The organism is Yersinia sp. 2466 StPb PI (assembly GCF_041538325.1).
Taxonomy (GTDB): Bacteria; Pseudomonadota; Gammaproteobacteria; order Enterobacterales; family Enterobacteriaceae; genus Yersinia; species Yersinia enterocolitica_E.
In genome coordinates, this window is record NZ_JAULSL010000001.1 from 3,344,397 (window position 1) to 3,402,067 (window position 57,671).

Sequence of the window (57,671 nt, forward strand, 5' to 3'; positions counted from 1 at the left end):
TGCGGTATCCCCCATGCGCAAGCCGGTAGAGTATTCAGCCACTGCCGGGGCAACAGGAAGCAAATCGCGTAACTTTAAGCGGCTGAACAACTTCAGCCGCTGGGAGAGGGTTCGCGCTTTATTAACATCAACCAAGGTTCGCGCCAGTGCTTTACTGACACCAATTGGCAGCACGGAAGAGGAATCGGCACCACCGGCTATCGCCACCGTGACTGAGCCTGCAATAATACTTTCTGCCACATTGGCTACCGCCTGAAAACTGGTGGCGCACGCGCGTGAGACACTGTAAGCATCGGTATGCACACTCATGCCGGTACCCAACACGATTTCACGGGCAATATTTGGCGCTTCAGGCATCTGCACCACTTGACCGAATACGAGTTGATCAATTAACTCAGGAGCAACGCCACTTCTGGCCAGCAACTCACTGACCACAATTTTGCCTAAGTCGACGGCCGGTACGCCATGATAAGCAGTTGCTTGCTTGGCAAAAGGGGTCCGCAGGCCGCTGACGATTGCAATGCGATCGCCCTGGCGCGTCACTAGCGGTAATGGCTTACTCATAAACGCTCCTGATAAATAGAGTGGCTTTTAGTTAAGCATAACAAATAACAGGTCTGACCTGATCTAATTATTTTTAACCAAAAATTTACATTTGGTAAACCTACAGAACAGGAAAGTGAGAGCAGGAGCAACTTTTAGCGACAAAATCGTGGGAAAGATGAATTGGGGATGGGGAAGAATGATGAATCTAACGCGATAAATTTACAGAGGAAATTAGACAAAAATAAACGCGAAGCAAAAGGCTTCGCGTTAGAGATCGGTTCAACTTACCTGAGTTGCGGTGACTACCGGCATGAATTAACGCAGACCCAGCTGGAAAATCATGGTTTCTGCCTGGCAGGCAAAAGTAAAGTCGATGGTTAAACAAACACCGCCGTCCTTCTCTTCCAATTTATGCTCAATCAAGCAAGGTTCTGACTCAACAGCACGCGCTTTTTCGGTCAGCGATTTCAGCATCGCTTCAGCTTCAGTACGGTTGTCAAACACACAACTGTAAGAGGCCGTGCAATCAGTATTATCCATTATAGTACCAACATCTATACAGCAGCAGGCAGCAGTTTCTTCCGCACTACAGCGATTAATTGCATCTGACATCTTCAATTCTCCTCAACGGACATTTCAAAATAGGTGCAAATTGCCAATTCGTTAGTGCAAATAGCACAAAAAGGCATGGCGCAAAAAAAATATTTTCTCTGTCATTATTTTACTACCGTCGGTCACTTGGCACTAGGACTTACTGTTTATAGGCTTATTAAGTGATAAAGGTCACAGTCAAATTGTATGCTCATTCATTGATAATGTAATAATTGATACTAAATTGTGAGTTTTTTGTTAACTGCGTCTATTTTTTGCAATCAAAACTGAACAAATCCCAAAACATACTTGCAACACTGACACAGGTCGGACCTATACTTCAGCCACTGGTCTGCTTTGTCTGACCGATAACGGACCCTACAATCCCGCATTCTCTTGTTACGGTGTGTAACATTAATTAAAACAATGAGGTTTTGGTCATGAACCAGAAAAACCTGTTTACCCGATCAGCTCTGGCAGCTGCAGTGGCAATCATATCGTCGAACGTTTCTGCGGCTGGCTTCCAGTTGAATGAATATTCAGCCGCTGCATTGGGGCGTTCTTTCTCTGGTGAAGGCGCCGTTGCCGACAACGCATCAGTTGGTAGCCGTAACCCCGCAGCAATGACTTTGTTCGACCGCCCTTCTTTCTCTGGCGGCTTTGTTTATGTTGATCCTGACGTCAATATTAGTGGGACATCCCCCATTTCAGGCAGAAGTACCGATGCCAATAACATCGCGCCTTCAGAGTGGATCCCAAATATCCACTTTATTATGCCACTGAATGAGCAATGGGCAATTGGTGCCTCTGGTACCTCAAACTACGGTTTGGCTACTGAATTCAATGACGACTATCCTGCGGGTTCCCTTGGCGGTCAGACTGATCTGAAAACCGCCAACCTGAACCTGAGTACCGCGTATCGCCTGAATGAAAACTTCAGTTTCGGCCTGGGCTTTAATGCAGTGTACGCCGATGCGAAGATTGTACGCCATCTCGGTGAAGTTGGTCCGTTATCGGGTCGCCCTGCTAATACCGAAGTTACCCGTATGGAAGGTAAAGAGTGGGGGTATGGTTGGAATGCGGGCGTGCTGTATGAGGTTGATAAGGAAAACCGTTATAGCTTCACTTACCGCTCAAAAGTGAAAATCGACTTTGATGGCGATTTCAGCAACCAACTGCCACCACCAAGAGGCACTGGCGGTAATACGATCCCGGGTGCTTTAACTCTGAACCTACCAGAAGTCTGGGAAGTGTCCGGCTATAACAAAGTGGCACCACAGTGGGCCATTCACTACAGCATGGCCTACACCAGTTGGAGTCAGTTCCAAGAACTGAAAGCAACCGGCACTAATGGCCAGACACTGTTTGAAAAACATGAAGGCTTCCATGATGCTTACCGTATCGCGCTGGGTACCACTTATTATCACGATGATAATTGGACCTTCCGTACCGGTATTGCCTTCGATGACAGCCCGGTTCCGGCAGATAACCGCACTATCTCAATTCCAGACCAAGACCGTTTCTGGATCAGTGCGGGTACTACCTACGCCTTCAACAAAGATGCCTCAGTGGATGTTGGTATTTCCTATATGCATGGCCAAAGCGTGCATATTACTGAAAAAACACCAGCGGCAGTGGGCGGCACTACTTATCAGTTCGACTCTAAAGGTACGGCACTGCTGTACGGCGTGAACTTTAACTACGCGTTCTAATCAGCGGATACTGGCAATTCCTTTGCCCATAAAAAAGCGCCTTTCGGCGCTTTTTTATTATTCGAATCAGGTATCAGAATCAGTTGGCTGAATCGATACTGTCCAAATCACCCTGAATAGCTTGTGCATTCGAATTGACTTCCGGTTTCAACTGCCCGCCGTTCGCCAAGAAATCATGACGTTGGAAGTAGGCATCGCGCACCATCAGATAAGGATCTGACGAGTTACGCAGCAACCCATCGGAATCCAATAGCTGAGCACGGGTTTCAATCCCTTCTACCATCCATTTACCTGCCGACATCCAGAACGTGAGATAGCTCAACACCGGATAAACGTAATCAGCCGCATTCCCCCCATCCTCACGAATGGTGAAGCTGCCATAGCCCGGTAACACTACATACGGGCCGTAACCAACATTATAATGGCCCAGTGTACTGCCAAAGCGGTGAGGGACTTGTTTAGCCAGCTTAGGGTTAGCCATACTCGCCACATCTATCAAGCCACCCATGCCCAAAATAGTATTCAGGAAGAAGCGGTTAAAGTGCTTCATGCCATTATACGGGTCACCCACCAAGAAGCTGTTGACCATACTGGCTGGCTCTTCAAGGTTACTCAGGAAGTTACTTGTGCCGTTACGTGCAGGTTGTGGCACGTAATCACGCCAAACTACGGCTACCGGGCGCACCACGTAAGGATCAAGAACCTCATAGTTAAAATTGAACATTGCCCGGTTAAAACCTTCCAGCGGATCTGAGCGGCCCTGCTCCATATGATCCGGCGAGCTACTGGCACACCCTACTAATAGCACGGTGGCAAAAGCCAGCACAGTCAGGCGGTAGTTCATAATCTTCTCCATGAAATTCTGTCCAGCCCCTTACGCTTAAGGGATCTGTTTGTTTATCTGTACATTAATTGTTTGTGGCTTTGCTGTCCCACCGAAACTCTGCACGCTGCTCTCACCAAACCAGTCACCCGATTGCGGATTGGCCGTACCATCTTGCGAGAGACGTGCCCGCACTTTCACCTGAGACAACGAAGAGAGCAAACGCTCTGGCATCATTGCATTACTGTCATCCAACGTTACTAATAACGGGAATCGGCTCACAGGCAGTTGTTTGACGGCAACCGGTACCGGGTTTGCTCCATCGGTTACCGATATAATCAGGGTTCCCTGCTGAGGTAATTTCTGAGCGGCATCAGAGGAGAGTGAAACCTCTATTCCCAGTGTAGCTGTTTCCTGCCCAGCCTGTGATTTGGCTTGCTGGATACTGCGTTTTATCACTTCTATGCGGGAATCGCCAGCAGGCAGCAATTTTAGCATAACTTCCCATGCACCAATGGCTTGTTTAAAGTCACCCTGCTCAAAAGCATTAAAAGCTAATAAACTCATGGCGCGCAGATTGGTATGATCCTGTCCAACCATCGTTCGCAACATCTGAGTTGCCAGCTGATTATCTTGTGGATCGTTGGAACGTGTCAGCACCTCAGCATAACCGAGTCTGACATCTTCATTATCGGGCGCAAGCTGATAAGCTTTAGCAAAAGCTTGGGTTGCGGTAGTGGCATTATTCAGTGCCATCCCCACCCGGCCAAGCATCATCCAATCATTGACGTTAGCAATATCTTGCTGCAAAGAAGTACGCAAGCCCAGCCCTAAACGTGCGACCTCTTCCATACTCAAAGGCTCCGCCCGCTCATTGGCAACTCTGGCACGTAATTCAGGCATTTGTGCAACAACCTGATGCCATGCCTGCACCTGAGCCAAACCACCGGTTTTTAGGTATAACCCCACGGCGACCACCACCAGTATCACCACCCCGGGCAGTAACACCCAGCGGTTAATCGGGCTTATCTCCTCATCCGGTTGTTGGGGGATATCTGTCAGCAGGTTTTGTTGCAGTTCCTGAATCAGTTCAGGTCGCTGTTCTACCACGCCTTGCGCTTCATCTTCAGCCAGTTCAGATAACCGATCCTGATAAATAGCCTTGTTCAATTCATCCCGGGTGGTCGTCGGTGAATCCGTGTCTTGCCGCATGGCAGGTATAACCAACAAAGCACCCGCGACCGCCAGCAAAATGATCACTATCAGCCAAAAAGCCATTATGGTTGTTTCCTGTTTGTCTTCGCGTGTTTAGTCGGGATGCTGTGTTGCACCACCGTCGATTTTTCCACACCGCGAGCATGTTCGGCGAGCAGATGGTGTAACCGTTGCTGTTCCTGCGCCGACAGTGGGGTCTCTTTCTCCACTCGTCGCCGTGCACGTAATATCACCACTACGGCCCCAAATAGCACAAACAGAGCCGGCCCCACCCACAGAATCAGCGTTGCAGCCGTCACCGGCGGCTCGTAAGTGACGAAGTTGCCGTAGCGGGCCACCATATAGTCAATGACTTGCTGTTTGGAATTACCCTGCTGCATCAGTTCATACACTTTGGCGCGCATATCAGCAGCAATAATCGCATTGGAGTCGGCAATGCTGTTGTTCTGACATTTAGGGCAGCGCAGTTGTTCGGTCAGTTCACGATACTGCTGCTCTTGTGCCTCAGATTTAAAGGTGTAGGTATCGATGGCGGCAAACAGACTCCAACTCAGCATAAGGCCGAAGATCAGGCTTAGTAATCTCATGCGCCCCCCTGATACTTCTTATACAACGGCAGAATTTCTTGCAGCCAGACGCGATCGTTCAGATCACCGGCATGGCGATAACGGATAATTCCCTGCCCGTCGATCAGAAAAGTTTCCGGCGCACCATAAACCCCCAGATCCAGCCCTAACATGCCATCACCATCATACAAACTCAGCGCGTAAGGATTACCCAGCGCATTGAGCCACTGCACCGCTTTGACACGATCATCTTTATAGTTCAAACCCACCACACGGATGCCTTGTGCCGCCAGCTTATTCAGATATTGATGCTCAGCGCGGCAGGTCGGACACCAGGTTGCCCAGACATTAAGTAACATCGGCTTACCATCATGTAATACTGCCTGATCAAAGGTTTTCCCCGGTTGCTCAAGCGATTCAAGCTTGAACGTTGGCACCGGTTTACCAATCAGCGCTGACTCCAACATCGTCGGATCCTCGCCATTAGCATTGCGAGTCAATTGCACTAAAAAGGCCACAACTAGCAGTAAAAACAGTACCAGCGGAATAAACATCAGCTTATTGAATGAAAAGTGAGATTTCATTATTCAGCCTCCGATGCAGCACTGCGCTTTAACTTTTTGCTCATCCGATAGCGCGGATCAAGCATGCAGAAGATGCCGCCGATAGCCATAAATACCCCACCGAACCAGATCCAGCGGACAAAGGGTTTGTAATACAAGCGCACCGCCCATGACCCGTCATCCAGTTCTTCACCCAGTGCGGCGTAGAGATCACGGCTGAAGCCACCATCAATAGCGGCTTCAGTCATCATAGAACGGGCCACACTGTAATAACGTTTCTCCGCATGTAAGGTGGCTTCAGGTTTACCATGACGGGTGACATCAATAATGCCAACACCGCCGGTATAGTTCGATCCTTTGATATCGTGAACATCGCGGAACACGAAGTGATAATCGTGAATATCGATGCTATCACCAGCCTTCATGCGCACATCACGCTCAACACTGTAATTTTGGCTAAAGGCAATACCGATCACCGTCACCGCCACACCCAAGTGCCCCAACACCATGCCCCAATGACTGCGAGATAAGTGCGTTAAACCACGCCAAAAACCATAGCGGTGAGTTGCTCGCTCATGCAACTCCATCAATGTCAGGATAATGACCCAGATAGACATCATCAAACCGACCACGGTCATACCGGCAATAGTGTCTTGCAGCAGCCAGGGTACCAATATCGACAGCAGCAAGGTGATGACCAGAGCCACACTGAGGCGTTTCCAGAGTTTACTCGGCTCATCACGACGCCAACGCACTAATGGCCCGATCCCCATCAGCAGTGCCATTGGGGCCATCAACCAGGTAAACATGGTATTAAAGAACGGTTCGCCGATTGAAATACTGCCCAGTCCCAGTTGCTTGTGTACCAATGGCAACAAAGTACCCAGAAGCACCACCAACATTGCGGCAATCAGCAGCACATTATTACCGAGCAGGAAAGTCTCGCGTGAGAACACCTCATGCTGAGTACGGCTGCGCACTTGTGCGCCTTTAACTGCATACAGTAGCAATGAGCCACCGATAACAATCACCAGATAAGCCAGAATAAACATGCCACGAGCCGGATCAGAGGCAAAAGAGTGTACCGAAACCAATACGCCGGAACGCACCAGGAAGGTGCCCATTAGGCATAGAGAGAATGCCGTAATCGCCAGCAATACCGTCCACGCTTTGAATGTGCCACGTTTTTCGGTCACCGCCAGTGAGTGAATTAACGCCGTACCTGCCAGCCAAGGCATAAACGAGGCATTCTCAACCGGATCCCAGAACCACCAGCCGCCCCAGCCTAATTCATAATAGGCCCACGCCGAACCGAGCACGATCCCCATGGTCAGGAACACCCATGCCGCTTGAGTCCACGGCCGTGACCAGCGCGCCCAAGCACTATCAAGTCGGCCAGCCATTAAGGAAGCTATCGCGAAAGCAAAAGCTACCGAGAACCCCACATAACCCATATAAAGCAGTGGCGGATGGAAAATCAACCCGACATCCTGCAACAACGGATTTAAATCATTACCGTCAATTGGGAAGTCCGGCAAGGTGCGGGTAAACGGATTTGACGTCAGAATAATAAACAACAGGAAACCGCCGGTAATCATCCCCAGCACCGACAGCACTCGGGCTACCGCATCATCCGGCATTGAACGGCTAAAGAGCGCAACGGCCAGCGACCAGCAACTTAGCAGCAACACCCACAGCAGCAGCGATCCCTCATGTGCGCCCCAGGTCGCCGCAATACGATAATAAACTGGCAGGTGTGAATTTGAGTTCGCCGCCACATAGGAGACAGTGAAATCATTCACCACAAACGCATACACCAGACATATAAATGACAGCGCGATGGTAGCGAACATACCGTACGTCAAGGGTCTGCCAACCGCCATCATACGGGCATCTTGACGCGCAGCGCCCCATTGCGGATACAAACTCAGCAATAGCGAGATAGCCAGTGCCAGGCATAACAGAAAACTCCCTATTTCAGGCATCATGAGGCATTACCCTCACGCTTAGTGCTACTGTAAGCCTCCGCTGGGCGGGTGTGGTTTTCCTTCATCGCCTCTTTCACTTCTGGTGGTGTGTATTTTTCATCATGCTTTGCCAGCACTTCTTTCGCATTTACCTTATTGCCCTCAGCGAATACACCTTGCGCTACCACCCCCTGCCCCTCGCGGAACAGGTCCGGTAAAATGCCGGTATAAGTGACGGTGATTGCGCCGCGCGCATCATAAACCTTGAAACTCATTTCCAGCGTCTTATCATCACGTTTCACCGACCCCGGCATCACCATGCCGCCGATACGTAAACGCTGACCTATTTCCGGCTTCTCGTGGCGCTCCCCTTTACCCTGCAATATTTCGCCAGGGGTATAGAACAGATCGATATTGGCACGCAGTGCGTACAACACCAGAGTGGTGGTCAGACCGATACCGATCAAAACCACCATCGCCAGATAGAGCCGACTTTTTCTACGTGGGTTCACTGCTGTTTCTCCTGCGAACGGGCGGAATGCTGAGTCTGATTTGCCTGCCGAATGCGCAGCTCCCGCGCCTGACGACGCTGAATATCCGCTAATAATTGTTTGTGCTGCCACAGCGTATGTCCCCACAAACTAAGCAGAGACAGCAAAGTAACCGCCGCCGCCAGCCAGACATAAAAGGCATAGCCGCCCATGGCGAAAAATGCCGCCCAAGAGTTAAAGGCCGGATTCATAGACGTGGCTCCTTACGCAATAAGGCGCTTACCCAAGGGCGATGGCGCTCTTGCTGCAAAATCAAGTTGCGCAGGCGCATTAATGTCAGAGTAATAAAGCACAACAAATAGCCAAAAATCGCCCAACGCAACGGCGAACGCATACTTGGATCAATGCTTTGCTGCATGTTGGTGGAACCTTGATGCAAGGTGTTCCACCACACCACGGAGAAATGAATGATTGGAATATTGACCACACCGACCAGCACCAAAATACCCGCAGCCCGCCCAGCCAACTTGCGGTCGTCAAATGCGTTATACAGCGCAATCACGCCAAGATAGAGGAATAGCAACACTAACTCAGAGGTCAATCGCGCATCCCAAATCCACCAGGTTCCCCACATCGGTTTACCCCAAGTAGAACCGGTGACCAAGGCAATAAAGGTAAACACCGCGCCGACCGGCGCCATGGCGGCGACGACGTTATCAGACATTTTCATTTGCCAGACCAGGCCGACAAGTGCCGCAATCGCCATCGACATATAGATCCCCATCGACCAGATCGCCGCCGGGACATGCAAGTAAATGATACGGAAACTGTTGCCTTGCTGATAATCAGAGGGGGCGAAACCAAATCCCCACACCCAGCCCACCATCAAACAGACCACAGCGGCAATACCCAGCCACGGGACAAACCGACCACACAGCGTATAGAGCCGCTCGGGTTTAGCGAATTGATGAAACCATTTCCACATTTTTCATTGCTCACAGTAAAATTGGACAGGCATCACTCAGTGGCAATGCCGCGCAGGGTACGGCGCACAATCTGCTCTGACTGCGTTGGCTACCGTGCTTAAGCTTCTGAAAATTATTATATTTTAACTACAGATTTCTTTTAAGAAATTGTTACCTTCTGAGTGGCATTCAACTGCTAGTGCACACTCACTCTCAATGCAGCGGCGGTGGCAAAAGGCGCAAGTGTTACACTCCCCGCGAGCATTGCCCCCAAAATCGCCAGATACCCATCAATCGGCAGTGACATAGAAGCCGCATCAATGGCCGCAGTAGCAAATATCAGCACCGGGATATACAGCGGCAACACCAATAAACTCAGCAGCACCCCTCCCTTGCGTAACCCCACCGTCAGTGCCACACCAATAGCCCCGATAAAACTTAAGGTTGGCGTCCCCAACAGCAGCGTGAGCGCCATGGCAATCGCGGTATTACTATCAAGAGACAGCAAGAGAGCGACCAGCGGAGATAAAATAAGCAAGGGTAATCCGGTAACGACCCAGTGAGCACACACTTTGCCTAACACCGTGAGTGCCAGTGGCGCGGGTAACAACAACAACTGTTCAAGGGAACCATCGTAGAAATCATCGCGAAATAGCCGCTCCAAAGAGAGTAACGATGCAAGCAATGCCGCCACCCAGACAATCCCCGGAGCAATACGCGCCAATAATTGCGGTTCTGGGCCTATCCCTAACGGAAACAGCGTGATGACAATCAGAAAAAACCAGAGCGGGTTAACTATCTCTGCCCCTTTTCTAAAGGCTATTTTTAATTCACGACGCAACACGCTGATAAACATTAATTCTCCTGCGTGTTGGTTAAACGGATTTTACGCACACTCTGACCAACACCGTTCAGATCCTGATGTGTGGTAAGCAGTACCATGCCACCGTTAGCTGCATGTTCAACAAACAGATCTAACAGGGTAGCAACCCCCTGCTTATCAATCGCGGTCAACGGTTCATCCAGAATCCATAGTGGAGCCTTGCTCAACCACAAACGGGCCAAGGCCACGCGCCGTTGCTGCCCAGCCGATAATTGAGATACCGGTAAATCCTCATAACCCACCAACCCGACCTGAGACAAAGCCTGCCAGATTGCGGCGCTATCGACCTTTTGTAACACCGACTGATAAAACGCCAGATTTTCAAAAGGCGTCAGTACCGACTTAACCCCCGGTTGATGGCCTAAAAACAATAAATCCTGATGATACTTAGCGCGATCTCGGCGAATATTCGCCCCCAACCAGCTCACCTGCCCTTCATCTGCATCGGCCAGTCCGGCTAAAATCCGCAACAGACTGGTTTTACCTGCACCATTTTGCCCCTCGACCTGCACTATCTCCCCAGCAGCCACACAAAAGCTTAACTGTTGGAACAAGCTTCGCTCATCTCGGATGCAGGTCAGGTTTTTAGCTTCCAACATGAAGGATTGGTTTCCACCGTAGGATTGTTGTTTCAGGAAAACTGAATGATAACATAAGGCTTAATCCTTACGTAGCGTGGGCCTAACCCTGACCCTACCCTTATAGAGGTATTATTCGGTATAAGATCAAATTTCTGTAGAAAAAACCAACAACATTAACGTTGGGTTACTTTTCTCCCTCTTCTGATGGCTATTTTACTCCGCCCAACAAAGACACACTAACAACTCACCATTAGCCCGCGAATAATAAATAGCGACTACGCTTATTATGTCGACCTTCCCTTATTTTTTGTGTTCCAACCACCACAATTATTTATCTACCAACTGGGAAATCCCTATGAATGATGAAAAACTGTCGCAGAATAAGGGTGAATTGAAAGTGGAAAGTGAGGAACAAAAGCAGGGAAAAGAGATAGAAATAAATGAGAAGGAACTTCCCTCAAAAGCAGCCGCAATCCATGAATTGATCCGCCTCGAGGGGCAAAAAGAGTTAGAGCGCGACAGCTTTGCACTGCTGTGGTCTGCCATTGCTGCCGGCCTTTCAATGGGGGCATCGCTTATTGCCAAAGGCATTTTTCACGCAAAACTACCTGACTCACCGGCAAGTTTCCTGCTGGAGAATGTCGGTTATACCTTTGGTTTTATTATTGTCATTATGGCCCGCCAACAGCTATTTACCGAAAATACCGTGACCGCGGTACTGCCCATCATGCAAAAACCGAGTGGGCAAAACTTTCTTCTGTTATTTCGCCTATGGGGGTTGGTACTACTGGGCAACCTTATCGGTACAGGAATTGCGGCCTATTCCTTTATCCATATGCCGGTGTTTGATGAGTCGACCCGCGCATCATTTGTCACTCTGGCACAAGGGGTGATGGAGAATTCGCCATCTGAGATGTTTGCTAACGGCATATTTTCCGGTTGGATCATTGCCACTATGGTATGGATGATGCCATCAGCAGGAGGCGCTAAGATCTGGGTCATTTTCCTGATGACCTATTTAGTGGCGCTATGCGACCTTACCCATATTGTGGTTGGTTCGGTCGAAATCTTCTATCTGGTATTTAATGGCTCATTACCCTGGCAGCAATTTATTTATCCATTCGCGATTCCAACATTGGCAGGCAACATTATCGGCGGTACTTTTATTTTTGCCCTGATAAGCCATGCGCAGATCCGCAGTGATATGACCCATCAACCGAAAAATGGTGATAAGGCAACCAAAGACACTCCGCCCCCCTCTGAATAGCACCAACTTAACCACTGTGTTAACGTGATAATTTCGTACTAGCAAAGAGGTACAACTAATGCATTTCTCTTCGATCGAGGATATCAGAGCGGCTATTGATGGCATAGATTCGCAAATTGTCGCGTTAATCGCGCAACGGAGCCAATGTGTAAAAGCGGCCGCCGCATTTAAGCAGGATCAGAACGCAGTACGGGCGCCAGATCGGGTGCAGATGGTAATAGATCGTGTCACAGCAGAAGCCAGCAAAGCGGGATTAGCAGAAGAGATCATAGAGAAAGTTTACCGGACGATGATCAATGCTTTTATCGACTATGAACTTGAACAACATCGGCGCTTAGGGCAAAAGTAAGCGGGATTCAGTTATCACTGTTCCACTAACAGGTGGTAACAGGGTATACCGACAATTTTTAATAAAATCCCCTTAGTTCAGCCAATCATCCTTATATCATCTAAACCATAAAAAATGCCATGACGTGGCAGGATTCAAAGATAGCTACACCGATACACCCGTAATTATTTACCTGAGTTACTGGCCACTTGGCTATTCTTTAATGCGGTAAAAAGTGTAAAATATGTGAACATCAATATAGCAGACTGTTATTTGTCACTTTTTTATATTTATTCAATTTAATTTCAAGAGGTTAACGTGCAGGATTTACCAAACTGTCCAAAATGTAGTTCTGAATTTACATGGCAAGAAGGTGAACAACTGAATTGCCCGGAATGTGGTCATGAGTGGTCGGAAAATAGCCCTTCAGCCACCGGCCAAGACGACCTGGTGGTGCGCGATGCCAACGGTAATTTGTTGGCTGACGGTGACTCAGTAACTGTTGTTAAAGACCTAAAAGTAAAAGGCAGTTCTTCAACGCTGAAAATTGGCACCAAAGTGAAAGGCATCCGCCTGGTTGAAGGGGATCACAATATCGATTGTAAAATTGATGGGTTTGGTCCAATGAAGTTGAAATCAGAGTTCGTTAAGAAGAGTTGATATTTTAATCAATGAGTTACCCCCAAATAGAAATGTAGCCTCTGGGGGGATTGCCGTTGGTTGCTGAGTTTACTGGACACGAGTGGCGACAGCCTCGTGTCCTTAATTAACCTATTCAAATTAACTTATTCACTTCTCACGTCAGCCTGATACTCGATGTTGTTAATGGCTTACGGCAAAAAAACAGTTATAAGGCTAGATAGCTACAACTGTGCCGATAAACATCGTTTTTCGGTTATTACTATCACTTAATCACTCTAAGTTGGTGACAGAGTAACCAAACAGCCAGCTAACCGCTTATTATCTGGATAAAAATGCGTATAATGCTCGGCAGTACACTTCAGCGGCAGTCACTCTGCCAATGTCCGGGTCCCCGTAGTTAAACGGATATAACAAGCCCCTCCTAAGGGCTAGTTACTGGTTCGATTCCAGTCGGGGACACCATTAGCACTTCTTAGCACATCCCGCCAAGTCTATAAAACCCTGTTAAAACAACGATATCGACAAAGTCTAAACAATATGGATTTTCCAGAGAATCGAACTGGGTAGACTGCTTACGCTCCCTACTTTGAAGCTCAGTACAAAGAATGAACAATCAAGGTTGAAACACTAAAACAAAAATTGCCTAACGACTACCAGCAGTGGAAACACACAGAGTTTTTAGCTCATTTACTCCAGATAAAACATCACCAGCCAACCCATTCCCCTCACTATATGGACTTTATCTTCACTTTATTCCTCGCTGGCATATAATAAATATTTATCATATATATCAATAAATAGAGTACAAATCTCCTCTATTTTTACCCATAAAACTCACTATTTATCACTCTCTGCTTGTCAATTTAGATATATCGATCTAAATTAGATATATCTAAATTGTTTAGATATATCTAAAGGAGAGTCATTATGTTTGGTTTTTCAAAACGTGGTCATCATCAGGGCGGCGAACACCATGAAGGGCAGCGCCACTGTGGCGAAAGGATGCATCGCGGAGGTCGTCATCATATAACCGCTGAAGGCGCTGAAGCAGTAAGGGGCAGCAGGCGTGGTCGCGGTGATAAAATGCATCGCTTGTTCGAACATGGGGATTTGCGCATCGTCCTCTTAGCGCTGGTTGATAAAAAACCGAGCCACGGTTACGAGCTGATTAAGGCAATTGAAGAGGCGTCCTCCGGGCTCTATGTTCCAAGCCCTGGGGTTATCTACCCAACGCTAACCCTGCTAGAAGAGCAAGATTTTGTCACGCCAGTGGCAACCGGTAATGGCCGTAAAAGCTACCAAATCACTGATGCCGGTAAAGTTGAATTACAACAAAATCAACAGATGGTGGATGTGATTTTCTCCCGCTTGGCACAGGTAAATCGCCGGCCAGAAGGGAATCTGGCAGAAGGTATTTCTGATGCTATGCATCGCTTACGCCACATTCTACGTAGCAGTATGATGCGTTCTGATGTCGCACCAGAGCAGGTTTTACGCATTAACGCCGCACTACTGGCGGCGGTAGAAGTGATTGAAAAAGAGTTAGCACCGCCTTCGGCTACAACTGATGAAAAAGATCAGGAGAAAAGCTGATGCCGGGATATCGTTATCGCATCACCATTGAGCCGCTGACCGACCGCAAAGGTGACGCTATTGAGAAAACCCCGCTAACGTTCGAAGCCGAGAATCATGACGAGATCCTCGGCATCATCGAACGGTTACAAATGCGGGAAGATATAGACTTCGGCAAAGAGAAAACCGCAGCATTTGCTCTCGGGCTGAAACTGTTTTCAGAAACGATGCTGGAGAACCGTAAACACCCGCTGTTTGCACCGCTGCGCACCGCATTTACCGATTTCATGATTCATCTGAAGAAAGGCCCGCACGATAGTAATGATAGTGCCGGGTAATACGTCATAAGGAGAAAATGGACCCGCTCCCGACTATATTTATCCACTGGGGATATCGGCTATAGACGATATCCCGGCAGATGACTTAATCCAAATCGGCACCGTTACTGGCAATAACTTTTTTGTACCAATAAAAGGATTTCTTTCTCTTACGGGCTAAAGAGCCCTTGCCCTGATCATCACGGTCAACATAAACAAAACCATAGCGCTTGCTCATTTCACCGGTAGAAGCAGAAACCAGATCAATACAACCCCATGAGGTATAACCCATTACCGGAATGCCATCAACAATGGCCTCCCCCATAGCTTTGATATGCTCACGCAAATAACTGATGCGATAATCATCTTCAATCTCGCCTTGCGGGTTAATTTCATCCTTGGCACCTAACCCATTCTCAACCAAAAATAGTGGTTTCTGATAGCGGTCGTACATCATATTCATGGTGATGCGTAAACCTAAAGGATCAATACCCCACCCCCATTCACTGGCCTCAATGTGAGGATTTTTCAGCGATTTTACGATATTCGCCGCACTGCTGTTATGGTCGTTCATATCGGCCGACGCACAGCGGGAGGCATAATAACTAAAGGAGACAAAATCCACTGTATGCTTGAGTATCTCGTCGTCACCCGTTTCAGTAACAATTGAAATCCCTTTCTCCCTGAAAAGCCGTTTGGTATAAGCCGGATAAGCACCTCGGGCCTGTACATCAATGAAAAACAGATTTTCACGGTCTTTCTCCAGCGCGGCCCACACATCCTCGGGTTTACAAGTGCGCGGATAAAAGTTCCCCCCCGCCAGCATGCACCCCACCTGATTATTCGGATTAACCTCATGGGCAATTTTTGTCGCCAAGGCACTGGCAAGCAACTCATGATGAGCAGCCTGATACTTTACTTGCTCCTGATTTTCCTGTTGCTCAAACACCAGCCCGGCGCCAGAGAACGGACTGTGCAGCAGGATATTAATTTCGTTAAAAGTGAGCCAGTACTTAACTAATCCATCAAACGCCGTAAAACATGTGCGCGCATAACGAGCGAAGAAATCAACCATCTTCCGGTTACGCCACGAGCCGTATTCTGTGACCAGATGCATGGGAACATCAAAGTGGCACAGCGTCACCAGTGGCTCAATATTGTACTTTTTACACTCGGCAAAAAGGTCGCGGTAAAATGCAATGCCCTGCGCATTCGGGGTTAACTCATCACCGTTAGGGTAAATCCGACTCCATGCGATTGAGGTACGAAATACGGTGAACCCCATTTCAGCCATTAACGCGATATCATCTTTATAACGATGATAGAAATCGATCGCTTGATGACTGGGATAAAACTCATCATCTCTTAGGGTAAAACGCTTCTCCTGCCCCAGCTTTACTGCCAAACGGTGTGGTCCATGAGGGATCATATCAACCGTCGTCAGCCCTTTTCCACCTTCAAAGCAAGCACCTTCGGCCTGGTTTGCGGCTAATGCGCCGCCCCATAAGAAACCGTCGGGAAATGTTGATACTGGCATTACATACCTCGTATTTAGTTAATTTTTACTGCGCTTGGCGCAACAGCAGAATGGGCGGTATCACTTTCGCTATTTTCAACCGGGATATCTTCAAAACCCAGCAACAGCGTGGTAATAAACGAAATCACGATGGCCAGAATCATCACACCAAACACCCATACGATACTCATTGGATTGGCCGGATCGAAGAACTGGACACTGGTAAATAATCCAGGGGACGCCATCGAATGACTTGCCAGCCCACCGATTCCGGCGACTGCACCACAAATAAAACCACTAATAAGACTGGCGATCAGCGGGCGTTTAAGACGCAATGCCACCCCATAAAGTGCCGGTTCAGAGATACCCGCGACAATCGCTGATGCGGCAGCAGCCAGCGCCGTTTGGCGCAATTCCGGGTTTTTGGTTCGCCATGCGACAGCCAACGATGAGCCACCCAGTGAAAGATTAGCGCCAATCTCTGATGGCATAACCATGCCCTCTTTGCCGGTCTCCGCAATGGTCTGAATAATGGTTGGGGTAAAGACACGGTGCATGCCGGTCATAACCAATAAAGGCCAGAGTGCCCCCATAATCGCTACCGAGAGCCAGCCCAGATAGTCATGAACGGTGTACACTAACGAAGAAATACCGCTGCCGATCCAAATTCCCAGAGGGCCAATAAACATGATGGCAATAGGCGCGGAAATCAGCACAATTAACATTGGTTTAAGGAAGTTTTTGGTCACCGCCGGTGTAATGCGATCCACCCATCTTTCAATATAAGACAGCAGCCAGGTCATACATAATGCCGGAATAACGGTATAGGTATACTTCACCGCCGTGACCGAAATGCCCATAAACTCAACTTGTTGGCCTTGTGCAGCTTTGGCCATTAAATCAATAAAGGCGGGATGAACCAACACCCCGGCAATGGCGATAGCCAGTGACATATTGGTTTTAAATTTGAGTGCGGCAGAAGCAGCAACCATAACCGGAAGGAAGAAGAACGCCCCGTCACCAATGACATTGAGAATAATCAGTGTCGATGAGCCTTTGCCAAAAACACCGGTCATATCCAGAATCATGGCCAACAGTTTGACCATTGAACCACCGATAATGGCAGGAATCAGAGGTGACATGGTGCCAATCAGCGCATCAAGGATCCCCGCGCCGATGCGTTTCAAGGTTATTTTATTTTTTTGCGGCAGCGTATTTTCAGCTACCAGGCCTTCCGGCAGCAGTTTTAGCACTTCAGCATAGGCATATGAAACGTTATTACCAATAATGACCTGACACTGGTTTTCATTGCGCACCACACCCAGCACACCGGTGATGGACTTCAACTTCGCCAGATCAACCGCACTATCATCGTTAAGCACAAAGCGTAAACGCGTCATACAGTGGGTCACCGCCGCGATGTTATTCGCCCCACCAATGGCATCGACTATCGATGCAGATACTGCGGCATAATTCTTTGACATGAGTAGCAACTCCCCGTAATGACGCACGCCGAGCTAAGCAAACCATTTGCCATCGAAGAGGGACTATCCTCACCAGCATGAATGGTAATTAGCTATTATATTCATAGTGTTATTTAAATATTACCTGCCGATACACCCTTGCTTTTAGTTATTATCAGGCAACTAGGTAACCGGTTCCACACGAGAATCTTAAATTACTGACTGCAATTCAATAGATGGAGTAATTAAATTCTTATTTTGTGATAACGATCACATTAATTAGGCGTGTTATTGTGCACGACAGTAGTTGTGAGCCTAAAGAACTGAGTATTGCCAGTCAGCCGCCAGTCTATAGCGCATGGGCCAGAACCCAATTGGAACAGCATGTCTACCCGCCCATAGGGTAAGTGAATATTGCTAACAGCCGTGCAGTTTCGAGGGCGAAAGGTATAGAATGACAATAATTTTCAACGGGTAGGAAAGACCTATGTCTACAATGCTAGAAGTGGCAAAAAAAGCAGGTGTCTCGAAAGCCACTGTTTCGCGTGTTCTGTCAGGCAAAGGCTATGTCAGTGAAGTGACTAAAGCGCAGGTATATAAAGCGATTGAAGAGAGCGGATATCGACCAAACTTGCTGGCAAGAAATCTGGCGACCAATAAATCACAATGCATTGGTTTGGTGGTGACCAATACTCTTTATAATGGTAACTACTTTAATGAAATACTGTCTCAAGCGGCCAAAAAATTAGAGAATAATGGCCGTCAACTGGTGCTGGTTGACGGGAAACACAGCGCGGAAGAGGAACAAGAAGCAATCCAATTCCTGCTCGACTTACGTTGCGACGCAATAATAATTTATCCCCGATTTTTAACTGTGGATGATATGGATCTTATTATTGATAAATATAAGCAGCCCATTATGGTGGTCAACAGAAAATTAAGAAAAAACCACAGCCACTGTACTTTCTGCGATCATAAAGGGTCCAGTTATAATGCGACAAAATATCTCATTGAGCGGGGCCATCAGGATATTGCATTTATCACCGGCTCACTGGATTCACCAACAGCGATTGAGCGCCTTTCTGGATATAAAGAAGCATTAAATGCATTTTCTCTTCCGCTGCGCGATAACCTTATTATTCAAGGAAAATGGACCCCGCTCAGTGGTGCAACTGCGGTAGAATCGTTATTAGCCAGCCAACAACCATTTAGTGCGATTATCGCCAGCAATGATGATATGGCAATTGGCGCCATGAAAAGATTAAATCAGGCAGGGATCAGCGTACCTGAAGCGGTCTCTCTTATTGGCTTCGACAATATCCCCATTGCACCTTTTCTAAGTCCATCGTTATCCAGTATTAAAGACCCCGTCAGCGGTATGATAAATGACGTCATTAATCGGCTAATTTCAATGCTGGACGGAGGATATTTATCAACTGAAAATATATTTCAGTCCGAACTGATTATCAGGGATTCAATCAGTGACGGGCCATATTTAAGCCAATTAGCGCTCAACCATCAATAAAGCGCCCAGTTCACTGGGCGTATATTGGGCATAGCAAGGGACAGCTGGTGTTTATAGCCCATCCTCTCGGCGATCACTGGCTATTGGTGGCACCGATGATGCTCTCTCAACCACAATACGGCGGACCTTATAGCCGGTGATACCCAGTATTAGCGTGACTATCGGCGCGGCAATATTAAATACCGCAAATGGCAGATAGCCCATGGTGGATACACCCAATACCGCCGCCATATAAGCACCGCAAGAATTCCAGGGAATCAACGGAGAGGTGACGATACCGGCATCCCCCACCAGGCGTGAGAGATTTTCAGGTGCTAACCCGCGTTTGGCAAATTCACCGTGGAATAACCGTGTTGGCAGCAATAAAGCAATATATTGATCACCCGCGACGATATTAAGCCCAATGGCCGTAGCAACCGCCGAAGCAAAAAGTTGCCCAACAGTTTTAGCCCGCAACAAAATCGGGGTTACCAGTTTATTAAGCAGGCCAAAGTCATCCACCATAATACCGAATGTCACTGCACCGATAATCAACCAGATAGTCAGCAGCATGCTGTCCATTCCCCCACGCGACAACAATGCATCCATCTGTGGAATACCGGAGTTCTCCTGAAAACCATTAGCCATCGCCAACCAAACGCCCTTCACCGCAGCAATGGGTAACGCGGTATCAGGTTCAGCAATAAAGCGCGCAATGGCCTGCGGCTGAATAAATGCTGCCATCACACCAGCCAATAACGCCGCGCTAATAATGGCCAACGGTGCCGGGACTTTACCGACGGATAATCCAAGTAAGAATACCAGTGGCAGTAAATTCCAAGGCGTAATGTTGAATAACTCATCAAATCGGGCTAATTCGGCGTGCGTAATTGTGGCATCAAAGCTGGCTTGTTGATTGATACCCAATATGATGAATGCTACCAAAGCAACCAATGCGGCAGGAATTGTGGTCCAAAGTTGTGCCTGTATATGGCGATACAATTCAACACCATTCAACTGTGCGGCCAACACAGTACTTTCGGATAATGGCGAGATTTTGTCACCCACATAGGCACCAGAAATCACGGCACCTGCGGTTATCTCTGGTGAGACACCAATCATATTGGATAACCCAACCAACCCTACCCCAATGGTTCCCGCCGTTGTCCAGGAGCTGCCAATACTTAGAGAAACCCCGACACAAACAAGAAATGTAATGGGGAAAAACCAATTTGGTGTAATCAGAATAATGCCGTAATAAACTAAAGTCGGTATCGTCCCCGACATGTTCCAGGTCCCAATTAATGCACCAACAGCAAGTAAGATAAATATCGCGCCAACCACTGTTGATATTCCCTTACGCGTGGATTGGGCAATATCCTCCCATACATGACCATTCTTCATAATGATTACAGCGGTAATCATGGTGCAAAGAATAAGCGCGACCTGTAATGGTCCATTGACGGCATTGAGGCCAAACAGAGCGACAGATGCGCCGACGAGTAACACCAACGACAACATCGGAATAATGGCATCTAAATAGGAGGGAGGCTTGATAGTGCGCGTTTTTTTGGGAACATTGGCCATATATACCCCACAAACAATTAAATACGACTAGTGAGTCAGATCAATCTTTTAATGATGCTTGCACGCTACGGCTCGTTTTTTTAAGTATAGTCATTGGAAAGATATCTGATTAATTAGTTTAGCATTTAACGCCAGAAGTCAGCGCGGAGTAGCACCCAAAGAAAAGGAGCACAAGGCTCCTTTAGGTCAAACAACGACGGTATTGGTATCGCTCTGACTATTTGGCGCGAACACCTTCGACTGACAAAATCAGTTCGACTTCCTGTGATGCCGGGCCTAAATCAGTGGTGATATTAAAGTCTTTCAGCTTGATAGTACCATTTGCTTCAAAGCCAGCACGATAACCGCCCCAAGGATCACTACCTTGACCAGTCAACTTGCTTTCCAATGTCACCGGCTTAGTGACACCATTTAATGTCAGGTTACCCACGACCGAATAGCCTTCTGCATTTTTCTTAACGTCGGTCGACTCAAACGTTGCCTGTGGGAATTTACCGACATTCAGGAAATCTTTACTACGCAGATGTTTGTCACGCTCTGCATGGTTGGTATCAACACTATTGGTATTGATCACCACATTAACTTTATCAGCGGCCGGATTTTTCTCATCAAAAGTGAAAGAACCGTCAAAATCATTAAAACTGCCGTATAACCAGCTATATCCTAAATGTTTAATCCTGAATTCGATAAAGGCATGCTGCCCTTCTTTATCGATTTTATATTCGGCGGCTACGGCACTGCCTGCGGTAAACATCAGTGCACCTACAGCCAGGCCCAACAGGGTCTTATTAAACATATTTAATTCTCCATAATACAGTTGGTTAATCGGTGCTACGTCCCAGCATCCGCTTAAGGGTTACATCACCATCAATAAAGTGGTGCTTAATCGCGGCCAGTCCATGCAACAGTGAAAGCACGACGACTGCCCAAGCCAAATAGAGATGTACAGTTCCGGCAGTATCTGCCTGGTCAGGTAGATTGATCAGTGTTGCAGGGACATTGAACCAACCAAATACATTGATTGGTTGCCCATCTGCTGTTGAGATCAAATAACCGCTGAACATGATACAAAATAGGACAATATATAAAATCAAATGCGCCAATATCGCGCTTACCCGAGTTAAGCGGCTATAACTCAATAAGGGTTTGGGGGGCGGCGAAATAAAGCGCCAAATCACCCGAAATAACATCACCGCAAACAGTATGCATCCGATGCTTTTATGTATTTCAGGTGCCTGATGATACCAGCCATCGTAGTAGCCCAGAGTTACCATCCATAAACCCAGGGCAAACAACGCATACACCGTAAATGCCACTAACCAGTGGATAGCAATAGTCATGCGCCCGAACTGCTCCCTGGTATTTTTCCAAAGCATAATGATTCCCTTTTGCTCAATTTACAGAACAATAGTCAAACATTTCGAAACATAAAATCAACACTTATTTTATATAAGATATATTTTTCCAATCGCCGTCAGTTATTTTGCGGGAGTCGATAATTACTCGGTCAGTTTAATTGTTGGACTTTACTTAACCTGACATAAGCACAGTAAGCAAGCAGGTAAATACAGCAGAAATAAAACGGTGAATTCATTAAATTAAGCATTTCCAGCGGGAAATAGCAGGAGTTAAAAGCAGAAATAATGCCATTACAAATATTTATAATGGCATTATTTGGAGGGGTATCCGTTGACCATTCTTATCTAACAGTAAGATAGAAGGCCATCAGGTTATACCGTAAAACCGAGATAGAGATAGATTGCCAAAACAATACTTGCAGTTGCAATGGCATAGGGCATTTGTGTTCGAATATGCTCAATATGGTCACAATCCGTCGCCATAGACGCCACAATGGCATCACCAGAGATAGGCGATGTCATGTCACCAAAAATAGAACCCGCAATGGCCGCACCAATCATATATTCCACTGGCATCCCCAGAGAGACCCCAAGCTGAACACCAATGGGGATCATAATGGCAAACGTGCCCCACGACGTCCCCGTCGCTAGCGACATAATTGCACTGATAATAAAAATAAAGCCAATTGAGAATCCAGGAGAAATAATACCGGAGGTGATAGTAGCAATATATTGCCCGGTATTGAGATCAGCAGAGACATTCCCCATCAAAAATGCCAATACCATTATTGAGCTGATTTTCACCATACTGGCGTAACCGATATACAACTCTTTAAAAAAGGATTCTATATTCAGGATCCGTCGCCCACAGAACCAAACAAAAGAAACCGTTGTCCCAAACATCACGGCGCTATATACCGACATAGAGCCGCTACCTTTAGTGAAATCACCATCGCCAGTGACATAAAGTGCAACCGGCACAGCAATAACAGTCGACAGAATAGGGATAAGGAAATTTAGCAATGAATTACACGCCGGATGATCAATGACTTCATCGGGTTCTTTCTCAACGTGCAGATCCTGTTTGCTGATGTAATTCACTTCAGCCTTCTTCATCGGCCCCCAGGATGCCCCAGAGAAAATATAGAACAGTACGGACGCCAACGAGAACCATGCCATCAGATTCCACACCATCGATCTGGCCAGAATCTCAAAAGGCTGTCCATCGATGTACCCTTTGGCGATCTGGACACCGATAACCCCCATCATTGCCGCCCCCCAACCATTAATCATTGCTGAAGAACAGACCGATACACAGGAGGTTTGGACAATATAAGACATTTTCTCTGGTGATAGACCGTATCTTTTTGCCAGATCTTTGGTCGATGCACCGGCAATAAGTTGGTTGATCGAACTTTCAATGAAAATAATTGACGTAATCACCATCGCCAACAACTGCACTGCTTTTTTATTGGTAACAAACTGAGTTTTTTCTGTTAAGGCGCGAACTAAACTTCGAACGCCCCCGGTCACGACAATTAAGCGCATGATCCCGCCAATCATCACCATAAAAATAACGGTACGAGTATTACCTGGAGAAGAGAATGTATCAATAATTCCATTTAAAGTGCCACTGATCCCCTGAAGTAGATTGTGATCATTAATAACCGTAAATCCAACAACTATCCCCATTAATAACGACAATATTACCTGCCGAGTAAAAATCGCCAAACAAATAGTTACCAGTGGAGTTATAATTGTCCACACGCCATAATCATGCATATGACTACCCTATTAATTATTGTATAAAGGAAAGGGCTTGCTCTGTGTCTGCTATTAAATCATTAATATCTTCGATACCGATTGAAAGCCGTAGTGTTGTATCGTATATGCCTATATTTTCCCTCTCGTTTTGAGACATAGAACCATGCGACATTGAAGCAGAATGGTTAACCATACTTTCAACGCCCCCCAGTGATTCGGCTAAAACAAAATAATTTAGCTTGGCAATAAAGGTTTTCACCGCTGTTATATCGCCTTTTAATCGGATACTGACTACCGCCCCGCCAGAACGCATCTGTTTTTTACACAATTGATATTGAGGATGTGATTCCAGACCAGGGTAATGGACATCTAGTACCTTAGAATGTTGTGCTAAAAACTGCGCGATTTTTAAAGCATTACTGCATTGACGTTCCATACGAACATCAAGTGTTTTCATGCCGCGTAATGCCAAATAGGCATCAAACGGCGAAGCAATAGCCCCAACGGTGGTTTTACAAAAATCCAGTTGGTCAGCAATATTCTGCACATTGGTAATAACTGCACCACCAATTAAATCTGAATGCCCACCAATATATTTACTGGTAGAGAGCATAACAATATCAGCACCTAAAGTGAGCGGCCGTTGGTTCCAGGCACTGGCAAAGGTATTATCCACGCAGCTCATTATTCCCCTGCTTTTGGCAACCTGGCATACCGCTTCAATATCAACTAATTCCAACAGTGGGTTAGTGGGCGTTTCAATCCAGATTAAAGCTGTATTCTTCTGAATATGGCTATTTACTGACGCCAGATCGTTAAGATCGACATAACTGAATGTGGTGCCTGAAGTGTGTTTACGCAGACGTTCAAACAACCGATAAGTACCGCCATAGACCCCTTTCATTACTAATACATGGGAATCTTTAGGTAGCAACTCCAATATAAGTGCAGTTGCTGCCATACCGGAAGCGGTCGCTGTGGCATAGATACCACCTTCTAACTCAGCCAAGGCGGTTTCATACGCATATCTTGTCGGGTTACTGCAACGGGAATAACAAAACTCCCCTTCTTCGCCTAAATTGGGTTGAATGAAAGAACTGGCAGTAGTAATTGGTGGAAAAATAGCATTATTGCCCCGGTCAACTTGATCTCCGGCATGGATAACCAGAGTCGCGATCGATTTTGACTTATTCATTATTTGTCCCTTTAAATTTTTACGATAACCCACCGATCATTATTAATAATGACGTTAGGCCACGCAGTTAAACCGTAATATTTATTTACGTGTCATTATACTGATAATTTCTTTATCTGTTTGCCTCATCGGCGATAACACTAATTTACATAAATTGTTGATAGAACCTTCAACATTACAAGAAACAATGCCATCACGCTCCCCTGCAACGCTATTTTGTTGCGCCATCAACACCGACTTAAATGCGCAGGCGGTGGCAGTAGACACTTTCATCGCACAACTATTTGATGCACCATCACAAATAATCCCACTGATATCACTGATCATATTACTGACCGCATAGGAGATAGTCTGAAAATCTTGGGTCAATAACCAACTCATACCTGCCGCTGCGCCCATTGCTGCCGTTGAAGCCGCACACAATGCAGACAATCGGGTATAACGCATATGAATTGAAATTGCAGCCAAATGAGCCAATGCTAATGCCCTGGCCAGGGTTTCATCATCGGTATTTAGATGTCTGGCAAGTGTCACTACCGGCATTGTCACGGTAATCCCTTGATTACCTGAGCCATAATTTGACATCGCGGGTAAGGGTGCGCCTCCCATACGGGCATCTGACGCCGCAGTGGTGTTGATCAACATTTGGCTCAGTAAGTCAGTGCTGATAAAGCCGTTTTTCCTGGCCTGCGACAGCGCCCCACTCACGTTCAAACCATAGCTCTTCCTTTGCCCCTCATCAGAAAGCGCAGTATTAATCTCAGCACTTTTCAACATAAACATAATATCTTTAGCACCAACATCGGTCACAAATTTAAATGCGTCGTTAAGTGAAAATTCGGGTAGTGCGCCCTTTTCATTGTCGGTGATTAAGTCTCGGGCTAATATTTGTTTTATATTATTAATATATACTTGCGTGACATTGGTATGGCCACCTTGAATCACAACCCGGCAGTGTTCATCAAGGCTATATAACGTAATATCAATAAAAATAAAGTCCGCAGCATCTACTGCGTTTAAACACACTTTACCTGATTCATTGAACATATAAGCTTGGGTAATTTGTGCCGCAGTAATGTCTTTCAATACTTCTAAATCGGCATCCGCGTTACCGCCAATAGCCCCTATCGCCGCCGCAAGAGTCACTCCGCAATAAGTTGTTCCCGGGATAGTGACCCCCATCGCATTTTTATACAGATTCTCCGATATCTCCCCCGTTATTTTTAATATCGGTGCGTTGAGATATTTGGCAGCCACCGCAGCAGCATACGCAATAGCAATAGGTTCAGTACAACCTAATGAAAGTTTTACTTCTTTTCTCAACCAATCGAGCAACTGTTGATGCGTAATTTTTTGCATTTGAAATAATTAATCAGTGATTTTATTTATTTTTATCTTATGGTTTTAATGGGAGAAATACTTTTCATATTTTCCTGTTGTTTTTAATAGCTGGAGAATATTATTCTCTTTAATGAAAAATTCAAATACAGATAAATTTAATTAAAAATACATGAAATACATGAAATACAACAAGTTAAATAATTTACTTACCATAAGTACTACACCCAATGAGATACTAGTCACAAAACAATAAAGAGAATATTTTCCCCCTTGGGCGAGATTCTTTCTCTGAATCCATAAACCGCCGATTAAAAAGGCGAGTTAGCTACTGCCAACTCGCCTAAAATAAAACCTAAGCTATCACGATATTCTCGCTTCAACCTGTCCTAGTTTGATAACCCGTGCTACTGAGGAGACTGCTGCATGGTCCAGTTGAGCACTTGGGTGGCTAACTGGTCACTGGCCAGGCCAAAGGCCTGAATCACCTCATTCATCTCGCTACCTGTTATCGGTTGGCGAATTTCAAACTGGCGGGTCGCAATAATCCTACGGTCCGAAATTCTTACCAGCCGGGCATCAAAGCGGATCAGCACTTCGCTGCTACCAACATGATATACCCCTTGGAACGCAGACAAATCACCACTCAACTCCACATCAGCCTGTAGGCTGTCATCATCGCTACTGACTGCGCGGATTCGTCCATCACTACGGAACGCCTGAATAAGACGATTGCGCACCAGAATCGGCGCTGAATCACTCCAACGAGAGTTTTTATAAACTGCAATCTCCTGGCCCTGAGGCTGCACCGCTATGCGTGAGCTATTAAGAAACTGGTTCGTCGCCGGTTGTGAAACCCGTAATGACCAGTTTACTGTCTGCGCGCGCGGCGCACTCACTGCTGGTGGCACCGGCAGAAGATAAACTTGTGATACGGGGGCCGAGGGTAAAATGGTACAGGCAGAGAGCAGTATCGCCCCGCCAGATATCATCAATAGCCACACACGGCGGCCTGCATAGCGCATTAGATTAAGAGAGAGCATTAAGGCGTAAACTCCTGTGTTCTTTCACGGCCGCGCAACAAGGCCGCTGGGTTTTCTTCCAAACGAGAAACGGCGGCACGTAATGTCGCTAATGTTCTGCGCAGCTCATCCACAGCCGGCCCCAGCTCATTCATCCCTTGCATCCCGTTATTGAGTGAGGTTTTATTTTCATTCACCAATTTATTGAGGATGGTACTGGTATTTTGCAACGATGCTATGGTCTTGGCGGCATCATTGACCAGTTGTTTCCCCTGCCCATCCATTAAGCCGTTAGCATTACGCAGCAGGCGATTAGTTTGGGCCAGTGTCTCATTAGCCTGTTTACTGGCCTGCGCCAACTGCTGCAACAGGGTACGAAGATCGCCACGTTGATCAGCCACGGTTTGAGTGACCAGCGCGAGATTATCCAGTGTCGTTATCAGGCGCTGCTGGTTATCCGGTGCCAGCAACTGGTTCAAGCGCACCAACACTTCATTAGCATTGGTCATGAAATTCTCACCGTTAGCCAGTAACTGACTCATCGGCGAAGGGGTGGCAATAATGATAGGAACATCGCCATCTTTGCCTTCCAACAACGGGCTGTCCTGGCTGCCACTGCTGAATTGAATATTTGAAGTGCCGGTAATACCCGCAACTGTCAGGCGGGCTTGAGTATCCTCGCGTATCGGAGTAGATGCAGAGACGCGGATACGTGCCCAAACCTTATTAGGATTCTCTCGGTCCAACCGCAATTGTGTCACCTCACCGACTCGAATCCCGCTGTACTGAACGGTGCTGCCCTGTGACAGGCCACTCACCGGTTCATTGAAAACGATATCGTACAATCTGAACTGGCGGTCAGAACCGGAATTTGTCAGCCATAGGCAAAACAGCAGCGCGGCACTCACCACAATAAGAGTGAACAAACCAATAACAACATGATGAGCACGGGTTTCCATATTACCACCTCTCTCCACTGTTAATTGCCGCTGCCTGATAAGCAGCCCGGCCTCGTGGGCCATGAAAATACGCCTGAATCCAGGCATCATCAGTCGCCGCAACTTTATCCAGAGTATCAACCACCAGCACTTTTTTCTGCGAAAGCACCGCCACACGATCACACAACGTATACAGCGTATCCAGATCGTGAGTTACCAAAAATACCGTCAGATTGAGGGCATCCCGCAGGGTGCGGATCAAACTGTCGAACGCCGCCGCACCGATGGGATCAAGGCCCGCTGTCGGTTCATCAAGAAACAGAATATCTGGGTCCAGCGCCAAGGCACGGGCTAACGCAACACGTTTGACCATGCCACCCGACAGTGATGCCGGATACTTACTGCCAGTGCCCGGCGGTAACCCGGCCAGTGCCAGTTTAACCTGAGCCAGACGCTCAGCCTCAGCCCGGGGTAACCCGGCGTTTTCTATTAATGGCAACGCCACGTTTTCGGTCACGGTTAGAGAGCTGAACAGTGCGCCTCGTTGAAATAATACGCCAAATCGGCGCTCGACCATGGAGCGGGATTGACCTGACAGTGTCATTAAATCTTCACCAAAAACATGAATTTGCCCGTCAGTCGGACGACGTAGCCCAACAATACTGCGTAACAGAACCGATTTACCGGTACCCGAGCCGCCAACCACGCCCAAAACCTCGCCGCGCTTAACATCAAGATTTAACCCTTGATGCACGCACTGTGCGCCAAAGCAGTTAACCAGAGAGCGAATTTGAATAATTGCATCTTGCGTCATTTGGCTCACCACCCCATTTCCATGAAAAATAGCGCTGCCACGGCATCAAGCAAAATCACCACAAAGATCGAATGCACCACACTGGTGGTGGTATGGACCCCGACAGATTCAGCGCTACCCGTCACTTTGAACCCCTCCAGACAGCCAATAATAGCAATCAGGAAAGCAAAAATAGGGGCTTTGCTTATACCCACCAGAAAATGCTGCAACCCATTACTGTTTTGCATAATCGACAAAAACATGGTTGGAGAGATATCCAGTGTTAAGGCGCACACCACCATGCCACCAAAAATACCACAAACCATACCAATAAAGGTCAGCATCGGCAGAGAAATCAATAGTGCCAAGACGCGCGGTAGCACCAGCAATTCGACCGGATTCAAGCCCAGCGTCTGGATAGCATCAATCTCTTCATTGGCTTTCATCAAGCCAATTTCAGCGGTAAAAGCACTGGCTGTCCGCCCTGCCATCAGGATAGCGGTAAGCAGTACCGCAAATTCACGTAAAAAAGAAAATACCACCAAATCGACGGTAAAAATGCCCGCGCCGAAGGTAGTGAGTACGGTGGCACCGAGAAAAGCGATAACTGCCCCCACCAAAAAGGTGAGCAACATAATGATCGGTACAGCATTGAGGCCAATCTGTTGAATATTGGCAATTAATGAGGTAATGCGCCAGCGTGAGGGCCGAAAGAGTGTTCCCAGCAAGGTTTCCAGCGTCAGGCCAATAAAGCCCAATAGTGACTTAATATCTTGCCATAAGTTATCTACCGAACGGCCGGTGTTAGCCAGCATCTCCAGCCAAAATCGTGCGGGTTTTTCTGACGGCTCAGGCGCTAAGTCAGGCAATACATGGCTTACCGTTTCAAGTAAGGTTCGCCGTTCTTCTGGCAATTTAGGCGCAAGTTCGCGTAAATTTGCCACACGATCCTCACCCATAAGTAGAGCTAGCAACGTTGCACCGGCGGTATCTAACGCCCCGAGTTGGTTGAGGTCAAATACTACGCCACTGGGCATATTCGCGCGCAACTGCGCCACTTGGGGTTCCAAAAAGCGATAATGCGCCAGTACCCAATCCCCCCTGATATACACTATGGGAGGCTGAGCCGCGCTATCGAGATCAAGTTGTACGGAGGACGTTTGCTCAGTCATTGCTCAGACCTTACCTATTTCAAACCCTAATGTTTCAAACCCTAAATAGGTATATCACACAGTTAAGTAAGAGTAATGACTGTTTAATTAATGAAGTGTTAACCACCCGCTAATCAGTGAGGTGTGGCACTCTGTTTGCCCAATTGCCGTATTTTCTTCCCCGGCAGGGTAAACCACACCACCACCGCCAGCAGAATTAACAGTGCGCTGGCAGTACCTAATACCAAACTATGCGAGGCAGAAAAGGCAAGTTTGGCGCTGGTCAGTAGATGCTCATTCCCACCAAGGCTATTGACCACCTGAATAGTTTCACTGATAGAAGCACTGGCCTGCTCAACCAGATCAGCAGGTAAATCTGCTGGTAATTCAATAGACGCGGTATAGGCCCGCGATAACATCAAACCAAATATTGCCACCCCGAATCCCGCCCCCAGCTCATAAGCCATACCCTCAACCGCCCCTGCCACACTGGCTTTTTCCGGGGGAGCCGCACTCATAATCGCCGCAGTAGAAGCTAATAACGAGGCTTCAATACTGAACCCCAGCACTATCATCCATCCCCATGCCAGATAAACTTGCGTGGCAAAATCGGTCCAGGCCAGGCCGAGAAAACTCAATGAGCTAAATGCAATACCCGCGCTTGCGACGGTACGTAACCCCAATTTAGCCACCAGCCAACCGGATATCGGCCCGCTAACACCACTGGCAATCATCAATGGCATTAGAAATATACCCGCTTCGAGTGGGCTTTTACCTAACACAAACTGCAATTCCTGTGTCAGCAGCAATTCAAAACCAACCAGCGTTATCATTGCCGTCATGGCCATTGCCATACCAACAGCGATCACCCGCTGGCTTATCAGGCGAAAATCGATCATTGGAGCTGTCGTTGATAACTGGTGACGAACAAAAGCAAACAGCATCGCGCCCCCGATACACGCGGTTAGGAAAGTTACCCTCATATCTCCCCCGCCGCGCAGCCCGGTTTTCGCCGCATAGACCAGCAATAGGATCGCAGTAATCAATACCAGTGCCGGAGCCAATCTCCATGACTGTTCCACCCGCACTGGCTGGCTCGGTATAACCAGCAGCGTGGCAATAACCACTGCAATAATAATAGGGATATTGATCAGGAAGACTGAACCCCAGTAGAAATATTCCATCAATAATCCACCAACCAGTGGCCCCATCGCGGCACCCGTCGTTCCGATGGCAACCCATATCCCCAGCGCCAATGCCCTTTCTCGTTCATCGGTAAAGATATGGCGCACCGCCGACAAGGTTGCCGGCAGGATCATCGCCGCACCTATCGCCAAGAAAGCGCGTGCCGCAATGAGCGCGGCAACCGATGGTGCAAGAGCCGCCGCCAGTGAAGCAAGCCCGAACAGTACCGACCCCAACAACGCCAACCGTTTGAAACCGATGCGATCCCCCAGCGCCCCCATTGGCAGCAGCAAACAGGCCATAACCAGTGAGTAAATATCAATAATCCACAGCAATTCACTGCCCGTGGCTGACAGTGCAATACCCAGCCGTGGGGCGGCCACATGTAATACAGTTGCATCAATAGAAACTGGGAGATACATCAGAATAATAACGTAGAAAATCATCCACTTTTTAGACATACAAAACGCTCAAATAAGGCATATATTAATGTTGAACACCTGTTCAATATGTCAATAATAGCGGAAAGTTGAACTAGCGTCCAATTCATCACATAATGGCTGAAACACTAATAAGTCAGATAAGGAGTCTCTTTGGCCTATTTGAACCGTGAGGAACGCCACGACACCCTTTTGCAGGCTGCGATGCGTGTCGCGATAAGTGAAGGGATGGCGGCAACCACTGTACGTCGTGTTGCCAGCGAAGCCGGCGTGGCTGTTGGGCAAGTTCATCACCATTTCACATCAGTCTCACGACTACGCGCAGATGCTTTTCTACTCTTAGTTAAACAGTCGTTATCTGCTTTTGCGCTAAACAGTCAAAACTTACCTGCCGTTGAACGGATACAGCAAGTGTTGGGCTATCCACAAGATGAAGCCGGCCGAAGAGAAACCCGGTTGTGGAATGAAATTTCAATGCTAGCCGAGCGCGATGAACTTATTAAGGAAGCCTATGCGGCGTCGATGTCAGACTGGCATGCGGCTACCGTGGCGGTGATCCATACCGGCATTACCTGCGATGAATTTCGCTCAGATATCAATGCCAGTGATGTTGCCTGGCGGCTGATCGGGCTGGTGTGCGGTCTGGATGGTCTAACCCAGTTTACCGAGTTAGGTTTTTCAGAAGCAGAAATCTTGCGCCATCTGGCCGCAATGATGAGAAGCGAGTTATTGAAAAACCATTAATAGATTCTCACCTTGGCCGGTACTTAACTCAGAGAGTTTTCCCTGATAGGACAGGCTATAATGATTATCTGATTCCTCAAATCCCCAACGTCATTGGCGTGGCAGCACAGCAACCAATCCCGATGAGCTGACAGAGGTTAGCAATTCAGGTGATAAACATGCCGGGAGCAGCTAACGTCAAGGAAGAAGGGACATATTATAAAGTACATAACATGACTAAACAGACTCCTGTCGCCGACAGTATTTATTACAACGGCACAATTTATACGGCAGATGCTGATAATACGGTTTGCAGTGCCATCGCCATCGGCCAGGGCTATATTCTGGCCACGGGCGGTGAGGAGATCAAACAGCAATTCGCTAGCGCGCATACTCAACTTATCGATCTGACGGGTAAGTTTATGATGCCCGGCCTGATTGACAGCCATATGCACCCGTTTTGGGGCGGGAAACAACTGATTGGTTGTAACCTCAATTACGCTGCGCTAAGTGTTGAACAGACACTGGATATTATCCAGCAACACCTCGATAGCGATCCTTTTAACGGTGAAAATGACTGGCTGACCGTGCGCGCCTGGCAGCGTCAGGCGATGACACCCGTCGGCGCTGATATGAGCCGAAAGGCCTTGGATTCGCTCAATACCTGCCGTCCAATCGCATTGTTCTCCAATGACTGCCACACGCTGGCGGCCAACAGCCGCGCGCTGGAATTGCTGGGTATTGATGAACACACCCCAGTACCGCCAGATGGCAAAATTGCCCGCGATACCCACGGTAAATTGACCGGTATTTTGGAAGATGCGCCCGCCATGCGCGCCTTTGACAGTATCCCCTCCGCCACAGCGGAAAAGAATGTGCAAATTGCGGCCCATGTGCAGCAAGTACTTAATGCGCAAGGTGTCACTACCGTGATGGATACTCGTGTTTTTGCCGAACAGTTACTGGCTTTCCGTCGCTTGCATGAACGTGACGCATTAACCTTACGGGTACTGGGTGCTAAAGAAGTGACCCCTGATAGCCTGCAAGGCCCACAGGACGCCGCTCGCGTGGTACAAGAGGTGCTAGAGTTCGCCCACCAATGGGGAAGCCACGCATGGACACCCGCACCGAGTTTCGCCGTCGATCACCTGAAATTGTTTATCGACGGGGTATTGCAACCCCCAACCATGACCGCTGCATTACTGGAGCCGTATCGTGCCAACCAGGGTTCAGCACAACAACCTGACTGGCAAGATACCGAGCGCTATGGCGACCTCTATTTTAGCGCGCCAGTAGTCAATGCCGTGATTCTGGAGTGCGCCCGCGCAGGTCTTCATCCACACACTCATACCGTGGGTGATGGGGCCATCGAGATGGTGCTGGATGCAGTGGAACAGATGCGCGCCGCCTTGCCGGGCAAAGATATCCGCCCAGGATTAGCACATAACGAGCTGGTTGCCCCCCATCAATATGATCGTTTTGCCAAACTGGGAGCAACAGCAGTGCTTTCCTTCCAGTGGGCCGGCTTACCGGGGGTACTAATTGATGAAGAGCGTGAGATGTTGGGCGAGGCCCGTTTCCTGCATATGGAGCCAGCAGCACGCTTCCTTGATGCTGGCGCACGTATTGCGTATGGCAGTGACTGGCCCATTGACCGGCTAGATGAATGGTACAACCTGCAAGTGGGTATGACCCGTCGTGCATGGGATCTCGACGGTCATCCGGCTGGCCCACGGCTGGATAATGATCGTGACCTGACGCTGATTGAAACATTACGTTCTGCCACTATTGATGCCGCTTATATGATTGCCAAAGAGCAATATATCGGCTCACTGGAAGCAGGGAAGTTCGCCGATATTATCATTCTGAAAAATAACCTGTTTGAGCAGTCGCCAAACGCTATTTACCAGACACAGGTGGACTCTACGCTGATCGGCGGTAATGTGGTTTATCAAGCCTAGTGAATGCCCCGCATCATTGATTCACGTCGGTGATGCGGGGGGCAAATCTGTCAGGAGCAGAGTTGAGCACGACAACATAGGCTAAGAAGGAAGTCATTGGCGTTACAGCGACCCTTATGTCAAAATCCGCTCCTTTATGTTCTATAGCTGCATAAAAATGCAGCGTAACGGTGCTTTTTCTCACCAGGAGATGATACGGTAATGCCACAAAATATTCAGTTGCGCAGAGTGCTTAAAACCCCCGCGCTGGTCGCTTTCGGGCTTGCCTATATGGTGCCTTTAGGCGTATTCACTACCTATGGACAGGTGACCGTATTAAGTCAGGGGCATTTGCCCGTTGCCTATCTGGTGACTGTTGCCACCATTCTGTTTACCGCCCTCAGTTATTGCCGGATGACCAGCGCCATGCCGCTGTCTGGCTCCGCCTATTCCTATGTTCAGCGTAGTTTTGGCGGGAAAACCGGTTTTCTGGTGGGTTGGGCGCAAATTTTGGATTATCTGTTCCTGCCAATCCTTAATTATTTAGTTTTAGGCATTTTCTTGCATGAGGCATTTCCGGCTATTCCCGCTCCGGTATTTATTATTGCGTCTATCATCAGTGTCAGTCTGCTTAATATTCTGGGCGTGCGTTTACTCACCTCAGTTAATTTCTCGCTGATCGCAGCACAGATGGTCTTTATCATATTATTTATTGCGCTCTCTTTCAGTCAGGCCGATTTAAGCCCGGAAGCGTTAATGAAGCCGCTGCTGGTGAATGCCGGTGACCTATCCGGGTTACTCTCTGGTGCGGCAGTGCTCTGTTTGGCCTTCCTCGGTTTTGATGCCATCGCGACCATGGCCGAAGAGGCGCACGACGCCAAACGCACTCTGCCACGGGCCATTCTCTTTACGGTGATCAGCGCCGGTGCTATTTTTATCGCCGTTTCCTATGCTGCCCATTTGGCCTATCCCGATTGGAAATTGTTGATTCCACATCAGGATACCGCCAGCCTGATTATCTCCGAGCATGTCGGTGGTAAGTGGATGTATAACTTCTTTATGGCCACCTATTTGACCGGCGTTTATGCCTCCGCAATGACCGCGCAGACCAGTGTGTCGCGTATTTTCTATGCCATGGGGCGTGAAGGCGTACTACCACGCAAAGTGTTCTTTCATCTGCATCGCAAATTCCACACACCGTGGCGGGCCATTTTATTCGTTGCCACCATCTCGCTGCTGGCCCTGTTCCTTGACCTGAACTTAGTGGTATCGATGATAAGCTTTGGTGCCCTCGGTGCCTTCACCTTTGTTAATTTGAGTGTGATAAAGCATTTTATTATCAATGAGAAACGCCGCGGTACTGCGGCTATGTTTAAGTACGGGCTATTACCCATGATGGGATTCGTCATGTCGGTGTGGCTGTGGGTTCACCTTGAGCAACGGGCGCTTGAAGTCGGCTTATTGTGGCTATTGGCAGGCTTTATCTACTTGCTGTGGCTGACTCGCGGCTGGCGTAAATCGCCGCCATCCGTTAATCCAGATGATATTTCACACCTGTTGTAAGAAGCACCAACCACTAATAGAAAAGGGCCACATCGTAACATGTGGCCCTTTTACTACTTGCCATAACGACGCTAACCGTCGGCAACGCCTTTCACTCACCATTTACTGTATTGAACGTGCCCTGCCTACTGCCTCACCTAGCTGCCATACCGCCATCGCGTAATGGGTGCTGTGGTTGTAGCGGGTAATCGTGTAGAAATTGGGTAACCCGTACCAATACTGATAACCGGTGCCGACATCCAGACGCAGTAAGCTGGCCTCTTGATAACCCTCTAGCGAACCAGACGGGCTTAGCCCTGCGGCAGATAACGTCGAGATAGGGTATTTCGTCTTAAAGCCATTATCAAGGTACGGCGCTTGCCCATTAGCGGGCACCGCGACCATCGCACCTTTGGTCCAGCCATGGGATTTGAAGTAGTTAGCGACACTGCCGATGGCATCTTCCGGATCCCATAAATTGATGTGGCCGTTACCATTAAAATCAACAGCATAGCTTTTGAATGATGATGGCATAAATTGGCCGTACCCCATCGCGCCCGCATAAGACCCCCGCAAGCTGAGCGGATCATTACCCTCCGCACGAGCCATCAACAGGAAGGTTTCCAGCTCGCCAGAAAAGTACTCAGCACGGCGTGGATAAGCAAAGGAGAGTGTTGCCAGGGCATCAATGATGCGCGTTTTACCCATCACCCGGCCCCAGCGAGTCTCAACCCCAATGATTCCGACGATAATCTCTGGTGGCACGCCGTAAACCTCATAGGCGCGTTGCAACGCCTCTTGATGTTGGTTCCAGAAGTTAACACCGTTTTGCACATTATCCGGGGTAATAAACTGTTTGCGATAGCGGTTCCACGCACCATTAGGGCCGGAAGGACGGCCTGCCGATGGCGCTTGTTTATCCATCAAGCGGATAACAAAATCCAGTTTTTTAGTTTGGGCTAATACATCATGCAGTTGTTGAGGCTCAAAACCGTGTTCACGCACCATTTTGTCAACAAATCGGGCTGTGTCGGCGTTATAAGCAAAATCACCGTTTTGCAAATGCCCCACATGTTGCGGCTCAAGCAAGAAACCGCTCTGTATCAGGCCCGCCGATGGCTCGGCAGCAACAGGAGGTGTCGGTTTGCTACTACAGGCAGAGAGCAACGTAAGTAAGGGAACAATAATAGCCAAGTAGCGCATCGAATACCCATAAACCATACAAAAAAGTGATAGCTATGTTAAGTCATTGTCTGCCACGAACAAACAGGAAAACTCGAACAATAAAGGAGGTACGATGCATTTATAAATCAGAACCCACGGCCACAACTGGCGATTAAGGAAAGATGACTGGAGCCGCTCAGATTTACCACCAGGCAGAAGATCGAAGTGATCACAGAACTGGGTCAGTTGATCATACAACAGGTACTATGGCTAAGCGTGATTGTAAGTCAGAACAGGCAGCAACTGAAGAAAAAGAACATAAGCCAATGATTATACAGTGTATTATTCACCTAGTGGCGGTAAAAAGCACCCTCAGCCTAAACTTATCCTGAGCGGTAAGTGGCTGGAAGCATTGGGATTTACTACCGGCCAGCACGTTACTGTTACCCCCGAACACGGCCAGTTGATTATCCGCACCGCACCCGCCACGGAGGGGAATGTATGAACATCACTTTTACCCCTGAGCCGATCCCTGAACTGACGATCGAAAGCGTGACGTTGGCCAAGCTCGGTTTTACCGCTGCAACTGACGCTCCAACATCACCAGCTCTGGATCACTGTCGTCACCGACGACGCCACCTGGGACGCGCTGTGCGAAGCCAGCCAAGACCGGCAAGATTTGGGGGCGGATTGGGTGCGGGAGAACGGCGAGGTGATTATCGGCAGGGATTGGATCACCGATTCTGGGATCACTGACGCGGAACAACTGGAGGTGACCGCCGCGCCCGGTGTTATTCGGTTGTGGCGGCGGGAAGTGTGGGGATTTAGGGCTTAGAAGTAGTAACCCCCAGCCAAGGCTGGGGTTGCTACTTTTAGTTGTAGTAGCTTAGACCTGATCTAACAGTCACCACCATTTAGGATAATCATTAAACGCTGCATATATTGCAGATTTCGCATCGTCCGTTAACTTTTCTCTGCCTTTTGATACTGTGGTATATCCATGCAGATCTTCTTTAGCACATGACCATTCAAGCCATCCTAAAACTGGATTTACAATCAACTCAAAACATCCATTCATATCTTTAAGATGGGCTATATCATCATTCCGTATATTGTCGATAAATTCATCAAAGCATTGGCATTCAAGCCATACCTGGGAACTGACATTCAAACTATAACTAAATTTATCTACTTGAATCGCCAGATTAAACTTCAATGATGGAATATGTTCATCAAGTTCTATTACGTCCAATGTGATATTGATCGGACTTGTAATTTCTATATCCATTTAATTTGCCCCTAGATAACGAGCATGAATGACTGTTGGCAACTCACCAGCAGCACGCGGAGGTTTGATTTCCAGTTGCCAACCATCGACTGTTATACGCCCATATGACATACCGTTCTTTGTCGCGGTATCTAACGCAGCTTGGAAACTTCTGAGTTCTGTCTGGCTGGCAAGTCTGACCGCCTCTGGCGTATTAGTTACGGCTTTAGATGCCGCATATTCTGCCATGTGTTCTGTAGCATTGCCATGTACCCACACTTTTTGACCGTTAGGTAGTGTCATTTCAAAAGATTTCGGTATAACAGAACCAGGGTAAACAGGCTGGGTCCCTTTTATAGAATCAAATACAGTACCAGTTTTGCCTATATCAGCAGCAATAGACTCGGCCTTACCAGCAACACCATCAGGTAGTTTCTTGCCTGGTAGAAGAATACCTGCCAGCATTCCACCTGTGGCTTCCAGAGCAAGCTGGTTACCTTGAGCCGCTTCTTTCACCTGTCCTGCAACCGCTGACCAGGTTTCACTCTTCATCAGGGCTTTCAGCGTATCTGCCGCTGCATGATTTTTACCCGCCAGATCGTTCAATGCCTGAGTGCAGTAACTGTCTCCCATGGCGCATGAGGTGAGCGCCATCGCCGCATCAGCACCGTAATCCGCTCCACCTAATAACGCATCACCGCTATCTGCCGCCGCACCGATAATGCTGTTAACAATAGCAGACAATGTCCCTTCACCAAGTTTATCCCTGACCTGATCTTTCAGGTTGGCCGTCACCTGTTTAACTGTTTCACGCGCCGCATCACCACTCAGCGAGTTATTCTCCACCGCGTTCTTCCCAGCCTGCGCGCCGATGAGAAGGCCGGTGCTGCTATCAGTACTTAAGCCACCCAGGATACCGGCAGTTAAGGTACTAATCGCACTAATAATTCTCTTATCAGGTTCGGACAAATCAGCGATTTTCTTGCCTGGATGCACCTCATCCATATAGATGTTGGCTGCCCACACTACCAGTGGCGGAAATTATACAGACACTGCGCAAAACCTGTAAGTTACCGAACCGTAAGCAGCAGTCCACTGATTTTATTGAGATGATGCTGGCTAAGAAACCGCCTGGCAGGAAGTGGACTTGATGAGTTGACTGGCAGGTAAAAAAATCCCGGCTTGCATTTGTCTGGGATTTTTTATTATGAACCGAGTTACCCATACAAAAAATAGTACTGAAAATGAAACATTTGGTAGCAAATAACGCGAATGATTTTCACTATCATTGTTAATTTCTTTCTATACAATTGCTCTGTTTTGCGGTTGCCTGACAATCTCGTTTTCTTCTTTGAGCTTTTAAAAGGATCTCAGTTTATGAAGTTACGTTTCCCCTCTTTCGGCCCTGTCGCCCTACTGGCTTCCTCAATGATGCTGGCGTTCTCCGTCAATGCCGCATCAAATGATGAAGGTATCGTGATTTATAATGCTCAACACGAAAATCTGGTGAAATCCTGGGTTGACGGTTTTACCAAAGATACCGGCATCAAAGTGACTCTGCGTAATGGCGGCGACAGCGAGTTAGGTAATCAACTGGTTCAGGAAGGCAACTCATCTCCCGCCGACGTTTTCCTGACTGAAAACTCGCCGGCAATGGTGCTGGTCGATAACGCCAAATTGTTCGCACCACTGGATGCCGCCACACAAGCACAGGTTGCGAAAGAGTATCGCCCTGAACATGGTCGTTGGACCGGTATTGCGGCTCGTAGCACCGTGTTTGTCTATAACCCGGATAAAATCAGCGAAGCCGAATTACCTAAATCCATTATGGATTTGGCAAAACCTGAATGGAAAGGCCGTTGGGCTGCCTCACCATCGGGTGCCGACTTCCAGGCCATTGTCAGTGCCATGCTGGAATTGAAAGGCGAAAAAGCCACGTTGGAATGGCTAAAAGCCATGAAAACCAACTTCACTGCTTACAAAGGTAATAGCACCGTGATGAAAGCGGTGAATGCGGGCCAAATCGATGGCGGAGTTATCTATCACTATTACCGTTTCGTCGATCAGGCCAAAACAGGTGAGAACAGCGGTAAAACCAAACTGCATTATTTCAAACATCAAGACCCTGGCGCATTTGTGAGTATCTCCGGCGGCGGTGTTCTGGCCTCCAGTAAGCACCAGAAACAAGCGCAGGAATTCGTCAAATGGATCACCAGCAAATCAGGCCAGGATATCTTGCGTACCAACACCGCATTTGAGTATGCCGTTGGTGTCGATGCCGCTTCAAACCCTAAATTGGTGCCACTGAAAGACCTGCAAGCACCGAACGTTGAGCCGTCTAAACTCAACAGTAAAAAAGTGGTTGAGTTAATGACTGAAGCCGGTCTGCTGTAATAAGGACAACCGACTGATAGAATGCATTTTTAGCCCGTCACATCACTATGGCGACGGGTATTTAACAAGCCGAGCGCCTTGACTATTATGGCTAATATAAGCACCGATATTGTATCGGTTCCACTGCATAAGGCAGCCCAACGGCAGTATAACCATCGCCCGGGGTTTGGGATTGTGGCTATTGCGATTCTGTTGTCACTGCTATCCCTGCTGCCATTAGGGTTTGTTATTGGTATCGCTATTGATACCGGTTGGCCAACAGTCAAAGCCCTGGTTTTTCGCCCCCGCGTGGGCGAACTACTGATTAACACCGCGCTCCTGGTGCTCTTTACCTTACCGCTTTGTGCCATTATTGGCGTTGCACTGGCATGGCTGACCGAGCGTACGGCCCTGCCCGGCAGGCGGATTTGGTCACTATTGGCTATTGCACCGCTAGCCGTACCTGCTTTTGTACAAAGTTATGCATGGATTAGTCTGGTGCCATCAATGCATGGCCTTGCCGCTGGCGTGTTTATCTCAGTAATTGCCTATTTCCCCTTTATTTATCTGCCCGCATCCGCTGTATTACGCCGCCTTGATCCCGGCCTTGAAGACGCAGCATCATCATTGGGTAGTCCCCCAACAGTGGTCTTCTTTCGCGTGGTTCTGCCGCAACTAAAATTAGCCGTATGGGGCGGTTCGATACTGATTGCGCTGCATCTATTAGCGGAATATGGCTTGTATGCCATGATCCGTTTCGATACTTTTACCACCGCTATTTTTGACCAATTTCAATCCACGTTTAATGGTCCGGCGGCCAATATGTTGGCAGGGGTTCTGGCGTTATGTTGCCTGGGGCTATTGTTAATCGAAGCCACCAGCCGTGGCTACAACCGCTATGCTCGGGTCGGCTCCGGTAGCGCCAGGCGCCAAACTGCATATTCAATGGGTACAACCATCACACTACTGTGTCTGTTATTGCCATTGGTACTCACTGCACTCTCGCTGGGCGTGCCCTTTATCACGCTGGCCCGCTGGCTCTATATTGGTGGAATTGATGTGTGGCTGAATCCTGAACTGCTACCAGCCTTGAAGCAAACACTGGCATTAGCACTGAGCGGTGCGGTTATTATTACATTGTGTGCCGTCCCCATGGCATGGCTATCGGTGCGCTATCCGGGGCGCTTGCACCGTGTGATGGAAGGCTGTAATTATGTCACCAGCTCGCTGCCCGGTATCGTGGTCGCGCTGGCGCTGGTGACCATCACTATCCGTGTTGCTCGCCCGCTGTATCAAACAGAATTCACTATTTTGCTGGCTTATTTATTGATGTTTACCCCACGCGCTTTAATCAGTTTACGGGCCGGGATTGCGACCGCCCCGGTCGAATTGGAAAACGTGGCCCGCAGCTTGGGCAAAACACCCACTCAAGCCGTATGGAGCACCACCATGCGCCTTGCTGCTCCTGGCGCCGCTGCCGGGGCGGCACTGGTGTTCCTCGCTATCTCCAATGAGCTGACCGCCACACTATTACTGGCCCCGAACGGCACCCGAACACTGGCGACTGGCTTTTGGGCGTTGACCAGTGAAATTGATTATGTCGCGGCATCACCCTATGCACTGCTGATGGTGGCACTATCTCTGCCGCTAACCTGGCTTCTTTATTCTCAATCGCAACGTACGGCAGGATTATGAGCACGCTTGAACTTCAGCAAATCGGTAAGTCTTTCCAGTCTGTTACCGTATTAGACCGAATTGACTTGCAGGTTTCCGCCGGCAGTCGCACCGCAATTGTTGGGCCATCCGGCTCAGGCAAAACCACGTTGTTGCGGATTATTGCCGGGTTCGAAACCCCCGATCACGGTAAAGTTATTCTGCAAGGTCATCCGGTATTCGACAATTCAACCCACGTGCCAGCGCACAAAAGAGGGATTGGTTTTGTACCGCAAGATGGTGCGCTGTTCCCCCACTTTACCGTCGCGGGCAATATTGGTTATGGACTAACAGGGACCAAGCAGGACAAAGCCCGCCGAATTGATGAACTGATGGAGATGGTCGCACTGGATCGGCGGTTATCACAACTTTGGCCCCATGAGATTTCGGGTGGGCAACAGCAGCGGGTCGCTCTCGCCAGAGCGTTAGCACAGCGGCCGGTACTGATGCTGTTGGATGAACCTTTTTCAGCTCTGGATACCGCCTTACGCGCCTCAACGCGCAAAGCGGTGGCTGAACTGTTGGCACAGGCAAATATTGCCTCCATTTTAGTGACGCATGATCAAACCGAAGCATTATCATTTGCCTCGCAAGTCGCGGTAATGCGGGCGGGTAAACTGGCGCATGTTGGCCCGCCGCAAGAACTCTATTTGCGACCGATTGATGAACCTACAGCGACTTTCCTTGGCGAAACATTGATTCTTTCCGCCAATATTGATACCGGATGGGCTGATTGTGCACTGGGCAGCGTCAGGGTTGATGATGAGCAACGCCATGGATTGAGCCGGATTATGTTACGGCCAGAACAGATTACTATCACCCCTTTGCCCGCAGATCATCACTACACCACTCATTGTCTGGCTAAGGTTATCAATATTGATTTTGCGGGTTTTATCTCAACACTCACCCTATATCTGGTTGAAAGTAATGAAACGGTAGAGGTTAAAACCATCAGCCGCGAAGGTATAAGTATCGGTTTAATGGTTGACCTGACAATTATTGGCCAAGCGCATATTTTTGCTAACTGAGTAACCTCACAGGGCATTACAACCTTGGTTTTTGGTTCGCATTGCTCAGTATGGCCTTCATCTGGCTAAGGGGTTTTATGCTGCTGGCGTAATCTTCGATACTCCAGCAACGTCAACACAATAACCACCACATCCAGCGCAGTTATTACGATCAATAACACCGAGTGAGTGAAGGTATAACGATAGAGTTGATAGATAATGAATAAGCTGAATATGACTATTGCCGCCGGATAATAACCCAGTTTTTTGCGCCATAATCCAATAATGACCCACAACTTAACCACGCCGTGGATGAGCAGATAAAATGCGGCAAAATGCAGACTGCTGATTGAGAGATTTTGTGCCGCATGCAGTAAATAATGGGCTACCACATCGCCACGGTCTTCAATAAATTCAACTTGCGTGATGCGATGCAGAATATTTAGCAAAAACTGCGGCGTCACAAAATAGGTTAAAATACCGCTGATAATCTCCATCACGGCTAAAATTGCTTTCAGTAATAAGCTCAGTTCAAAAACTGCGTGAATATTCCTTTCACCTAAGATGTTGTTACCATCGAATCTGTTTTTCATATTCAACATCACGCTGATTCTCTACAATATAATACTCGATGGAGAATAGCGTAACAGTTTACGTGGTGCCAGTTAAAGCACCACGTCATAGCCGTATTATCTGCAATACAGGCGAAATTTAGAATGTAATAACTGTTTTTAATTCGGTTCCCCATACATCTTGCGTTTGGCTTACCCCTGCTGGTGAGTGCCAATATTGTAGATCAGGTTGTAATTCCAGCCATGAAGTGACACGGAAACGATAATACAGTTCGGCAGCAACCGAATACCCAGCTATTGGAGAGTAACGTGGATTATTATAATCAGAAACATTATTGATTTGATTCAGATAGCGTTGATTATCTTTATAATAATCACTCAGTTTAACCATTGATACGCCGAATCCCAACCAATCTTGTGGGCGGCTATCAAATAAGCCGCGATAACGGATGCCTGCGGAGGTAGCGTAATGCATGTAATTGGTCCGTTGGTCCGCCAACGACATGCTGTAAAACACACTTAAACCACGGTTGGCGTCATCCTGATGTTTTGTTACCTGCTGATTGAATCCACTGTAAAAGAACCAAGTATTATTATGGTAACGATAGCCACCTGGATCAGTCGCTCCGGGAGCACCAGAGACCCCGTTATAAAGATCCCGTTGGTTTCATTATTTTCCATTTTTAGAATAACCCGCACATCTAATAATAAATACTCGGTACTTCCCCAAAAATAAGTCGTGTTGCAGTGAGGCAAAACAGTTGAGAGCTGCTTATATCACTGCAACATACAAACGTCGCTATTAGCGTTTCAATGCCTCGCCATTACTCTGAATCACATCGCGATACCAATAGAAGCTCTTCTTACGACGGCGTTCCAATGTGCCATTACCACTGTCATCGCGATCGACATAAATAAAACCATAACGTTTGGATAATTCAGCTTTTGAGGCGCTAACCAAATCAATCGGCCCCCAACTGGTATATCCCATCACCTCAACGCCATCTTCGATAGCCTCACCGACCTGGACCAGATGGTCATTGAGATATTCAATGCGATAGTCATCTTCAATATGGCCATTAACATCCGGCTTATCTTTCGCTCCCAGCCCATTCTCAACAATAAACAGGGGTTTTTGATAACGATCCCATAATTCATTGAGCAAGATACGCAGCCCGTCAGGATCGATCTGCCACCCCCATTCCGAGCTGGCCAGATGCGGGTTCTGCACCATGCTAAGAATATTACCTCGGGCTTTACGGTTTAACTCTTCATCGGCGGTCACGCAGCCGCTCATGTAATAACTGAAGGAGATAAAATCGACAGTCTGTTTTAATGCCAGTTTATCTTCAGCAGTAATTTCAACACTAATGCCGTGCTGTTTAAAATAACGAGCCATATAAGAGGGGTAATAACCGCGAACCTGCACATCGCCAAAGAATAGCCATTCACGATTCTGCTGTAATGTTTCCAATACATCGGCAGGCTTGCAAGTTAGTGGATACATCAGCCCACCCAACAGCATATTTCCGATTCGGCCATCAGGGATAATTTCATGCAATGCAGCAACCGCTTTGGCACTGGCAACCAACTGGTGATGGATAGCCTGATACACGGCACTCTTACTGCTTGCTTGCTCTAATCCTACTCCGGTGAATGGCGCATGCAGCGACATATTGATCTCATTAAATGTCAGCCACAATTTAACCTTATGCTGATAACGCTGAAACACGGTGCGGGCATAATGTTCAAAGAAACCAATTGTTTTACGATTACCCCAGCCACCATAATTCTTAACCAGCCCATAAGGCATCTCATAGTGGGATAATGTCACCAATGGCGTAATGTTATATTTCGCCATTTCATCAAATACACGGTCATAGAATGCCAGACCTGCCTCATTAGGCTGCTGCTCATCGCCCTGTGGGAAAATACGTGTCCAGGCAATGGATATCCGCAAACATTTAAACCCCATCTCAGCAAATAGTGCGATATCCTCTGGGTAGCGATGATAAAAATCGATAGCTAGATCTTTGACATAACTGTCACCACTCACCCTGGGAATGATATCGCCAAAAATACCATGGGGTTGTAAATCAGAGGTAGATAGCCCTTTCCCCTCAGCAAGATAAGCCCCTTCTACCTGATTAGCGGCAATCGCACCGCCCCAAAGGAAATTATCTGGAAATGCATGTTTCATCGGTTTTCTCCTAAATCAGTATTAACGAATTACGGTTAATAACGGGGCTTGCTCAGTAATAGAGGTGCCTTTAGCACACAGGACATCCTGATAATTTTCACTGTTGCTGATAATTATCGGCGTCGTCAGGTCATAACCTGCTCCGGTAATCGCCGCACAATCAAACTCCAGCAGTAAATCACCTGCGCTGACCCGGTCACCGGCTTTAACATGAGCGGTAAAATATTTGCCATCGAGTTTGACGGTATCAATACCAACGTGGATAAGGACCTCAGCACCAGAATCAGATTCAATGCCAATCGCATGGTGGGTTTTAAACAGTGACGCTACAACGCCATTAACCGGTGACACGACCCGCCCTTGTTGTGGAATAATCGCAATTCCCGCCCCCAATAAACCACTGGCGAAAATACTGTCACTGACATCCGCTAGCGCTAACAATTCACCACTGATCGGGCTGAATATCACTTCGCCCATACCACTGTGGTTATCGGTGATGGATGAGGTGTGAGACAAATCCTCTGTTTCTGCGGTGGCAACAGGCGCTGGCAGGCCAAAAAAGAAGGTGCTGATGGCAGCAAAGATCAACGCAATCAGGGTGCCAATAATGGCGCCCCATACGCTGGCATCGACACCTGTAGCGGGAATTATCTGGGCAAAAGAGAAGATACTGGCAAGGCCGAATGAATAAACATGGGTCTGGCAGAAACCGACGATGACACCCCCTATCGCCCCGCCTACGCAGCCAAAAACAAACGGTTTTTTCGACGGTAAGGTCACCCCATAAACAGCGGGTTCAGTAATACCGAATATCCCCGCAGTAAATGCCGAACCAGCCAGCCCCTTCATTTTTGCATCGCGAGTACGTAAAAAGACACCGAGCGTGGCCCCCACTTGCCCCATAACTGCCGGTAACAACAGCGGCAACATGGCGTCATAGCCCAGTACACTCAGGTTGTTTATCATCAAAGGGACCAAACCCCAGTGCAGCCCAAAGATAACGCAAATCTGCCATAGCCCGGCCAATACACCACCGGCAACAGGAGGAGCAGCCGAATAGATAATTTGGAACCCCGACGCCAATAAATGGCTAAGCCAGGTTGCCAGCGGGCCAATCAGTAAAAAGGTGGCTGGAACGGTTATTACCAGACACAGTAATGGCGTGAAAAAGTTCTTAATATTGCTGTGTAACACCCGGTTAAACCCTTTTTCTAACCGACTACTAACCCAAGCCGCTAATATGATAGGGATAACCGACGAGCTGTAATTGATAAATGTGACCGGAATACCAAGGAAATAGACCTCAGAAGCCCCAGGTTGCCCGGCTGCGTTAAATGCAGCGAGCATCAAGGGGTGTACTAATGCACCACCAATCGCCATGGTAATAAATGGACTGCCACCAAACTTCTTACCTGCGGTATAACCCAATACCAGTGGGAAGAAATAAAACAGTGAGTCACTGGCAGCAAATAAAATTGTATAGCTGCCGCTGTCGGGTTGTAACCAGCCGCAAACAACACTCAGTGCCAAAAAACCTTTAAGAATACCGGAGGCGGCCAATACACCGAGCAAGGGGGTGAAAATACCCGAAATGATATCGATACAGTGACTGAACAAACTCTCTTTTTGATTACCTGACTTGTTATCATGCTCTTCAGCATCAGCCAACCCCGCTTGGTTCACTAACGCCTGGTAGACCTCACTAACATGGTTTCCGATAACCACCTGAAACTGGCCACCACTTTCCACTACCATAATAACGCCAGGATTATCTTTCAGCGCTTGGGCATCAGCCCGCGCCATATCCTTGAGTTTAAAGCGTAAACGGGTAGCGCAATGTACTACGCTATTAATATTACTCTGCCCCCCTACTCCGGCGAGGATCTCGCTGGCGACCGTTGTGTATTGCATCGTGTTTTCCTTCGGTAACACTCTTGTTTATACAGGTAAAAATTCGGGCAAAAAAAAACCTAAACGCACTCCGCACCGCGACCCAGCGACACAAGTACATTCAGGTTTTGCCTGCCGAAGCAGTAACAATCCAGTTTGGCTAAATTCTCTTACTACTTAGAACCCTTCCCTTTTAAATCATTTAATCTGGCAGATTAAAACTTTCCCGGCGAACGCGTTCAATATGGATAGTCAAAAACATCCGCTCTTCTTTGCTCAAATCTTGTTGATACTGCAATTTCATATGCTGCTGAATCTTACCCGCACAGCGGTAAGCCTCGGCATAATTATCTTTCACTGCATCGTGTAAGGAATCATCATCACTGGTGACCCCATTACGGCCCAACATTCGCTGTGAGAAAAATTTCAGATGGGTAACAAAACGGTGATAACTCAGCCCGTCCTCATCATATTCCAGCTTAAATTGGTACTTCACGATATGCAGTATCTCCTGCATTACCTTCGTCACTTGCATTACTTCAGGCATTTCACCCTTCAACTGAGCATTCACCAGATGGAGCGCGATAAATCCAGCTTCATCCTCACGCAATTGCACCCCAAGGCGTTGTTTAATAATCTGCAAGGCTTCACGACCCAAGGCAAACTCTTTGGGATACAACCGACGAATCTCCCACTGCAATCCATTCGTTATATCCAAACCTTGTTTATGCCGCTCAATCGCATAGAAACAGTGGTCAGTCAGCGAAATGTAGAGGTTATCCTGCAACTTACCCAGTTTTGCCGTTGCCTGCGTGATGATACAGTCACAAGCAATCATTACTTCTAATGGAATACAGCTCAGCAACTCACTCAGCCGCGAAACCAATTCATTGTCTTTTAGAGCAAACACTTTTTCGATCAATGTGTTATCTAGCGATTCACCTGGGTGTTTTTGAAAGCCAAGACCACGTCCCATAATGACTTGTTCCTGACCATGCTGATCGAGAACAATAACTACATTGTTGTTAAGTATTTTAGCGATTTGCATGCTTTAGCCCTGAAAACAAAAAAACCCGACTCAGCAGCATTCATCATGCTACTCAATCAGGTTTTGCCCGCCATTGACGGTAACAATCCAACTATTCGGTAAACTACCATGTTAATGCACGACTGCAAGCTGGAAGAGATAAGAATCGTGATGCAGATCTCCTCTTATCTGGATAAATAGATCAGCATGTCATTTTAGCCATTATTTAGTTAGGGTTAATACCACCAACCATTGCCGTTATGGTGATAAAGAATAGCGGTAAAAACAGCCGTTGCTTTATTAAGACTTTTCTTAAGATCATAAAGATAAATTAAATTAACCCATAAAATAATGGAAATAATAACAGCACCCGGTCATTTGAGATTGATTCTTTATTACAACTGCTAACTTTATATAAATACATTAATTTTATGTATAGGGAATGGTTAATATCTTACGGTAAATTATTAATAACCTTCGCCTCACTCACAAAAAACAGCGCGATATTTCCGTTATATCGTCTTAATTGATTTACATCATATAAAAGTAACAAGTTATTTCCTAAGGTGAGACATTGCCGCTCAACCCTAATTTTCTTATTTTTCATTAAAAAAGTGTCCTCCGCAAAGGTAATGTCGATGAATAACAATAAAAGACCTATCACCGGCTCACTAAGCCGCCGTGAATTTATTCAAACATCCGCCGCAGTCACCGGGGCTGCGGCTATTGCCGGTTCTATCACCCTTCCTTTTTCAGTACATGCCGCGCCAGAAGAGCACGCAGCAACAACAGAGGAAACCGTTAAATACAGTGCTTGTCTGGTCAACTGCGGTAGCCGCTGCCCACTAAAAGTGCATGTGAGAAATGGCGAAATTATTAAGATTGCTAATGAAGCAATTTATGATGACTCTACCTTTGGTGAGCATCAAATTCGCCCCTGTTTACGTGGCCGATCGGTAAGATGGAAAACATATAACCCGGATCGGGTCAAATATCCCATGCTGCGTGTTGGCAAACGCGGCGAAGGTAAATTTAAACGTATTAGTTGGGATGAAGCTACCACTATTGTCGCTGATAATCTAAAAAGAACCATTGCACAATACGGCAACGAAGCAATTTATTATCAATATGGTTCTGGTTCGACCGGCGCTAATTTACAAGGCCGCAATGCCTGTAAAAGAATGCTGAGCTTGCTGGGTGGTTTTCTCGATCAACACGGTACTTATTCCACCGCCCAAATAAATACGGTAATGCCGTATATCTATGGCAATGCAGACGAAACTTTGCTGGATGAAATTAAAAACTCAGACCTGGTGGTTATGTTTGGTCATAATCTGGCAGAGACTCGGATGTCGGGCGGCGGGCAATATATCGAAACCGTTCATGCTCTGGGGCAAAGCAAAGCCAAAGTCATTATTATCGATCCACGCATGACAGACAGCGTAACGACCCTCAACGCAGAATGGATCCCCATCTTCCCAGGTACCGATGCCGCGCTGGTGGCCGCATTAGGGCATGTATTAATTAAAGAAAATCTGACTGATGAAGATTTCCTGGCACAATATTGTGTCGGCTGGGATGCCACAACACTACCCGCCTCAGCCCCCGCCAATAGCTCTTACAAAGATTATATTTTAGGTAACGGCCACGATGGGGTAGAAAAAACACCGCAATGGGCCAGTGAGATAACCGGCATTGCACCGACACAGATTATTCAATTAGCCCGTGAGTTGGGAAATGCCCGTGCAGCATGGATATCACAAGGTTGGGGGATTCAGCGCAGTGCTAATGGCGAGCAGGCGGCACGCGCCATTATGATGTTGCCATTGATGACTGGTAATATTGGCCGCGCCGGAACCAATACTGGAGCCTGGGGCGGGAATGTGAAATATCCGGTGCCGGGATTCAGTATTCCGAACCCAGTGAAGACTGCTATTCCCTGCTTTATGTGGACCGATGCTATTTTTCGTGGCACTGAAATGACAGCGAAAAATGCGCATGTGAAGAATAAAGATAAACTTGATACCAATATTAAGTTTATGTGGAACTACGCCAGTAATGTTATCGGCAATCAGCATTCTGATCTGAATAAAACCCACCGCATTTTACAAGATGAATCACTGTGCGAGTTTATTTTGGTGTGGGAAAACCACATGACCAACTCTGCCAAATATGCTGATTTATTACTGCCCGATGTCACCTCAGTTGAATCAAATGATTTAATTGATAACTCCTACGCCAGTGGGGCTTATCACTACGTCACGCGGTTGCAAAATGCGATCGAGCCGCTGTGGGAGTGCCGCCCGTCTTATGATGTGTTAGCCGAAATTGCCACCAAGTTAGGAATTGGCGATGCCTTTACCGAAGGCTATACCCAGCAAGAATGGATTGAAATCAGCTATAACAAAATGCGTGAGAAAAACCCCGCCTTGCCACCTTTTGAACAGACCAACGACCAAGGCATCATCGATCGTATTTATGCCGACAGCAGTCAATATATCGCGTTAAAAGATTTCCGTGATGACCCTGTGAACCACCCGTTGAAAACCCCGTCTGGCAAAATTGAGATCTACTCAGAAGCGCTGGCAACATTGGAAAAAGAGTGGCAACTGGCACCCGGTGATCGCATTACCGCTGTCGCTGAATATTGCCCAACCTTTGAAGGTGTTAGCGATGTAGAAACCATGAAAAACTACCCTTTGCAGATGACAGGCTTCCATATCAAAGGCCATACCCACTCCTCTTATTATAACGTAGCCATGCTGCGGGAAGCGGTACCACATCAGTTTTGGATTAACCCCATTGATGCCCAGCCTCGCGGTATCCAACAAGGGGATATGGTCGAAATTTTTAACAGCCGAGGCCGCATGCGTATTGCAGCAAAGGTTACCGAACGGGTGTTACCGGGGGTTATTAGCGTGCCGCAGGGGGCATGGCGAAATACCAATAAGGACGGCATTGATGTGGGAGGGTGTATCAATACCTTAACAACACTGCGACCGTCACCACTGGCAAAAGGTAACCCACAACACACCAACCTCGTTGAAGTAAAACGTATATAAGGAGTTGAATAATGAAGCAATATGGTTTTTTTGTCGACTCCACCAAGTGCACCGGATGTAAGACCTGCCAAATCAGTTGCAAGGATGAGAAGAAGTTGGATCTCGGACCGAAGCTGCGTCGGGTTTACGAATATGGCGGCGGCAGTTGGACTCAGCAGAACAATATCTGGGTACAAAATGTCTTTAACTACTACCTCTCTATCGCCTGTAACCACTGCTCATCACCTACCTGCGTAACGGGTTGCCCAACCGGTGCCATGCATAAACGCGAAGAAGATGGTTTGGTGGTGGTTAATCAGGATCTCTGTGTCGGCTGCCGCTATTGCGAGATGCGCTGCCCGTATGGTGCGCCGCAATTTGATGCCAAGAAGAAACTAATGACCAAGTGCGATGGCTGCTATCAGCGGGTTGCCGCAGGTGATAAGCCAGTTTGTGTCGAATCCTGCCCGCAGCGGGCGTTAGATTTTGATGAAATCACACTATTGAGGGATAAATACGGTGAAGAGAATGCCATTGCGCCATTGCCGCACGCGCATCTGACACACCCCAATCTGGTTATCAGAAGCCACCGTGATGCCAAGCCATCCGGTGATACATCAGGCTGCATCCAAAATCCGGCGGAGGTATAAAATGCATGAATTACCCTTGGTGTTTTTTACCGTACTGGGGCAAACCGCTGTCGGGTTGTTTGCACTGGTGCTACTGAGTCACAAACTCGGTATGACCACGCCACTACAACTCAAACAAGCCAATATCATCGGTCTGCTGCTGATGATGGTAGGCCTGATCGTTGGCACACTGCATGTTGGGCAACCATTGCGCGCCGCCACCATGCTATTGGGTGTTGGTCGCTCGCCGATGAGTAATGAGATAGTGCTCAGTGGATTGTTTGTCGCCATGGCCTGTGGCACCGTATTTTTCTCAACCATAGCCAAAAATACATTACTGGCAATGCTGTGCAATGTGGCAACGGTTATCTTCGGCCTGGCCTTCGCCTGGTCAATCACCCAAGTTTATCAACTGACAACCGTGCCTAATTGGGATACCTCGTACACCGCCCTACAACTGTGGATGACGGTACTGGTCGGGGGCGGCGCTTGCGCTATTCTGACCGGCGCTCGTCAGCTTGGCGCATCAGCCGTGCTGGTCGGTGCCATTGTGACCTTGGTGAATAAACCGGGTTACCTCAGCTTTCTGGGTCAAAGTTCAGCGGAACTGAGTAGCCAGCAGGCGCTGTTTTGGGGAATTCAAATTCTGCTGCTAACGCTCGGTATCTTTGTTGCTGCCGCAGCATTACTGAAAGACAGGATCCCTCGGGTTACGCTCGCGGTCAGTGCCTCGGCGCTGGTTATCGGTGAGTTGGCCGGGCGTATCGCTTTCTACAATCTCTGGCAAGTGCCAATGTAAATTAACATATTGATTCTATTGGCCTACTGACAAATAGCTGCTTAGCCGTGATACCTGCGGCTAAGCCGTATTGAGATAGCTGGACCTGAAGAGAGAAAATTTTGATGTTACTGAACACCACTCTGCCGAGGATTTTAGGTGCCTGTTTTTACTATCCACCACAGTCCGATACCGTACAGCGCCTTTGGCCACTACTGCCACAGATTGCTGAGATTTTTCCGTGGCCGAATCAGGCTAAAATTGCACGATATTGCCAACAGATGCCGAGTATCCAACCCGAACAACTGGAATATGATTTCTCGATTTTGTTTGAGGGACAAGGTGAAATGCCCGCCCCACCTTGGGGGTCTGTTTATCTGGATAAAGAAAATATCTTGATGGGGGCGAGCACCCTGCAATATCGCCAATTCCTGTCAACATTCGGGTTGGTAAATCAAAGTGCGATACGTGAACCGGAAGATCAATTTGGCCTCATGTTACTGGCATGGGTTCATTTAATTGAACAGCAGCCGACAACTAAGCCCCCATCGGATAAAGCCGCGCTAGCACTGCTCACTGAGCATTTACTGCCGTGGGCCTATCGCTATCTTGAGCTGGTAACCAACAGCCAAACCGAGTATCAGGTATATCCGTTGCTGGCAAAAATCACCGAGTGCTACCTGAAAACCTTACAAACTGAACTGGGCCTATTTCCTCAGCCCCGTGAGCTATTTCGGTGATAAAAGACGAGCGCTACTACAAGGCGTATCTGGAAAACCGCACCATCAGTCGCCGTGGGCTATTTCGTGGCTTGCTAAAAAGCGCCCGCCAACAACCACTTACCCTCCCATCGGGGAGCGCAATCAGGCCACCGGGAGCCATTGTTGAAAGTGCTTTCACGCAAACGTGTACGGGTTGTGAAGCCTGCATGCACGTCTGCGGCGAGCATCTGATAGTCATGGTCGATCAACGGCCTGAGTTGGATTTTTCTACCCAATATTGCAGCCGTTGTCTGGCCTGTACCACTGCTTGCCAAACCGGTGCTTTATCACCCTCTACCTACCATATTACGGCGCACCCTCGCGTAGAAAACATCTGTCAAAATACCTATATCTACTGCGACAGTTGCGCCGATTACTGTGATAAACAGGCTTTGGTGTGGCAGCCTCACCAGCCGCCGACACTGGCTTTAGCGCAGTGCGATGGCTGCGGTGAGTGTGCATTCAGATGCCCGGCAAGGGCGCTGGAAATGCGGCTGACATCACCCAAAATGGCCGATTGAATCAAAGTGCTACTACGTTAAATAAGTAACCCCGACCTGCTGATGTCAGTACAATGCCACTACCTTTAGTAGCTTGTACCCCACAGGAGTGACACCGTGTTCCATTACCCAGCCCATTATGCCCTTGATGAAGCCAGCGGCGAGTACCACATCCAGTATCGCGACTTCCCTGAATTGGAATCAGTGACCTACTCTCAGGAGGATATTGAACTGGAAGCACAGGACGGTATTAAGAATGGTATTGCAGCAGAAATGGAAGAGCGCCGCCCCGTCCCCACCCCCTCAGCGCTGCAACCGGGTGATATTGCAGTTCATGTGCCCATTCTGGTGCGACTGAAAGCTGAATTACACAATGCCATGTTAACCACCAATACCCGCAAAGCAGATATGGCGCGCAAGCTCGGTTTGAATGCCGCACAGATGGATCGCCTGCTGGATGTGTACTACGCTTCCAAGGTTGAAGCACTGGAACAAGCCCTGTATTTACTGGGCTTTGAGGCCAATATCGGGGTAAAAAAAATAAGCTGATTGTCTTAACGTCGGCCAGATTGGCTTAGATTGTAACCAAGAGAGTAACAAATTGTTATTTAGCGATAATTTAAAAAAACGTTAATAGCTTCACACTTCAATGCATTGGCTCACAATATTTGCGGTTTATATACGAAAACGTGATCTAATGCATAAAATTACAGTATTGAAAGTTTCTCCCTGTTGGGATTACATTAGCCCGATCCTGTCGTATACCACTGAGTTAGCTCAGGCTGGCACGACAATTCGGATGTATCTCAGATTGATAGCTGGCCAGTTGTGATGAAATGGCTACCATTGATTAAAAACGTGATTCGTCCACATTTAATACCCAAAGAACTTGGCATTACAGTCAGGCAGAACGTGAGTTGATACCGACAAGCTGACATCAGTCAGTGACTCGGGTGAGTGAACGTAGCGAACACCACTGTAATTTTAAGTAACAAGGGTAAACGTAGCACAGCAATTTGGATCGTTACTGGCGAGGTAGCTCCAAGGGGAGTTGTTCAGTGAAATATTTCTTTATGGGTATCTCTATTATGTTGGTGGTTTGGGTTGGCACCTTCATGATGATGGTCGAGTAATATTAACTCGAACCATCCACAATCTGACATCGTATAGAGGGCGCATTCGCGCCCTTTATCATTTTCCTGGCATCATTCGGCGTAATGTATCATCCCGGCGAATATAGTGATGATAAAGCGCGGCCAGTGCGTGAGCGCCAATCACAAAATAGCCTAAATTGGCAATTAGCTCGTGAGTCTGCTTAAGATAACCACGCGCGACATCATCCGGTGTTACCCACTGCGGTACCTGCCACCCCAGCAAGAACCAGGTTTTCCCACCATAAGCCTGAGCCAACACCCCCAGCACCGGTAATGATAAGAACATTAAATACAGACCCCAATGCATAATCTGCGCCCCTAACAACTGCCAGTTAGGTAACCTTGGGGTGATCGCTGGTGTTATATTGCGCTGGCGCAACCACAGTCGCACCAACATCAGTAGCCAGACAGAAATACCAAAATTGAAATGCAGATTTTTCACTAATGTACGATCTTCATCCGGTACCGTGTCACTGAGTAACATGGCGGCATAAGTCAGAATGATCATCACTAGCGTCAGCCAGTGCAGGGTTATTTGGGGGAGTGAATAGCGATTTCTCATTGTGGTGCTCCACTGACTTCATCAAGTTAATAATCAGTATGGTGCAAAATAGATGAAGAAAACATTAAGGAGGGCGGATAACGTTTTGAACACAAGGTACTTTATTCTGACCGGACAGCGTGGGTCGCCGATCAGAATAGAGAGTTAGCTATTTAGTTGATGGTAAGCGCGGGGTTAGATACCGTCACCTGAAACCGCTTTACTCGGTTTCAGCAAACCATCAGTACGGAACATACTCTTAATTCCGCGCACCGCCTGACGGATCCGGTCCTGATTCTCAATCAAGGCGAAACGGACATGAGTATCACCGTAATCACCGAATCCTATCCCCGGCGAAACGCAGACTTTTGCCTCAGACAACAGGCGCTTGGCAAACTCGAGTGAGCCTAAATGGGCGTAAGGCTCTGGGATTTTCGCCCAGACATACATCGACGCTTTGGGGTTTTCAACCATCCAACCAGCCTCATGCAACCCACGCACCAACACGTTACGCCGCTGGCGGTATTTTTCAGCGATATCACGAACACACTGTTGGTCCCCTTCCA

The 57,671-nt window shown here is 47.7% G+C and carries 54 protein-coding genes, 1 tRNA gene and 3 pseudogenes (2 of these 58 cut by a window edge); 23 read left to right on the plus strand and 35 right to left on the minus strand.

Features of this window, described 5'->3' with window-relative positions:
- A protein-coding gene (gene fadI / locus Q2T72_RS15130; protein WP_083158210.1) for an acetyl-CoA C-acyltransferase FadI crosses the window boundary here: on the minus strand, positions 1 to 564 show its start. It extends 747 nt beyond the left edge of the window; only the first 564 of its 1,311 coding nucleotides appear in the window; it begins with the start codon at positions 562 to 564; the stop codon falls past the left edge of the window.
- A gap of 297 nt (positions 565 to 861) precedes the next feature.
- Positions 862 to 1,158: a YfcZ/YiiS family protein gene (locus Q2T72_RS15135; RefSeq protein ID WP_083158209.1), complete on the minus strand. Its 297-nt coding sequence runs from the start codon at positions 1,156 to 1,158 to the stop codon at positions 862 to 864.
- 419 nt (positions 1,159 to 1,577) lie between these two features.
- On the opposite strand from Q2T72_RS15135, the gene fadL reads away from it, so the two are divergent.
- Entirely contained in the window at positions 1,578 to 2,849 is a 1,272-nt protein-coding gene (gene fadL / locus Q2T72_RS15140) for a long-chain fatty acid transporter FadL (RefSeq protein ID WP_193784622.1), read from the plus strand.
- A gap of 79 nt (positions 2,850 to 2,928) precedes the next feature.
- Here fadL and mlaA read toward each other — a convergent pair whose 3' ends face one another.
- The 10 genes from mlaA to ccmA all read right to left on the minus strand — a co-directional run bounded on the left by mlaA (position 2,929) and on the right by ccmA (position 10,921).
- Positions 2,929 to 3,693, minus strand: coding sequence for a phospholipid-binding lipoprotein MlaA (gene mlaA, locus Q2T72_RS15145; RefSeq protein WP_083158207.1), 765 nt, complete (start codon positions 3,691 to 3,693; stop codon positions 2,929 to 2,931).
- A 36-nt stretch (positions 3,694 to 3,729) separates the two neighbouring features.
- Positions 3,730 to 4,950 carry a c-type cytochrome biogenesis protein CcmI gene (ccmI, locus tag Q2T72_RS15150; protein ID WP_372569403.1) on the minus strand — a complete coding sequence of 407 codons (1,221 nt, stop codon included), beginning with the start codon at positions 4,948 to 4,950 and terminating at the stop codon, positions 3,730 to 3,732.
- On the minus strand, positions 4,950 to 5,474 hold the full coding sequence (locus Q2T72_RS15155) for a cytochrome c-type biogenesis protein (RefSeq protein ID WP_372569404.1): 525 nt from the start codon (positions 5,472 to 5,474) through the stop codon (positions 4,950 to 4,952). The genes ccmI and Q2T72_RS15155 overlap by 1 nt, the downstream gene beginning before the upstream one ends.
- Positions 5,471 to 6,037 (minus strand): DsbE family thiol:disulfide interchange protein, encoded by a 567-nt coding sequence (locus tag Q2T72_RS15160; RefSeq protein WP_083158204.1) that lies wholly within the window; start codon positions 6,035 to 6,037, stop codon positions 5,471 to 5,473. The genes Q2T72_RS15155 and Q2T72_RS15160 overlap by 4 nt, the downstream gene beginning before the upstream one ends.
- Positions 6,037 to 8,004: a heme lyase CcmF/NrfE family subunit gene (locus Q2T72_RS15165; protein ID WP_372569405.1), complete on the minus strand. Its 1,968-nt coding sequence runs from the start codon at positions 8,002 to 8,004 to the stop codon at positions 6,037 to 6,039. The genes Q2T72_RS15160 and Q2T72_RS15165 overlap by 1 nt, the downstream gene beginning before the upstream one ends.
- Positions 8,001 to 8,495 (minus strand): cytochrome c maturation protein CcmE, encoded by a 495-nt coding sequence (ccmE, locus tag Q2T72_RS15170; RefSeq protein WP_083158202.1) that lies wholly within the window; start codon positions 8,493 to 8,495, stop codon positions 8,001 to 8,003. The genes Q2T72_RS15165 and ccmE overlap by 4 nt, the downstream gene beginning before the upstream one ends.
- Positions 8,492 to 8,725 (minus strand): heme exporter protein CcmD, encoded by a 234-nt coding sequence (gene ccmD / locus Q2T72_RS15175; protein ID WP_083158201.1) that lies wholly within the window; start codon positions 8,723 to 8,725, stop codon positions 8,492 to 8,494. The genes ccmE and ccmD overlap by 4 nt, the downstream gene beginning before the upstream one ends.
- On the minus strand, positions 8,722 to 9,459 hold the full coding sequence (locus tag Q2T72_RS15180) for a heme ABC transporter permease (RefSeq protein ID WP_083158200.1): 738 nt from the start codon (positions 9,457 to 9,459) through the stop codon (positions 8,722 to 8,724). The genes ccmD and Q2T72_RS15180 overlap by 4 nt, the downstream gene beginning before the upstream one ends.
- A gap of 176 nt (positions 9,460 to 9,635) precedes the next feature.
- Entirely contained in the window at positions 9,636 to 10,295 is a 660-nt protein-coding gene (gene ccmB / locus Q2T72_RS15185; protein ID WP_083158199.1) for a heme exporter protein CcmB, read from the minus strand.
- Positions 10,295 to 10,921, minus strand: coding sequence for a cytochrome c biogenesis heme-transporting ATPase CcmA (gene ccmA / locus Q2T72_RS15190; protein WP_083158198.1), 627 nt, complete (start codon positions 10,919 to 10,921; stop codon positions 10,295 to 10,297). Before ccmA ends, ccmB begins: the two co-directional genes overlap by 1 nt.
- Before the next feature lie 337 nt (positions 10,922 to 11,258).
- Between ccmA and Q2T72_RS15195 the strand changes: the two genes are divergently transcribed.
- From Q2T72_RS15195 to Q2T72_RS15220, 6 genes are all read left to right on the plus strand, one after another.
- Positions 11,259 to 12,170 (plus strand): formate/nitrite transporter family protein, encoded by a 912-nt coding sequence (locus Q2T72_RS15195; RefSeq protein ID WP_372569407.1) that lies wholly within the window; start codon positions 11,259 to 11,261, stop codon positions 12,168 to 12,170.
- A gap of 58 nt (positions 12,171 to 12,228) precedes the next feature.
- Positions 12,229 to 12,519 carry a chorismate mutase gene (locus Q2T72_RS15200; protein WP_083158196.1) on the plus strand — a complete coding sequence of 97 codons (291 nt, stop codon included), beginning with the start codon at positions 12,229 to 12,231 and terminating at the stop codon, positions 12,517 to 12,519.
- A gap of 297 nt (positions 12,520 to 12,816) precedes the next feature.
- Positions 12,817 to 13,158 carry a zinc ribbon domain-containing protein YjdM gene (locus Q2T72_RS15205; RefSeq protein WP_083158195.1) on the plus strand — a complete coding sequence of 114 codons (342 nt, stop codon included), beginning with the start codon at positions 12,817 to 12,819 and terminating at the stop codon, positions 13,156 to 13,158.
- A 369-nt stretch (positions 13,159 to 13,527) separates the two neighbouring features.
- A tRNA-Arg gene (locus Q2T72_RS15210) sits at positions 13,528 to 13,602 on the plus strand.
- 465 nt (positions 13,603 to 14,067) lie between these two features.
- Positions 14,068 to 14,733, plus strand: a complete 666-nt coding sequence (locus Q2T72_RS15215; RefSeq protein ID WP_083158194.1) for a PadR family transcriptional regulator — start codon at positions 14,068 to 14,070, stop codon at positions 14,731 to 14,733.
- On the plus strand, positions 14,733 to 15,050 hold the full coding sequence (locus Q2T72_RS15220; RefSeq protein ID WP_083158193.1) for a DUF3861 domain-containing protein: 318 nt from the start codon (positions 14,733 to 14,735) through the stop codon (positions 15,048 to 15,050). Before Q2T72_RS15215 ends, Q2T72_RS15220 begins: the two co-directional genes overlap by 1 nt.
- An 85-nt stretch (positions 15,051 to 15,135) precedes the next feature.
- Here Q2T72_RS15220 and Q2T72_RS15225 read toward each other — a convergent pair whose 3' ends face one another.
- Both Q2T72_RS15225 and ascF read right to left on the minus strand, forming a co-directional pair.
- Entirely contained in the window at positions 15,136 to 16,566 is a 1,431-nt protein-coding gene (locus Q2T72_RS15225; RefSeq protein ID WP_083158192.1) for a 6-phospho-beta-glucosidase, read from the minus strand.
- Positions 16,567 to 16,580: 14 nt separating this feature from the next.
- Positions 16,581 to 18,029: a PTS cellobiose/arbutin/salicin transporter subunit IIBC gene (gene ascF / locus Q2T72_RS15230; protein WP_193784621.1), complete on the minus strand. Its 1,449-nt coding sequence runs from the start codon at positions 18,027 to 18,029 to the stop codon at positions 16,581 to 16,583.
- Positions 18,030 to 18,495: 466 nt separating this feature from the next.
- On the opposite strand from ascF, the gene Q2T72_RS15235 reads away from it, so the two are divergent.
- A complete protein-coding gene (locus Q2T72_RS15235; RefSeq protein WP_083158190.1) occupies positions 18,496 to 19,533 on the plus strand; it encodes a LacI family DNA-binding transcriptional regulator in 1,038 nt (345 codons plus the stop codon).
- A gap of 51 nt (positions 19,534 to 19,584) precedes the next feature.
- On the opposite strand, the gene Q2T72_RS15240 is transcribed toward Q2T72_RS15235, so the two are convergent.
- The 11 genes from Q2T72_RS15240 to Q2T72_RS15290 all read right to left on the minus strand — a co-directional run bounded on the left by Q2T72_RS15240 (position 19,585) and on the right by Q2T72_RS15290 (position 32,304).
- Entirely contained in the window at positions 19,585 to 21,099 is a 1,515-nt protein-coding gene (locus Q2T72_RS15240) for a Na+/H+ antiporter NhaC family protein (RefSeq protein WP_083158189.1), read from the minus strand.
- A 217-nt stretch (positions 21,100 to 21,316) separates the two neighbouring features.
- Entirely contained in the window at positions 21,317 to 21,895 is a 579-nt protein-coding gene (locus Q2T72_RS15245) for a YceI family protein (RefSeq protein ID WP_083158188.1), read from the minus strand.
- 25 nt (positions 21,896 to 21,920) lie between these two features.
- Complete coding sequence (locus Q2T72_RS15250; RefSeq protein ID WP_372569409.1) at positions 21,921 to 22,475, minus strand: cytochrome b; 555 nt, start codon at positions 22,473 to 22,475, stop codon at positions 21,921 to 21,923.
- Between the two features lie 354 nt (positions 22,476 to 22,829).
- Positions 22,830 to 24,239 carry a Na+/H+ antiporter NhaC family protein gene (locus Q2T72_RS15255; protein WP_372569410.1) on the minus strand — a complete coding sequence of 470 codons (1,410 nt, stop codon included), beginning with the start codon at positions 24,237 to 24,239 and terminating at the stop codon, positions 22,830 to 22,832.
- Between the two features lie 16 nt (positions 24,240 to 24,255).
- Entirely contained in the window at positions 24,256 to 25,416 is a 1,161-nt protein-coding gene (locus Q2T72_RS15260; RefSeq protein ID WP_372569411.1) for a PLP-dependent aspartate aminotransferase family protein, read from the minus strand.
- 81 nt (positions 25,417 to 25,497) lie between these two features.
- Positions 25,498 to 26,775 (minus strand): serine dehydratase subunit alpha family protein, encoded by a 1,278-nt coding sequence (locus Q2T72_RS15265; protein WP_083158184.1) that lies wholly within the window; start codon positions 26,773 to 26,775, stop codon positions 25,498 to 25,500.
- A gap of 386 nt (positions 26,776 to 27,161) precedes the next feature.
- On the minus strand, positions 27,162 to 27,797 hold the full coding sequence (locus Q2T72_RS15270; protein WP_083158183.1) for an ABC-type transport auxiliary lipoprotein family protein: 636 nt from the start codon (positions 27,795 to 27,797) through the stop codon (positions 27,162 to 27,164).
- Positions 27,797 to 28,735 carry an MlaD family protein gene (locus Q2T72_RS15275; RefSeq protein ID WP_372569412.1) on the minus strand — a complete coding sequence of 313 codons (939 nt, stop codon included), beginning with the start codon at positions 28,733 to 28,735 and terminating at the stop codon, positions 27,797 to 27,799. Before Q2T72_RS15275 ends, Q2T72_RS15270 begins: the two co-directional genes overlap by 1 nt.
- A gap of 1 nt (position 28,736) precedes the next feature.
- Positions 28,737 to 29,528, minus strand: a complete 792-nt coding sequence (locus tag Q2T72_RS15280) for an ABC transporter ATP-binding protein (RefSeq protein ID WP_193784620.1) — start codon at positions 29,526 to 29,528, stop codon at positions 28,737 to 28,739.
- Between the two features lie 5 nt (positions 29,529 to 29,533).
- A complete protein-coding gene (locus Q2T72_RS15285) occupies positions 29,534 to 30,679 on the minus strand; it encodes an MlaE family ABC transporter permease (RefSeq protein WP_372569413.1) in 1,146 nt (381 codons plus the stop codon).
- Positions 30,680 to 30,792: 113 nt separating this feature from the next.
- Entirely contained in the window at positions 30,793 to 32,304 is a 1,512-nt protein-coding gene (locus tag Q2T72_RS15290) for a SmvA family efflux MFS transporter (RefSeq protein WP_372569414.1), read from the minus strand.
- Positions 32,305 to 32,436: 132 nt separating this feature from the next.
- Between Q2T72_RS15290 and Q2T72_RS15295 the strand changes: the two genes are divergently transcribed.
- The 3 genes from Q2T72_RS15295 (at position 32,437) to Q2T72_RS15305 (ending at position 36,509) form a co-directional block, all read left to right on the plus strand.
- Entirely contained in the window at positions 32,437 to 33,027 is a 591-nt protein-coding gene (locus Q2T72_RS15295) for a TetR family transcriptional regulator (protein ID WP_083158179.1), read from the plus strand.
- A gap of 212 nt (positions 33,028 to 33,239) precedes the next feature.
- Positions 33,240 to 34,967, plus strand: coding sequence for an amidohydrolase (locus Q2T72_RS15300; protein WP_372569902.1), 1,728 nt, complete (start codon positions 33,240 to 33,242; stop codon positions 34,965 to 34,967).
- 201 nt (positions 34,968 to 35,168) lie between these two features.
- Entirely contained in the window at positions 35,169 to 36,509 is a 1,341-nt protein-coding gene (locus tag Q2T72_RS15305) for an APC family permease (RefSeq protein WP_083163522.1), read from the plus strand.
- A gap of 102 nt (positions 36,510 to 36,611) precedes the next feature.
- On the opposite strand, the gene mltB is transcribed toward Q2T72_RS15305, so the two are convergent.
- Positions 36,612 to 37,691: a lytic murein transglycosylase B gene (gene mltB, locus Q2T72_RS15310; protein WP_372559546.1), complete on the minus strand. Its 1,080-nt coding sequence runs from the start codon at positions 37,689 to 37,691 to the stop codon at positions 36,612 to 36,614.
- A 298-nt stretch (positions 37,692 to 37,989) separates the two neighbouring features.
- Here mltB and Q2T72_RS15315 point away from each other — a divergent pair, with 298 nt between their 5' ends.
- A complete protein-coding gene (locus Q2T72_RS15315; RefSeq protein ID WP_372569415.1) occupies positions 37,990 to 38,157 on the plus strand; it encodes a SymE family type I addiction module toxin in 168 nt (55 codons plus the stop codon).
- A pseudogene (locus tag Q2T72_RS15320) lies at positions 38,154 to 38,487 on the plus strand (hypothetical protein). Before Q2T72_RS15315 ends, Q2T72_RS15320 begins: the two are co-directional and overlap by 4 nt.
- A gap of 69 nt (positions 38,488 to 38,556) precedes the next feature.
- Here Q2T72_RS15320 and Q2T72_RS15325 read toward each other — a convergent pair.
- Together Q2T72_RS15325 and Q2T72_RS15330 are read right to left on the minus strand one after the other, a co-directional pair.
- Positions 38,557 to 38,940: a hypothetical protein gene (locus tag Q2T72_RS15325; protein WP_372569416.1), complete on the minus strand. Its 384-nt coding sequence runs from the start codon at positions 38,938 to 38,940 to the stop codon at positions 38,557 to 38,559.
- Positions 38,941 to 39,849, minus strand: a pseudogene (locus Q2T72_RS15330) (VENN motif pre-toxin domain-containing protein); the annotation flags it as partial.
- Between the two features lie 447 nt (positions 39,850 to 40,296).
- On the opposite strand from Q2T72_RS15330, the gene Q2T72_RS15335 reads away from it, so the two are divergent.
- From Q2T72_RS15335 to Q2T72_RS15345, 3 genes are all read left to right on the plus strand, one after another.
- Entirely contained in the window at positions 40,297 to 41,313 is a 1,017-nt protein-coding gene (locus tag Q2T72_RS15335) for an iron ABC transporter substrate-binding protein (protein WP_083163516.1), read from the plus strand.
- Between the two features lie 87 nt (positions 41,314 to 41,400).
- A complete protein-coding gene (locus Q2T72_RS15340) occupies positions 41,401 to 42,987 on the plus strand; it encodes an iron ABC transporter permease (protein ID WP_083163514.1) in 1,587 nt (528 codons plus the stop codon).
- Positions 42,984 to 44,033 carry an ABC transporter ATP-binding protein gene (locus Q2T72_RS15345; protein ID WP_083163511.1) on the plus strand — a complete coding sequence of 350 codons (1,050 nt, stop codon included), beginning with the start codon at positions 42,984 to 42,986 and terminating at the stop codon, positions 44,031 to 44,033. The genes Q2T72_RS15340 and Q2T72_RS15345 overlap by 4 nt, the downstream gene beginning before the upstream one ends.
- Positions 44,034 to 44,098: 65 nt before the next feature.
- Here the strand turns inward: Q2T72_RS15345 and Q2T72_RS15350 are convergent, their stop codons facing one another.
- From Q2T72_RS15350 to licT, 5 genes and pseudogenes are all read right to left on the minus strand, one after another.
- The gene (locus Q2T72_RS15350) at positions 44,099 to 44,614 is read right to left on the minus strand and encodes a DUF2127 domain-containing protein (protein WP_083163509.1); all 516 of its coding nucleotides are present in this window, start codon (positions 44,612 to 44,614) and stop codon (positions 44,099 to 44,101) included.
- 109 nt (positions 44,615 to 44,723) lie between these two features.
- Positions 44,724 to 45,248 (minus strand): annotated as a pseudogene (locus Q2T72_RS15355) (carbohydrate porin); the annotation flags it as partial.
- A gap of 138 nt (positions 45,249 to 45,386) precedes the next feature.
- Positions 45,387 to 46,784, minus strand: coding sequence for a glycoside hydrolase family 1 protein (locus Q2T72_RS15360; protein ID WP_372569417.1), 1,398 nt, complete (start codon positions 46,782 to 46,784; stop codon positions 45,387 to 45,389).
- Between the two features lie 21 nt (positions 46,785 to 46,805).
- Positions 46,806 to 48,695 carry a PTS beta-glucoside transporter subunit IIABC gene (gene bglF / locus Q2T72_RS15365; RefSeq protein WP_372569418.1) on the minus strand — a complete coding sequence of 630 codons (1,890 nt, stop codon included), beginning with the start codon at positions 48,693 to 48,695 and terminating at the stop codon, positions 46,806 to 46,808.
- A 181-nt stretch (positions 48,696 to 48,876) separates the two neighbouring features.
- Positions 48,877 to 49,722 (minus strand): BglG family transcription antiterminator LicT, encoded by an 846-nt coding sequence (licT, locus tag Q2T72_RS15370; RefSeq protein WP_083163501.1) that lies wholly within the window; start codon positions 49,720 to 49,722, stop codon positions 48,877 to 48,879.
- 617 nt (positions 49,723 to 50,339) lie between these two features.
- Between licT and Q2T72_RS15375 the strand changes: the two genes are divergently transcribed.
- The 7 genes from Q2T72_RS15375 to ypdK all read left to right on the plus strand — a co-directional run bounded on the left by Q2T72_RS15375 (position 50,340) and on the right by ypdK (position 56,543).
- Positions 50,340 to 52,763: a DmsA/YnfE/YnfF family dimethyl sulfoxide reductase gene (locus Q2T72_RS15375; RefSeq protein ID WP_372569419.1), complete on the plus strand. Its 2,424-nt coding sequence runs from the start codon at positions 50,340 to 50,342 to the stop codon at positions 52,761 to 52,763.
- Positions 52,764 to 52,774: 11 nt separating this feature from the next.
- Complete coding sequence (locus tag Q2T72_RS15380) at positions 52,775 to 53,392, plus strand: DMSO/selenate family reductase complex B subunit (RefSeq protein WP_083163495.1); 618 nt, start codon at positions 52,775 to 52,777, stop codon at positions 53,390 to 53,392.
- 1 nt (position 53,393) lies between these two features.
- Entirely contained in the window at positions 53,394 to 54,170 is a 777-nt protein-coding gene (locus tag Q2T72_RS15385) for a dimethyl sulfoxide reductase anchor subunit family protein (protein WP_372569421.1), read from the plus strand.
- Between the two features lie 104 nt (positions 54,171 to 54,274).
- Positions 54,275 to 54,889, plus strand: a complete 615-nt coding sequence (locus Q2T72_RS15390) for a molecular chaperone (protein WP_372569422.1) — start codon at positions 54,275 to 54,277, stop codon at positions 54,887 to 54,889.
- On the plus strand, positions 54,886 to 55,431 hold the full coding sequence (locus Q2T72_RS15395) for a 4Fe-4S dicluster domain-containing protein (RefSeq protein ID WP_372569423.1): 546 nt from the start codon (positions 54,886 to 54,888) through the stop codon (positions 55,429 to 55,431). The genes Q2T72_RS15390 and Q2T72_RS15395 overlap by 4 nt, the downstream gene beginning before the upstream one ends.
- A 96-nt stretch (positions 55,432 to 55,527) precedes the next feature.
- Positions 55,528 to 55,959, plus strand: a complete 432-nt coding sequence (locus Q2T72_RS15400; protein ID WP_372569424.1) for a hypothetical protein — start codon at positions 55,528 to 55,530, stop codon at positions 55,957 to 55,959.
- A 509-nt stretch (positions 55,960 to 56,468) separates the two neighbouring features.
- Complete coding sequence (ypdK, locus tag Q2T72_RS15405; RefSeq protein ID WP_098057507.1) at positions 56,469 to 56,543, plus strand: membrane protein YpdK; 75 nt, start codon at positions 56,469 to 56,471, stop codon at positions 56,541 to 56,543.
- A gap of 58 nt (positions 56,544 to 56,601) precedes the next feature.
- Here the strand turns inward: ypdK and Q2T72_RS15410 are convergent, their stop codons facing one another.
- Positions 56,602 to 57,126 carry a cytochrome b gene (locus tag Q2T72_RS15410; protein WP_083163483.1) on the minus strand — a complete coding sequence of 175 codons (525 nt, stop codon included), beginning with the start codon at positions 57,124 to 57,126 and terminating at the stop codon, positions 56,602 to 56,604.
- 174 nt (positions 57,127 to 57,300) lie between these two features.
- On the minus strand, positions 57,301 to 57,671 hold the final stretch of the coding sequence (gene alaC / locus Q2T72_RS15415; protein WP_083163481.1) for an alanine transaminase. 865 nt of this gene lie beyond the right edge of the window; 371 of the gene's 1,236 nt are visible here — the last part of the coding sequence; the start codon falls outside the window, past its right edge — the gene reads right to left on this strand; its stop codon occupies positions 57,301 to 57,303.

What these genes read in the sequence shown, in the direction of transcription:
- Q2T72_RS15135 (WP_083158209.1), bottom strand. Translation starts at nt 1,158, where the DNA reads ATGTCAGATGCAATTAATCGCTGTAGTGCGGAAGAAACTGCTGCCTGC.
- fadL (WP_193784622.1), top strand. Translation starts at nt 1,578, where the DNA reads ATGAACCAGAAAAACCTGTTTACCCGATCAGCTCTGGCAGCTGCAGTG.
- mlaA (WP_083158207.1), bottom strand. Translation starts at nt 3,693, where the DNA reads ATGAACTACCGCCTGACTGTGCTGGCTTTTGCCACCGTGCTATTAGTA.
- ccmI (WP_372569403.1), bottom strand. Translation starts at nt 4,950, where the DNA reads ATGGCTTTTTGGCTGATAGTGATCATTTTGCTGGCGGTCGCGGGTGCT.
- Q2T72_RS15155 (WP_372569404.1), bottom strand. Translation starts at nt 5,474, where the DNA reads ATGAGATTACTAAGCCTGATCTTCGGCCTTATGCTGAGTTGGAGTCTG.
- Q2T72_RS15160 (WP_083158204.1), bottom strand. Translation starts at nt 6,037, where the DNA reads ATGAAATCTCACTTTTCATTCAATAAGCTGATGTTTATTCCGCTGGTA.
- Q2T72_RS15165 (WP_372569405.1), bottom strand. Translation starts at nt 8,004, where the DNA reads ATGATGCCTGAAATAGGGAGTTTTCTGTTATGCCTGGCACTGGCTATC.
- ccmD (WP_083158201.1), bottom strand. Translation starts at nt 8,725, where the DNA reads ATGAATCCGGCCTTTAACTCTTGGGCGGCATTTTTCGCCATGGGCGGC.
- Q2T72_RS15180 (WP_083158200.1), bottom strand. Translation starts at nt 9,459, where the DNA reads ATGTGGAAATGGTTTCATCAATTCGCTAAACCCGAGCGGCTCTATACG.
- ccmB (WP_083158199.1), bottom strand. Translation starts at nt 10,295, where the DNA reads ATGTTTATCAGCGTGTTGCGTCGTGAATTAAAAATAGCCTTTAGAAAA.
- ccmA (WP_083158198.1), bottom strand. Translation starts at nt 10,921, where the DNA reads ATGTTGGAAGCTAAAAACCTGACCTGCATCCGAGATGAGCGAAGCTTG.
- Q2T72_RS15195 (WP_372569407.1), top strand. Translation starts at nt 11,259, where the DNA reads ATGAATGATGAAAAACTGTCGCAGAATAAGGGTGAATTGAAAGTGGAA.
- Q2T72_RS15200 (WP_083158196.1), top strand. Translation starts at nt 12,229, where the DNA reads ATGCATTTCTCTTCGATCGAGGATATCAGAGCGGCTATTGATGGCATA.
- Q2T72_RS15215 (WP_083158194.1), top strand. Translation starts at nt 14,068, where the DNA reads ATGTTTGGTTTTTCAAAACGTGGTCATCATCAGGGCGGCGAACACCAT.
- Q2T72_RS15220 (WP_083158193.1), top strand. Translation starts at nt 14,733, where the DNA reads ATGCCGGGATATCGTTATCGCATCACCATTGAGCCGCTGACCGACCGC.
- Q2T72_RS15225 (WP_083158192.1), bottom strand. Translation starts at nt 16,566, where the DNA reads ATGCCAGTATCAACATTTCCCGACGGTTTCTTATGGGGCGGCGCATTA.
- ascF (WP_193784621.1), bottom strand. Translation starts at nt 18,029, where the DNA reads ATGTCAAAGAATTATGCCGCAGTATCTGCATCGATAGTCGATGCCATT.
- Q2T72_RS15235 (WP_083158190.1), top strand. Translation starts at nt 18,496, where the DNA reads ATGTCTACAATGCTAGAAGTGGCAAAAAAAGCAGGTGTCTCGAAAGCC.
- Q2T72_RS15240 (WP_083158189.1), bottom strand. Translation starts at nt 21,099, where the DNA reads ATGGCCAATGTTCCCAAAAAAACGCGCACTATCAAGCCTCCCTCCTAT.
- Q2T72_RS15245 (WP_083158188.1), bottom strand. Translation starts at nt 21,895, where the DNA reads ATGTTTAATAAGACCCTGTTGGGCCTGGCTGTAGGTGCACTGATGTTT.
- Q2T72_RS15250 (WP_372569409.1), bottom strand. Translation starts at nt 22,475, where the DNA reads ATGCTTTGGAAAAATACCAGGGAGCAGTTCGGGCGCATGACTATTGCT.
- Q2T72_RS15255 (WP_372569410.1), bottom strand. Translation starts at nt 24,239, where the DNA reads ATGCATGATTATGGCGTGTGGACAATTATAACTCCACTGGTAACTATT.
- Q2T72_RS15260 (WP_372569411.1), bottom strand. Translation starts at nt 25,416, where the DNA reads ATGAATAAGTCAAAATCGATCGCGACTCTGGTTATCCATGCCGGAGAT.
- Q2T72_RS15265 (WP_083158184.1), bottom strand. Translation starts at nt 26,775, where the DNA reads ATGCAAAAAATTACGCATCAACAGTTGCTCGATTGGTTGAGAAAAGAA.
- Q2T72_RS15270 (WP_083158183.1), bottom strand. Translation starts at nt 27,797, where the DNA reads ATGCTCTCTCTTAATCTAATGCGCTATGCAGGCCGCCGTGTGTGGCTA.
- Q2T72_RS15275 (WP_372569412.1), bottom strand. Translation starts at nt 28,735, where the DNA reads ATGGAAACCCGTGCTCATCATGTTGTTATTGGTTTGTTCACTCTTATT.
- Q2T72_RS15280 (WP_193784620.1), bottom strand. Translation starts at nt 29,528, where the DNA reads ATGACGCAAGATGCAATTATTCAAATTCGCTCTCTGGTTAACTGCTTT.
- Q2T72_RS15285 (WP_372569413.1), bottom strand. Translation starts at nt 30,679, where the DNA reads ATGACTGAGCAAACGTCCTCCGTACAACTTGATCTCGATAGCGCGGCT.
- Q2T72_RS15290 (WP_372569414.1), bottom strand. Translation starts at nt 32,304, where the DNA reads ATGTCTAAAAAGTGGATGATTTTCTACGTTATTATTCTGATGTATCTC.
- Q2T72_RS15300 (WP_372569902.1), top strand. Translation starts at nt 33,240, where the DNA reads ATGACTAAACAGACTCCTGTCGCCGACAGTATTTATTACAACGGCACA.
- Q2T72_RS15305 (WP_083163522.1), top strand. Translation starts at nt 35,169, where the DNA reads ATGCCACAAAATATTCAGTTGCGCAGAGTGCTTAAAACCCCCGCGCTG.
- mltB (WP_372559546.1), bottom strand. Translation starts at nt 37,691, where the DNA reads ATGCGCTACTTGGCTATTATTGTTCCCTTACTTACGTTGCTCTCTGCC.
- Q2T72_RS15325 (WP_372569416.1), bottom strand. Translation starts at nt 38,940, where the DNA reads ATGGATATAGAAATTACAAGTCCGATCAATATCACATTGGACGTAATA.
- Q2T72_RS15335 (WP_083163516.1), top strand. Translation starts at nt 40,297, where the DNA reads ATGAAGTTACGTTTCCCCTCTTTCGGCCCTGTCGCCCTACTGGCTTCC.
- Q2T72_RS15340 (WP_083163514.1), top strand. Translation starts at nt 41,401, where the DNA reads ATGGCTAATATAAGCACCGATATTGTATCGGTTCCACTGCATAAGGCA.
- Q2T72_RS15345 (WP_083163511.1), top strand. Translation starts at nt 42,984, where the DNA reads ATGAGCACGCTTGAACTTCAGCAAATCGGTAAGTCTTTCCAGTCTGTT.
- Q2T72_RS15350 (WP_083163509.1), bottom strand. Translation starts at nt 44,614, where the DNA reads ATGTTGAATATGAAAAACAGATTCGATGGTAACAACATCTTAGGTGAA.
- Q2T72_RS15360 (WP_372569417.1), bottom strand. Translation starts at nt 46,784, where the DNA reads ATGAAACATGCATTTCCAGATAATTTCCTTTGGGGCGGTGCGATTGCC.
- bglF (WP_372569418.1), bottom strand. Translation starts at nt 48,695, where the DNA reads ATGCAATACACAACGGTCGCCAGCGAGATCCTCGCCGGAGTAGGGGGG.
- licT (WP_083163501.1), bottom strand. Translation starts at nt 49,722, where the DNA reads ATGCAAATCGCTAAAATACTTAACAACAATGTAGTTATTGTTCTCGAT.
- Q2T72_RS15375 (WP_372569419.1), top strand. Translation starts at nt 50,340, where the DNA reads ATGAATAACAATAAAAGACCTATCACCGGCTCACTAAGCCGCCGTGAA.
- Q2T72_RS15380 (WP_083163495.1), top strand. Translation starts at nt 52,775, where the DNA reads ATGAAGCAATATGGTTTTTTTGTCGACTCCACCAAGTGCACCGGATGT.
- Q2T72_RS15385 (WP_372569421.1), top strand. Translation starts at nt 53,394, where the DNA reads ATGCATGAATTACCCTTGGTGTTTTTTACCGTACTGGGGCAAACCGCT.
- Q2T72_RS15390 (WP_372569422.1), top strand. Translation starts at nt 54,275, where the DNA reads ATGTTACTGAACACCACTCTGCCGAGGATTTTAGGTGCCTGTTTTTAC.
- Q2T72_RS15410 (WP_083163483.1), bottom strand. Translation starts at nt 57,126, where the DNA reads ATGAGAAATCGCTATTCACTCCCCCAAATAACCCTGCACTGGCTGACG.